Below are 54,636 nucleotides of genomic sequence, written 5' to 3' on the forward strand. Positions count from 1 at the left end.
GCGCTCGCCTCCTACGGCACGCCGGAGTTCCTCGACGAACTCCGCGAGCGCGTCCACGTCACCGGCGAAGGCGGCTTCCGCGCCTCCGGCGTCGACCTGACCTTGCTGGCCCCGCGCCGTGGAGCGGGCGAGGAACTCACCCGGCGGCATGCCGATCTCGCCGCGAGTGTCCAGAAAGTCCTCGAGGACATCCTTCTGGAGCTGGCGGACTGGCTGCACGAGGCCACCGGGCAGCGCAACCTGGCGCTGGCGGGCGGGATCGCGCTCAACTGCGTCGCCAACAGCCGGCTGCACGCCGAGGGCCCGTTCGACCGGATCTGGGTGCAGCCCGCCGCCGGGGACGCGGGCACCGCGCTCGGCGCCGCACTGCAGCTGGCCGCCGAAGCCGGGGAACGCGGCACCCCGATGGGGGACGCCGGGCTCGGTCGCGGCTGGACCGACGAGGAACTGGAAGAAATCCTGATCAAGGCGAAGCTGCCGTACGAGCGACCGGACGACCTCGCCGAGACCGTCGCCGAAGCGCTGGCGAACGACGACGTGATCGCCTGGTTCCAGGGCCGCGCCGAATTCGGCCCGCGGGCGCTCGGGCACCGGTCGCTGGTGGCCCACCCGGGCCGCAAGGCGAACCTCGAGCGGCTCAACGACGTCAAGGGCCGCGAGCAGTTCCGCCCGGTGGCGCCGATGGTGCGGGCCGAGCGGGCGGCCGGGATCTTCACCCGCGGCCCGCTGCCCAGCCCGTACATGCTGTTCGTGCACGACGTCGCCGAAGCCTGGCGCGACCGCATCCCGGCCGTCACGCACGTCGACGGGACCGCCCGCGTGCAGACCGTCGACGAGCGCGACAACCCGGTGCTGGCCCGGATGCTGGCCGGCTTCGAACGCCGGACCGGCTTGCCGGTCGTGATCAACACCAGCCTCAACACGGCGGGCCGCCCGATGGTCGACTCGCCCCGCGACGCCCTCGAATGCTTCGGCTCCGCCCCGATCGATCTGCTCGCGCTGGGGCCGTTCGTGCTCCGGCGTCCCCGATCCACTCGAACCGGCGCGGCGTCGCCGGAGGAGAAGGAGGTGCCGTGATGGAAGACCATCTCGCCGCGTTGGCCGAAGCCGCCGAGCGGGCCCGCGAATCCGCCCCGAAGATAGCCGCCTGGGGACGGCACCTCGCCGGCGTGTTCGAAGCCGGCGGTCGGCTGCTCGCCTGCGGCAACGGCGGCAGCGCCGCCGAAGCCCAGCACCTGACCGGTGAACTCGTCGGCCGCTTCCGCGACGACCGGCGGCCGCTCTCGGCCATCGCGTTGCACGCGGACACTTCCGCGACCACCGCCATCGTCAACGACTACGGCGATCACGAGGTCTTCGCCCGTCAGGTGCGGGCGCACGGGCGGGCGGGTGACGTGCTGGTCTGCCTGTCCACCAGTGGCACCAGCCAGAACGTCGTCGCCGCGGCGAAGGCCGCGCACGAACTCGGCGTGACGGCGTGGGCGCTGACCGGGCCCGCCCCGAACCCGCTCGCCGCCCTGTGCGACGACGCCGTGACGGTCGAAGCGCCGACCGTCGCGACCGTGCAGGAGATGCACCTGGTGCTGGTGCACGGCCTGTGCGCGGCCCTCGACGACGCGCTCGGAGTGACCGCGTGAAGCCGCTGGTCGTCCTGGGCGACACGCTGCTGGACGTCGACGCCGAAGGCACCGCCGAGCGGCTGTGCCCCGAGGCGCCGGTGCCGGTGGTCGACCTGACGGCCCGGCGCCGCCGCCCCGGCGGGGCCGGCCTCGCCGCGCTGCTGGCCGCCCGGTCGGCGACCGAAGTCGTCCTGGTCACGCCGCTCGGCGACGACGAAGGCGGCCGCGCGCTCACCGGGCTGCTGGAACCGGACGTCACCGTGCTGCCGCTGCCGCTGCGCGGCACGACGGTGTGCAAGACCCGCGTCCGCGCGGGCGGGCAGTCGTTGCTGCGCCTGGATTCCGGCGACGGCACCGCGACCGCCGACCCGCTGCCCGCCCGGGTGCGCGAGGTCCTGGAAGACGCCGGCGCGATCCTCGTGGCCGACTACGGCCGCGGCCTGACGCGCAATCCCGGCGTCCGGCGGCTCCTGCGGGACCTGGCCGAGCGGATCCCGGTGGTGTGGGACCCGCACCCTCGCGGCGCACAGCCGGTACCCGGCGCCCGGCTGGTCACGCCGAACCTCGCCGAGGCGCGTGCGGTGCTCGCCGGCCACGACGAACCGGCCGAGCTCGCCAAGCTGCTGCGCGGCCACTGGCTCGCCGACGCGGTTGCGGTGACCGTCGGGTCCCGCGGTGCGGTGCTCGCCGACGGCCTCGGCGAAACGACCGTCCCGATCCCCGCCGCGGCGCGGACGCCGGGCCACACCGCACCCGACACGTGCGGGGCGGGCGACCGGTTCGCGGCCGCGGCCACCGCGGCCCTGCTCGACGGCGCGGACACGACCGAAGCCGTGGTGACCGCGGTCGAGGCGGCCGCCCGGTTCGTCGCCGCGGGCGGCGCGACCGCGCTGTCCACGAACGACGGCCCGGTACCCGACCCGCAGCCGGCGACCGACGCCTTCGGCCTCGCCGCACGGATCCGGGAAACCGGCGGCCGCCTGATCGCCACCGGCGGCTGCTTCGACCTGCTGCACCCCGGGCACGTGAGCCTGCTGCGGCAGGCCCGTGCCCTCGGCGACGCGCTCGTCGTCTGCCTCAATTCCGACGCTTCGGTGCGGGGCCTCAAGGGGCCCGGCCGCCCGCTGGTCCGCGACCGCGACCGGGCCCGGCTGCTGACGGCGCTGTCCTTTGTGGACGCCGTCGCGGTCTTCGACGAGCCCTCGCCGGCCACCGTCCTGGAGAAGCTGCGCCCGGACGTGTGGGTGAAGGGCGGCGACTACGCCGAAGCGGACCTGCCCGAACGTGCAGTGGTCGAACGGCACGGCGGCGAGGTCGTGCTCGTCCCGACCGTGCCCGGCTACTCGACCTCCCGGCTGGTCGCCGCGGCGGCCGGTGCCTGAACCCCCTCGCCCGCGAAGGAGAGCGATGCGACCCCTCGGCAACGTCCTGATCACCGGTGGCGCGTCCGGCCTCGGCGCCGCCACCGTCGACGCCGTCCGCAAGGCCGGCGGCACCCCCTACGTCCTCGACCGCGTCCGCCCCGACGATCCGGCCGAGTACGTCGAAGCCGACCTGACCGACACCGCCGCCACCGAGGCCGCGGTGCGCGACCTCGCCGAGCGCGCGGGCGGCCTCGACGGCGTGTTCACCGCCGCCGGCACCGACGCCTGCGGCCCGCTCGGTGAAGTGTCAACGCAAGCCTGGGAGCGGGTCGTCAAGGTGAACCTGCTGGGCACGGCCGCGGTGATCCGCGCCGCGCTCCCCTACCTGGAACGCTCGCACGGCACCGTCGTCACGGTGGCGTCCACGTTGGGCATCAAGGCGGTGAGCGACGCGACCGCCTACTGCGCCTCGAAGTTCGGCGTCGTCGGCTTCACCCGGGCGCTGGCCGCGGAACTCGCCGGGCGCGTCGGCGTCACCCTGCTCGTCCCCGGCGGGATGTGGACGCACTTCTTCGACGACCGCACCGACCAGTACAAGCCGCCGCCGGACGCGAAGCTCAACCAGCCCGAGCACGTCGCGAACACCGTCGTCTTCGCGCTGCAGCAGCCGCCCGGCGCCGAAGTCCGCGAAATGGTCGTGTGCGCGTCGGAGGAGGGGTCGTGGCCGTGAGCGCCGCGGTCCTCGTGCTGCGCGCCCTCGGCGTCGGGGACCTGCTGACGGCGGTGCCGGCGCTGCGTGCTCTGCGCACCGCGTACCCGGACGACCGGCTGGTGCTGGCCGCGCCGGAGCACCTGCGGGACCTGGTGGAGCTGATCGACGCGGTCGACGAGCTGCTGCCGACGTCCGGCCTGGGCGAGCTCGACTGGCCCGGTCCGCCGCCGCGGCTCGCGGTGAACCTGCACGGCAGCGGCCCGGAGAGCGTCCACGACCTGCTCGCCGCCGACCCCGCCGAGCTGCTGACCCACCGCCACCCCGACTTCCCCGACGTACCCGGCCTCGAGTGGCGCGACGACCTGCACGAGGTGGACCGCTGGTGCCGGCTCGTCGAGTACCACCACCTGGAGGCGGACCGCGCGGCCCTGCACCTGCCCGCGCCGCCGGGGCCGAGCCCGGCCCCGGCGGCCGTCGTGGTGCACCCCGGTGCGGCGTTCCCGGCGCGGCGCTGGCCGCCCGAGCGGTTCGCGACCGTCGTCCGGGACCTCGCCGCCCGCGGGCACCGCGTCGTGCTCACCGGCAGCGCCGCCGAGCGCGATCTCGCGGTGTCGATCGCCGAAGCGGCCGGGCTCGGCGACGACACCGTGCTCGCCGGGCGCACCGGCCTGGCGGAACTGGCCGCACTGGTGGCCGGGGCGGCGCTCGTGGTCTGCGGCGACACCGGCGTCGGGCACCTCGCCACGGCGTTCGGCACGCCGTCGGTGCTGCTGTTCGGCCCCACCCCGCCCCGCCTGTGGGGCCCGCCGCCGTCCGCGCGACAGCACGTCGTGCTCTGGGCAGGCAACGTCGGCGACCCGCACGGCGAAGAGCCCGACCGCGGACTGCTGCTGCTCGGCGAGGAGCGGGTGCTGGCGGCGACGCGTTCGGCCCTGGAGATGCGGGTGGCACATGGCTGAGCACGTCGGGATCGTCGGCGCGGGCTACGTCGGGTTGACGAGCGCCGCGTGCTTCGCGCGGCTCGGGCACCGCGTGACCTGCGTGGACGCCGACGAGTCCAAAGTGGACGACCTGAACCGGGGCGTGGTGACCATCGCCGAACCCGGCCTGGCCGAGCTGGTCGGCCAGGGCCTCGGCGACGGGACCCTGAGCTTCACCACCGCGCAGGCGGAGCTGTCCGGCGCGGACCTCGTCCTGCTGTGCCTGCCCACCCCGCCCGCCGAGGACGGCCGTCCCGACCTGGGCGTGCTCGAACACGTCGTGCCGCAGCTCGGGCGGCTGCTGCGGCCCGGCTGCGTGGTGGTCACCAAGTCCACCGTGCCGGTGGGCACGGCGGCGCGGCTGCCCCGTCTGCTGGGCCGCGACGACCTGCCGGTGGTGGCCAACCCGGAGTTCCTCCGCGAAGGGCACGCCGTCGAAGACTTCCTGCACCCGGACCGGGTCGTGGTCGGCACCGATCCGGCGGACTCGCCGGCGGCGCGGCGGGTCGCGCGGCTGTACGAGCCGACCGGCGCCCCGGTGGTGGCGGCCGCCTCGGCCAGCGCCGAACTCGCGAAGTACGCGAGCAACGCCTTCCTCGCCGTGAAGCTGTCCTACGTGAACGTCCTGGCCGAACTGTGCGAGCGGTTCGGGGCGGACGTCCGCGAGGTCTCGCGCACGATGGGCCTCGACGCGCGGATCGGTCCCGAATTCCTCGCCCCCGGCCCCGGCTGGGGTGGTTCGTGCCTGCCGAAGGACACCTCTGCCCTGCTGCACGCGGCCGAGTCGGCGGGCGTCGACTTCGGCATCCTGCGCGACGCGGTCCGCGTCAACGCCCGGCAGCGCGCCCGAGTGGTGCGGGCCGTGCGGCAGGCCGTGACCGGTTCGCCCGCCGGATCCCTCGCCGGGACCCGCATCGGTCTGCTGGGCCTGGCCTTCAAGGCGGGCACCGGCGACCTGCGCGACTCCCCCGCCCTCGCGGTGGCCGACGACCTGGCCAGGGCGGGTGCCGAGCTGACCGCGCACGACCCGGCCGTGGCCTGTGTGCCCGGAACGAACTCGCTCCAGGTCGTCGACGACCCGTACCTGGTGGCCAAGGACGCCGCGGCGCTGGTCGTGCTCACCGAGTGGCCCGAGTTCCGGGACCTCGACTGGGCCCGGCTGGCCGCGTCCGCCGACCGGGCGATCGTCGTCGACACCCGCAACCTGCTCGATCCGGACACCCTCGCCGAAGCCGGGTTCGCCCACATCGGCGTCGGCACGCATCCCAGGAGGCAGTCATGACCCTGCGCGTCCTCGCGCTGACCTGCACGCTCAAGCCGTCACCGGCGAAGTCGAGCAGCGACCTCATCGCACGGCAGCTGCTCGATCTGTTCGCCGAACGCGGCGCCACCGGCGAGCTGGTCCGCGTGGTCGACCACGACGTCCGGCCGGGTGTCGAGGCCGACATGGGCGACGGCGACGCGTGGCCGGGCATCCGGCGCAAGATCGCCGCCGCCGACGTCCTGCTGATCGCCACCCCGACGTGGGTCGGTCACCTGTCGAGCGTCGCGCAGCGGGTCCTGGAACGCCTCGACGCCGAACTGTCCGAAACGGACGACGAGGGGCGCCCGGCGATGTTCGGCAAGATCGGCGTGGCCGCCGTCGTCGGCAACGAAGACGGCGCCCACAAGATCATCGCGGATCTGTTCCAGGCGCTGAACGACGTCGGCTTCACGGTGCCGGCCCAGGGCGCGACCTACTGGAACGGCGAGGCCATGCAGGGCGGCGACTACCAGGACCTCGACGAGACACCGGAGGCCGTGGCCTCGACGAACGCGACGCTGGTCCGCAACGCCGTCCACCTGGGGGAGCTGTTGCGCGAACAGCAGTACCCGGCCAAGTGACTACGCCATTCGAGTGACATCACTGGGCCGGACGAGTGTGGCGCAGGACACGTGGGTAACCCATCGGAACCTTCCACCGCGTCAGGGGGCTCCACCGTGCCGAACCGAGTCATGATCAGCCGCGACAGCAAGCCGATCCCCTGCGAAGAGTGCGGCCTGCCGACGCTGCACGTCGCCCGGCTGGTGTCCGGTGACGGCACGCTGCTGGGCCAGACGATGGTGTGCACCGCCTGCCGCCGGCACCGGTCGGAGGCCGAAACGATCGCGGTCCAGTAGGTTCCGGCGGGGATTTCAGCGCCTTTCCAGCTGTTCGAGAAGCAGCCGTGCGGGCAGGATCATGGTGCCGAGGCCCAGCCGGGCGGGGACACCGTCGTCCTCGGCCGTCACCAGCCGCCTCTCGAGCTTTTCGAGCAGGGCACGGCATTCCTCAAGTTCGACGGGTTCACCGGCCGTCGCCACGGCCTGCACGGCCCCGGCCAGGTGGTGCATCAGGTCGGCCAGTGCCTCCCGTGCCTCCGGCCAGGGGTACTCGAACGGGTGCTCCCGGCGGCCCGCCGTCGTGCGCACGGCGGTGATCAGCTGCGACGCCGCGGGCCACATCCCGATGAGCGTCCGAAGCGGACGTTCATGGTGCGCCCCGGCGGCGGGCCGGCCGCGGCGGAGGTTCAGCAGCCGTCCTTCGCGTGTCAGGCCGACGGCTTCTTCGGCCGCCAGCAGCTGACTGCGCGTGTCCTGCTCCTGGGACAGCAGCTCGCCGAGGTCTTCCGGCGGCTCGTCCCGGCGGATCAGGTCGGACAGCGACTCGAGCAGGTCCGCCAGCGCTCTCCCGAGCCGTCCGGCGGCCGCGGCCAGCCGCTCGCCGTAGAGCGGCGGGAAGATCAGCGTGTTGACCGCGACGCCGATGGCCGCGCCCAGCGCCGTTTCCAGCAGGCGGTCACCGAGCAGCACGTGCTCGTGGGCGGTGCCGTAGGAGATCAGGAGCATGCCGGTGACGCCGACCCAGACACCGGCGTCGCCGAACCGCCGCCAGCTGCCGACGAGCAGGCCGAGGAAGACGACGGCGGCCAGCGCCACGGCCTGCCACGGGATGAACTGCACCGCGACGGCGGCGAGGAGGACACCGCAGGCCACCGAGCCGACCTGCTGGATCCAGCCCCGCAGTGACCGGTACACGGTGGCTTCGACGAGGAAGACGGCCGCGTAGGGAGCGAGAAAGGGCTGCGGCAGCCGGAGCACGAGGGTGGCGAGCAACCAGGCGGCCGTCGCGGCGAAGGTGGCTTTGGCGCTCTGGACGAGAACGCGACGCTCGCGGCCGGGGACGCGGAGCGCGCGGGCGAACCAGCCGATCGGGGTGCGGTCGTGCCACTCGCTCTCCGCCGCGGCGGCGGCACTCCCGGCCACCGCGCCGAGCCGGAGCTTGTGCACGAACCGGCCCACCGGCGCCCCGCCGCGCCCAACCCCCTCCGCCGAGAACCCGCCACCCCGCCCCGCTGCACGCGAGGACCGGTCAGGCGCACCCGGTCTTTCCCGCTGTCCGGTCATGCGGGCGGCGCGATGTGCACGAGCTTCGTCTGGGTCATCTCGTCGAGCAGCTCCGGCCCGTAGCCGTACCCGTTGCCGCTCCGGCCGCGCGGATGCGCCGCACCGCCCGGTGCACCGCCGAACACGTTGTTCACCTTGACCGTTCCCGCCGGCAGCTCGCGCCACGCGCGCTGGGCACGCGCCATCGAAGCCGTCAGCACCGTCGCCGCCAGCCCGTAGTCACCCTTCGCCGCCTCGGCCAGTCCCTCGTCGAAGCTCCCCACCACCCGCACCGGCGCCACCGGGCCGAACGTCTCCTCCGTCATCACCCGCAGATCCGGCGCGCAGCCGGTGAGGACCGTCGCCGGGTAGTGCGCGCCGGGGCCGTCCGGGACCGCGCCTCCCGTCAGCAGCCGGGCGCCGCGCTCGAGCGCGTCCGCGACGTGGGCATGCACGTGGTCGCGGTGCCGCCGGTCCACCAGCGGGGCGAGGGTCCGCGACTCGGCCTCCTTCACCAGCGCCGCCAGGAACGGCTCGGCCACCGCCGAGCACACGTAGATCCGCTCGACCGCCACGCAGATCTGCCCCGAGTTGGCGAACGCCCCCAGCGCCGCCTGGCCGGCCGCCCACGCCGGGTCGACGTCCTCGTCGATCACCAGCGGATCGTTGCCGCCGTTCTCCAGCAGCGTCTTCGCCCCCGTCGCGGCCGCGCTCGCGGCGATCGACCGGCCGGTCGCCGTGCTGCCGACGTGGGCGATGACGTCGACGTCGGCACGCATCGCGAGGATCGCGCCGACCCCGCCGTCGCCGGTCAGGGTCTGCAGCACCCCGTCCGGGAAGACGCCGCCGAGCACCTCGCCGAGCAGCTGCCCGGTGTGCGGTGCGCGCTCGCTCGGCTTGTGCACCACCGTGTTCCCGGTGGCCAGCGCCGCCCCCAGCAGTCCGCAGGCGACCGCGACCGGGTCGTTCCACGGCGTGAGCGCCACGACGACGCCGCGCGGTTCGGGCACCATCAGGTCCGTCGCGCCGACGTCGCCGAGCAGGCTGCGGCCGCGGTGGACCGGGCCGAGTTCGGCGTACTGGTCCAGGGTGCCCGCACCGGCGAGCACGCCTTCGCGGGCTTCGTCTCGCGGCTTGCCCGTTTCCGCTTCGTTCGTCTTCGCCAGCTCGTCGGCGTGCGCGCGCAGCCGGTCTGCCGCGGTGTGCAACAGGGCGCCGCGCTCGGCGGCCGGGGTCCGGGCCCACTGCGCCTGGGTCCGGCGGGCCGGCGCGAGCGCCGCGTCGATCTCGTCTTCGCCGGCGGTCGGCACGGTGCCCACCACGCTGCCGTCGGCCGGGTTCCGGATTTCGATCGTTCCCGCGGTCATCCGCACCTCTTTCTCTCGTCGCCCGCCGGTTACCCGGGCGCGGCGGCTTCGACACGCCGTTTGATCACCCCCACCCCGGGTATCCGCGGCAGGTGACTGCTTCGCTCGACTACACCGTGGTGATCCCCACGACGGGCCGGGAGACGCTTCGGCCACTGCTGGCCACCCTCCTCGGCGGACCCGAACCGCGGCCGGCGGAAATCCTCGTCGTCGACGACCGTCCCGGCGGGCCCGAGCTGGCCGTCCCCGATGGTGTCCGGGTGCTCCGCTCCGGCGGGCGCGGACCGGCGGCGGCGCGGAACCTCGGCTGGCGCACCGCGACGAGCGAGTGGATCGCGTTCGTCGACGACGACGTCGTGCTCGCCCCCGACTGGGCGCGGCAGCTCGACCGCGACCTCGGCTCGCTGCCGCCGGACGTCGCCGCCTCCCAGGGCCGGATCACCGTCCCGCTGCCCGCGGACCGGCGGCCCACCGACGACGAGCGCGGCACCGCGGGGCTCGAGCACGCGCGGTGGATCACCGCGGACATGGCCTACCGCCGCCGGGCGCTGGTCGAGGCCGGCGGCTTCGACGAGCGGTTCCCGCGCGCGTTCCGCGAAGACTCCGACCTCGCGTTGCGCGTCGCCGAGGCCGGGCACCGGATCGACCAGGGCGAGCGGCTGACCACGCACCCGGCCCGGCGGGCCGGGTTCTTCTACAGCCTCAAAGCCCAGCGCGGCAACGCCGACAACGCGCTGATGCGGGCCAAGCACGGCGTGCTCTGGCGGCAGCGCACCGGCGCCGGGCCCGGCCGGCTCGGCGTGCACGCACTGTCCACAGTGGCCGGTCTGGCCGCGCTCACGCTGCCGGTGCTGCGCCGGCGCGGCAAGGCGCTGCTCGCGGCCGGCGTCTGGGCCGGGCTGACGGCGGAATTCGCGACCCGCCGGATCGCGCCGGGCCCGCGGACCCCCGGCGAAGTGGCGCGCATGGTCGTCACCAGCGTCCTGATCCCGCCCGCCGCCTGCTACCACCGGCTGCGCGGCGAGATCGCGGCCCGGCGGCCGCGGCCCCCGGTGGCGGTGCTGTTCGACCGGGACGACACGCTCATCGTCGACGTCCCCTATCTCAACGACCCGGACGGCGTCCGCCCGGTACCCGGCGCCGTCGACCTCGTGCGGGGCCTGCGCGACCGGGGAATTCCGGTCGGCGTGGTGAGCAACCAGTCCGGTGTCGCAAAAGGACTGATCACCCCCGAACAGCTCGACGCGGTGAACGCGCGCGTCCGGGAACTCTTCGGCCCGTTCGGCACCTGGCAGGTCTGCGTCCACGACGACGGCGACGGCTGCGCCTGCCGCAAACCCGCCCCCGGCATGGTGTTGCGGGCCGCCGGCGAACTCGGCGTCGACCCTGCGTCCTGCGTGGTCATCGGCGACACCGGCGCCGACGTCGACGCCGCTCTCGCCGCCGGCGCCCGTGCGGTGCTGGTGCCGACCGGCCGCACGCTCGAACCGGAGATCGCCCGGGCCCGCCGGCACGCCGCCGTCGCCCGGGACCTGTCCGAGGCCCTGCGCATCGCCGGGGTCGCCGGATGACCCGGGTGCTCGTCGCCCGCCAGGACAACCTCGGGGACGTCCTGCTCGCCGGGCCCTGCGTCCGCGCGGTCGCCGCGTCCGGGGCGCACGTGACGCTGCTGACCGGGCCCCACGGCCGCGCCGCCGGCGAACTGCTGCCGGGTGTGGCCCGCCTGCTCACCTGGACCGCACCGTGGATCGACCCCGAGCCACCGCCGGTGACCGCCGAGGACACCGGCGCGTTCGTCTCGCGAATCCGGTCGGAGGCGTTCGACCGCGCGCTGATCCTGACGTCGTTCCACCAGTCCCCGCTGCCGCTGGCGCTGCTGCTGCGCCAGGCCGGCGTGCCGTGGATCGGCGCGATTTCCGAGGACTACCCGGGCAGCCTGCTCGACCTGCGCCACCACGTCGACGGCGATCCGCCCGAGCCGGTCCGCATGCTGTCACTCGCCGAGGCGGCCGGGTTTTCGCTGCCATCCGACGACCACGGCGCCCTGGCGCTGCGGCGTCCGTTGCCGGAGCTGGCCCGGCTGACCGGCGGCGGGGCCTACGTCGTGGTGCACCCCGCGGCCTCGGTGCCCGCCCGCCAGCCGTCGGCCGCGTGGAGCCGGGAGACGGTCCGGGCCCTGGTCGCCGACGGGCACCGGGTGTTCGTGACGGGCGCGCCGTCCGAGCGGGCGCTGACCCGGGAGGTGGCCGGGACGTCGGGGGTGGACCTCGGCGGCCGGACGTCCCTGCCGGAGCTGGCCGCGGTGCTGTCCGCGGCGCAGGTCGTGGTGGCGCCCAACACGGGCCCCGCGCACCTGGCCGCGGCGGCAGGCACGCCGGTGGTGTCGCTGTTCGCCCCGGTCGTGCCGCAGGAGCGGTGGGCGCCCTACGGCGTCCCCACCGTGGTGCTCGGTGACCAGCACGCCCCTTGCCGCGCCAGCCGCGCGCGAGTCTGCCCGGTCCCGGGCCACCCCTGCCTCGACACGATCGACCCCGCCGACGTCTGCCGCGCGGTCACGGCCCTCGCCCTGCCCGGGGTCATCTCACCGGTTCCGGCGGCGGCAACGTCTTGAATGACTCATTCCTGGCGTCCGACGCCAGGAATGAGTCATTCAAGACGGCCGGCACCCGCTCAGGACGGCACCGGCTGCTCCCCCGCCGGGTGCAGCCGGCGCACCGTCGCGTCCGGGTGGCGCGTGAGCGGCTGCAGCGGCAACGGCGTCGATTCGGCGAGCTGTTCCAGGTGCCGCAGCAGGATGCCCTCCCGCAACGCCCACGGGCAGACCTCGACGCTCGGGACGTCCAGCGCCGACAACGTCACCTCCGCCGCGACCGCACCGGCCACCACCTGCCGGGCGCGCGGCTTCGAAATGCCGCGCAACCCCGCCCGTTCCGCCGCCGGGACGCGGGCCAGCCGCGGGACCCAGCCGCGCACGTCCGCGACCACCAGTTCCCGGGTGACGAACGGGCCCTTGCGCTGCGGCGGGGCGCCGGTGAGGCGGGCCAGCTGCTTGAACGTCTTCGACGTCGCGACGACCCGGCGCGGCGGGCCTTCCCAGCGCAGCCGGTCCAAGATCTCGGACAACGTGTCGCGGACGTGCCGGCGCAGGACCTTCAGCTGGGTACGCGTCGGCGGGTCGGCGGTGAGGAATTCGCGGGTGAGCCGGCCGGCGCCGAGCGGGAGCGAGACGGCCAGCTCGGGCTCGACGTCCCGGCCGAGCACCAGTTCCATCGACCCGCCGCCGATGTCGATCAGCAGCAGCCGCCCGGCCGACCAGCCGTACCAGCGGCGCACGGCGAAGTACGTCAGCCGCGCCTCCTGCTCGCCGGAGAGGAACTGGGGCCGGATGCCGGAGCCCGCCTGGATGCGGTCGATCACCTCGTCGCGGTTCACCGCGTCGCGCACGGCCGCGGTGACGAACGGGTAGAGGTGGTCGACGCCGAGCCGCACCGCCGCGTCCACCGACCGGCTCACCGCGGCCGTCACCCGCTCGATCCCCTCGTCGCTGAGCGTCCCGTCGGGCCGCAGTTCTTCGGCGAGCAGCGTCGGTTCCTTCACGGCGTGCGCCGGGAGCGGCGGGGCTCCGGCGGACACGTCCACCACCTGCAGCTGGGCCGAATTCGACCCGATGTCCAGCACGGCCAGTCTCATCGGGACGGAATACCCCGTGGCGGCCGCGTTTAGTCCCCGGTGGGGGTGGTAGCCCGACCGGGAACGCCGGCCGCACCTGCCACTCCGCCTAGCGCGGTCACGACTGGCGTTCCCCCTGAGACCAGGGGCCCGCGTCCTGGCTGCAGGGACCGGCGCGGGTCCCGGCCGTGGCCGGACGGCGGACTCCTCAGCCCGCCGTCCGGCCCCTTCCACTTGTCCGTTTTCCGCACGCGTGACGGGGTATCCGGCCGCCGAGGGAAGGAGACCCCCATGTCGTCCGCCGAAATGCGTTCCCGGGCGGGAGCGTCCTGGATCCGCCCGGTCGTCGCCGTCCTCGGGCTGCTCTACATCGCGCTGGGCATCGCCGGGTTCCTGACTCCCGGAACGGCCGCGGTCGGTCACGAGACCAGCCGGGCGGTGTGGATCTTCAGCGTGACCCCGCTGCTCAACCTCGTCCACGCGGCGGTCGGGGTGCTCGGGCTGCTCGCCGCGACCCGGCGCACGAGGGCGATCATCTACTGCTGGGTGTTGTTCGTCGGCTTCACCGGGATGACCGCATACGGCATCCTCGCCACCGCACTCGGCAACCCCGAAGACCCGATCAACCTGAACTGGGCGGACAACTGGCTGCACGGGCTGACCGCGGCCGCCGGGCTGGTGCTCGGCATCGTCGCGGCTCGGGCGATCAACCGGACGGCCGCGCGCTCGCGGTGATCCCGATCGTTTCGGCGGGCGGTCACCGGGTAGCCGGGAAAGACACCGTGTGAAGGAGGTTCCCATGCACCGCGAAAGCGACCGGCAGTCACCCTGGAAGGACGACGCGATGAAGGCCGAGCTGCGTGGGACTCTGCAGGGCAACGGCCCGTCCCGCGCCGAGGAGTGGCGGGACCTCGAACTTCCGGCCGACGACGACTCGGACGTCCCGCCGTCGGGCGGCGGCGCATGACCACGAGCGAACCGGCAACAGTGGAGGAACCCGCCGTCGTCGTGCACTACCGGCTCCACGCGGATTTCGCCCTCGGCCACCCGTGGCTGCACCGGGTCCTGGGCCCACGGGCCGGCCTGGAACTGGACGCCGACGGGCTGCGCGTCCGGTTCGGGCCGTGGCTGGTCGAGACCCCGCTGAGCAACCTCGCCGGCGCCGAGGCCACCGGCCCGTACCGCGCTCTGCGCGTCTTCGGTGTGCGGCTGTCGCTCGCCGACCGCGGCCTGACTTTCGGTACGACGACGCGAGGTGGCGTGTGCCTCCGGTTCCGGGAGCCCGTCCGGGGCATCGATCCGTGGGGGCGGATCCGCCACCCGGGGCTGACGGTGACGGTGTCCGAACCGGAACTGGTCGCCGAAGCCGTCAACCGGATCGTGGCGGGCTCGTGACCGCGGCGCGCATCCTGGCCGTGGCGGTCGACTGCCGTCAGCCGGACCTGCTCGCCGAGTTCTGGGCGAAGGCGCTGGGGAACGCGAAGACCCGGACGTGGACCGACTCCCACGGCCTTACCTACCGCCAGGTGGACTTCGACGACGGACCGGCGTTGCTGTTCCAGCCGGTACCCGGGGAAAAGACGGTCAAGAACCGCCTGCACCTGGACTTGGCGCCGGTGGCGGGCGATCAGCGGGCCGAGGTCGAACGCCTGGTGATGCTGGGCGCCAAGGTCCTCGACGACCCGGAAGACGACCCGTGGATCGTGCTCGCCGACCCCGAGGGCAACGAGTTCTGCGTGCTGCCGGCGCGCTGACTCAGGCGTGCCCGACGGGATCGCCGGCGTAGGTGGCCAGACGATCGTCGAAACCGTCCGCGGCGCCGGGTCTGCGGAAATCCGGGGCATCCGGCCGACCGGGGTACTTCTCGCCGTAGAGGCCGGTCACGAACTCCACCACGGTTTCCGGCGGGGGCAACACATCCTCGCCCAGGTAGGCGAGCACGACGACGTCGTCGCCGGTCGCCGACTCGACCGCCGCGGACCAGCCGTCGCGTTCGTCCCACAGCAGAGCCGTCTCGTGGTCCGGGAACCGCGCGAGCCGCCGCTCCAGCGCGACATACGCACCGGCCGGGACGTCCACCTCGCAGAACCAGGCGGGCGCGTCCAGTTTGGCCGCGACGGCCAGCAGGTACTGCCGCAGCCCGCGCGCCGCCGCGCCGAGCCCGTCCCGTTCGCTCATCCCGCTCCCGCCTCTTCGGTCGGTACCCCATCGGGTGATACCCCATCACCCACCCGGTCAATCCGGCCCACCCCGGGTGGAGCAGCGCGTTCTCTGTGGAACCCGCCGGATCACCGGGTGAGCAAGGCCAGGACTTCGTCGTCGCCCAGCTGGCGGAAATCGGCGTACCACTGGCCGACCGCGCGGAAATCCGGCGGTTCGGCGACGCAGACGACGTCATCGGCTTCGCCCAGCATCCGCCCGACCGCTCCGGGGGCGGCAACCGGTGCCGCGAAGACGAGCGTCCGGGGCCGGGCCGTGCGGACGTCGCGCAGGGCCGCCGTTGCGGTGACGCCGGTCGCGAGCCCGTCGTCGACGAGGAGAACGTCTCGGCCGGTGAGGCGGGCGGGGGTTCGGCCGGCCCGGTAGCGCCTGAGTCGGCGGCGCGCCTCGGTCCGTTCGCGGGTCTCGGCCCGGGCCATCCGCGCGGCGGTCAGTCCCAGTGCGCGCAGGCCGGCCTCGTCGTAGATCGCCGGGCCGTCCGGGGTGACCGCGCCGACGCCGTACTCGCGGCGGCCCGGCGCGCCGATCTTGCGGGCGACCGCGACGTCCAGTTCGGCGCCGAGCCACCGCGCGACGACCGCGGCCACCGGGATCCCGCCGCGGGCGAGCCCGAGCACGACCGGATCGGCCCAGTCCCGGCGCCGCAGTTCGCCCGCGAGCCGGCGCCCGCCGTCCTCCCGGTCGGCGAAGATCCGCGGACGAGCCGGCCGCGCGGACATCAGGTCACGGGCGCCAGTCGTCGCGCCAGTCGGGGTGGGCTTCGTACACCGACGCGACGAGCTTGACGGACGCGTCGTCGTGGACATCGCGGATTTCGCGGCGCAGGAACTCGACCTTTTCGGCGAACGGCACCGGATGCCGGTCCTCCATCGCCTCGACCGGCCCGCCGGCGAGGAGCAGCCCATCGCGGTCGTCGGTATACATGATCCGCAGCCGCCCGCGCCGTTCGGCCTCGTCGATCAGCGGCAGTTCACCCGCCCGGACGCGCTCTTCGTCCTCCGCGAGCCGGGCGAGCACGAATTCGTCGAGCTTCGCGGTCGTGGTGTCGTCGAGATTCGTCATGGTTACGGGATACCCGCCCGGTCCCGCCGGCACACACGGCCTCAAGCGTCGGCGCGGCTCAGCCGCCTGGCCACCGCGAACCCGGTGCCGAGCAGGACGGCACCCCCGGTGATCCAGGGCCACAGCGGCACCGCGTCGTCGCCGTCCGGACGGGTCACCGCCGCGGCGACCGGTGCTGCCGACGCCGGGCCGGCCACGGCGAGCCGGAAGGGAATGGTGCCGGTGACCGGGTGGCCGTCGGCGGAGGTGACGCGGTAGTGGATGGTGTAGCTCCCGGCGGGCCCGAGGGGACGCAGCGGCGCGGAAACCCGGGCGTCCACAACGGACGCCGGACCGGCCTCCCAGTGCGAAGTGCCGTCGGGCCCGAGCACCGCGAGCTCGGTGAACCGGTTCTCCACCGGCTCGTTGAACTCGAGCACGGCCTCGGCCGGGCCCGCGGCGACCGACGCGTCCGCGGCCGGCGAACTGGAGACCAGGACGCTGTGCGCGGCCGCGGCGGGTGCGCACAGCAACACCGCACTGCCGGCAGCCGCCAGCGCGGCGGCGACGCGGACCGGGAAAGACCAGCGGGAAGTCATCGTTTCTCGCCTTCTCGGGAATTCGAGCGATGAGCCGAACCGTAACGAGCGGATCGGGTGCCGCCACGGAAGGTCGTGAAACGGCTGTGTTAAGCAATTCTCACCGCCATGGCGGATCACGGCCCGGCAACCGGGCAAATCGGGCTACTACTCCGACGGTCAGCGCACGTAGTCACCCGAACAGCGCAGCGGAACCGGCTTTCGGCGCAGCTTCTCACCGCCCCGAGCCGCCTGCGAGCCATCCGACTTAACCTGGCCTTCACGTGAAGATCACCCCGCGAAACGTGCCGGCTGGTTTATTGCTCCCACATCCCACTCATTCCCCACCGCTCCGGAATTGCCCGAGAACCTTTTCCGGAAGCGCTTTCCTGCTCTTTGGAGGACGAACCCGTGCGAGGACCCGCCCTGCGCCGTGACCACGTCATCGCCGCGAGCCTGGCCGGCGCGGTCGTGGTCGTCGTCGGCTACGCGTCCGGCATCGGCCTGCGCCCGGGCACCGCGGCGGCCACCCCGCCCGTGGTCGCGGACGGCGGACACCCCGTCACCCCCCAACCCCCGGGTCCGCAACCGCTTCCGGCGGGCCAGCTGCCCACGGGCGGCCCGGCGTCCCCGCTGCCCGCCGTCCCGGTCGGCGACCAGCCGGCCGCCCCGATGCCGCCGATGCCCGGCGACGGCGGCGTGACGCCGGTCCCGGAGCCGGGATCCCCCGAGCCCGGCACCCCACCTCCCCCGTCCGGGCCCGAGCCGACGACGCCAGTACCGCCGCCGCCCGGAGCCGACGTGCCCGCGTGTCAACCCGGTGTGCCGCAACAGGTTCTGGACACCGTCGGCGGACTGCCCCTGCTCGGAGCGGTCACCACCGGACTCGGCGTGACCGGGCCGGCCGGGGTCGGCGCGCTCGTCCTCGGCTACTGCCGCACGGCTGACGGCGAGCTGACGCCCGCGATGGTGCCCGCCGCCGCTACTGTCCCCAGTGGACAGTGACCCGGTGGAACCCGTCAAGGCGTGGTACGTGCTCGCCCGCACCGTCGACTACGCCGGCCTCACCCTGTTCGCCGGCGGGCTGCTGTTCCTGGCCGTGCTCTGGCCCGCGGGCGCCGGCCACCGCGGCGCCCGTTCGGTGCTGATCACCGGCTGGGTCCTCGGCCTCCTCGGCACGCTCGCCGGTCTGGGCCTGCAGGCGGCGTGGGCCGCGCAACGCCCGCCCGGCGACTTCCTGGCCTGGGACCTGCTGAGCCAGGCGCTGGCCAGCCAATTCGGGCGCATCTGGTTCGCCAGAGCGCTGTTGTGGCTGCTCGGCGGGGTGGTGCTGGCCTGGCTGCTGCAACGCGGCCGGGACGCGGCCACGGCGTTGCCCTGGCGCGTCGGGGCCGGGGCGATCCTGGTCGGACTGCTCCGCACGACCGGGCTCACCGGCCACGCGGCGGAGAGCACCCGGCCGTGGCTGACGCAGCTGGCGGACTTCGCGCACCTCGCGGGCGCTTCGGCGTGGATCGGCGGCCTGGCCGTGCTGCTGTTCGGCGTCCTGGCCCGCCGTGACCCCGGAGAACTCGCTTCGGTGATCCCCCGCTACTCGAAGCTGGCGATGACGTCGGTCGCCGTCGTCGTCGCCGCGGGCGTGGTGCTCGCGTGGCAGACCGTCGGCAGCGCCGACCGGGTGTTCGGCACGGCCTACGGGCGGACGCTGCTGGTCAAGCTGGGCGTGCTGGCCGTCGTGCTGCTGGCCGCGCAGTTCAGCCGCCGCTGGGTCGGCCGCCGCCTCGACTTCGCCGTCGTCCTGCGCGGGGACGCCGCCACCGTCCGCCCCTTCGTCCATTCCGTCGCCGCCGAGACCACGCTCGTGCTCGTGGTCCTCCTCGCGGCGAGCTTCCTCGTCACGGCCAGCCCCGGCCGTTGATCGCCCTGCGAAAGGAGTCCTCGATGGACAACCCCACCCCCACCGCCCCCGAGCAGCCGGAGGTGGAGCGGCGACGGCGGAACTGGCCGGTCGCCGTGGCGATCCTCGCACTCGCGGCAGCGCTGTTCAGCCTCGCCACGCTCCGCGGCGGGCAGACCGAGCAGGCCGCACCGAGCCAGGCGGCGAACGTCGACCTCGCCGCACTCGCCCAGCAGGGTCCCCTGGCGGTCCCGCTGTACCAGGGGCTCGTCCAGGAACAGGCCGGCGGGGCCGCCCCCGCCGCCGCGCCGTCCGCCAAGTCGGTCGAAGCCATGGGCTACAAGTTCTCGCCGGCCGACCTGACGATCGACGTCGGCGACACCGTGACGTGGACCAACCACGACACCGCGCCGCACAACATCGTCGTCACCGACGGGCCGGAGAAGTTCACCTCGCCGACCCTGCAGACCGGCCAGACCTTCAGCCACACCTTCACCAAGGCGGGCAAGTACTCGTACTACTGCTCGATCCACCCGGACATGAAGGCGACGGTCACCGTGACCGGCGCGGCCCCCACCAGCGCCCCGCCGACCTCGACCCCGACGTCCGCCCCGACCACGGCACCGAGCCACTCGATGCCGGCGCCGTCCACCCCGGCCGGCGGCGGGTCCTGCGTGCCGAAGGCGGTCCTGCAGCCGATCCTCGACCACATCAAGAGCGCGCACCTGGAGACCTCACCGGGTCAGCAGGTGCAGGACATCCTCAACCTGGACCAATACATCAAGACCCACACGGTGTGGCTGGAAACCGTGCTCGCCCCGGCGTTCGACGGGTCGGGGAGCCAGGTCGTCACCGACACGCTCGCGCCGATCATCGCGCACATCAAGAGCGCGCACCTGGAGACGTCGCTGGGACAGCAGGTGACCGACCTGCTCAACCTCGACCAGTACATCAAGACGCACACGGTGTGGCTCGAGAACGTGCTGACGCCGTTGCTGAACCAGGCGAGCTGCTGACTCCGCGGGTGGCCCGGCCGGCCCGGGCCACCCGCTCCCTTCCCCGGAGGCCCTTCCCCATGCCCGACACCGCGCTCCTGCCCGCCCCGGCCGGCTACGCGCTGCGCCGCGACCGCTGCGTCATCGAGGTTTCCCCGCGCCCGCCGCTGATCCGCGGCCGCCTGACCGCGACCGGCGGGCACTGGACGCCCGGCTCCGCGTTCACCGTCACCCTCGACCCCGGCTCGCTGCGGACCGGGGTCCCGTTTCTCGGCCGGGCGTTCCGCGGCGAGGAGCTCACCTTCACCGCCGGCGACGTCGCCGAGGACCCGTTCGTCGTCGAAGGGACGGTGGCCGGGCGAACCGTGCGCCTGCGCGGCGACGTCCGGCACCGGGACTCCGGCGGTGTCGTCGTCTGGGCCGCCGGGGTCGTCCTCCCGGCCCGCCGGAAACCGCGGCACGCCGGACGGCTCGCGCGGCTGCTCGCGGGGCGGCGGCTGCGCGTCGAGATCGCGATCGAGTTCGTCCGATGAGGCGCGCCGCGCTCGCCGTCGCCGGCCTGCTGGTGTTCCTGAACGTGCCGTTCGCGAGCCCGGCCGCCGCGGCGACGCAGCAGGTCATGATGCAGGGCTACGCCTACTCCCCCGCCGCGTCGACCGTGCGCGTCGGCGACACCGTCACCTGGATGCAGCACGACGAAGCCCCGCACGACGTCGTCACCACCAGCGCGCCGGTCGCGTTCCGCAGCCCGCAGCTGTCGGCCGGGCAGAGCTGGAGCTACACGTTCCGGCAGCCGGGCACCTACCAGTACTACTGCTCGGTGCACCCCGACATGCGGGCCTCGGTGACGGTGCTGCCCGCGCCCACGACAGCGCCGCCAACGGCGCCGTCAAAACAGGCGAGCACGGCTCCCCGGACCACGCCGCCACGGACCGCCGGCACCGGTACCCCGGCCGCCGCGGCGCCCGCGACCACGCCCCCGCCCACCACGTCCCCGGCCGCCGCCGCGCCCGCGACCGCCCCGCAGCCCGCCGTCCAGCAGGCGACCGCGGCCACGCCGGCGACCTTGGACCCGATGCTGCTGGTCGCCGGGCTCGTCACCGGGATCGCGGTGCTGTGCCTGCTCCTGCTGAGCTCGCGGCGGGCCTGAATTCCTGTCCGGATCTTGTCCCGCAAAAGGACTGGACCAATAATATCGGCTCGCCAGAATGGAAGCATCGCCCCTTCAGCGCGGAAGGTGACCGATGCACTTCCTTGTCCCCCTGCTGACCTTCGTCCTGGCGGCCACTCCGACGCCGACACCGGCACCGGCCGCCGCGCCGCTCGCGACGATCTGCAACAAGTACTGCGACGCGCGGGATCCCGCATCGTCGCCAGGCGACCGCGAAGGTTCCTCGGCCGGCGTCGGCGGCCGCCGGATCTCCCTGCACCTCGACGACGGCGACGCCATGGGCTGGGCGGCGATCACCGGCGGCGGCGCCGGCGACCACGTCTGGCTGGACCGTTCGTTCGACGCCGGGCGCACGTGGGCGTCGGGCAGCAAACTCGGCGACACCGCAACGCCGTCCGGGGCGACGGGCCGGCGGACGCTGATGTACAACGCCGACGACTGGGCGAACAAGGGTGTCGGCCTGCTGCGCGCGTGCGGACAGCCCGCGGGGTCGGGCACGATCGCCTGCACCGGCTGGGCGCGCCCGACGTGGAACGCGTGGGACCGGCGCACCGCGGCCGCCACCGCGCTGATGGAGCGGTACAACCTCGGCACCGGCCTGTTCGACACGACCGGGTGGTGGAACTCGGCCAACGCGCTCACCGCGATCATCGACAACATCCGGATCAGCGGCATGGGCAGCTACCGCTACGCGATCGACACGACGTACACGAAGAACCTCGCGGCACAGGGCGGCAACTTCCGCAACGACTACCTCGACGACACCGGGTGGTGGGGCCTCACGTGGGTCGACGCCTACGACCTGACCGGCGACGGCAAGTACCTGAACAGCGCCCGCGCCGACGCCGACCACATGTACGCGTACTGGGACGGCGTCTGCGGCGGCGGGGTCTGGTGGAGCACGAGCCGCACCTACAAGAACGCGATCCCGAACTCGCTGTACGTCCAGCTGAACGCGGCCCTGCACAACCGGATCCCGGGCGACACGGCGTACCTGGCGCGCGCCCGCGCGGGGTGGACGTGGTTCTCGGGCACCGGGATGATCACCGGCTCGAACCTGGTCAACGACGGCCTGACCACCTCGACCTGTGCGAACAACGGCCAGCCCGTCTGGTCGTACAACCAGGGTGTGCCGCTGGCGGCGTTGACCGAGCTGTACCGCGCCACCGGGGACGCGAACCTGCTGACGAAGGCCCGCGCGATGGCGAACGCGTCGACGACGAACGCGTCCCTGAACCCGGGCGGCATCCTCCGCGACCCGGGCGAGGCGGCCGGCGGTGGCGGCATCGACGGCCCGAGTTTCAAGGGCGTCTACGTCCGCGACTTGGCGGTGCTGAACGCGGCGCTCTCCGACCACCCGTACACGGCCTACCTGCAGCGCCAGGCGAACTCGGCGTACGCGAACGACCGCACCAGCGCGGACGCGTACGGCCTGATGTGGGCAGGCCCGTTCGACCAGCCCGACGCGGCCCGCCAGCAGAGCGCACTGGACCTGATGAACGCGGCCCCCTGACCACGTCGTGAGTGGTAATTCGGGTTCTAACCCGAATTACCACTCACGACGCCGGGTCAGAGGGTCTTCTCCAGGCGGCCGGCGAGCAGCTTGATGAACCGGGACGGGTCGGCCAGTTCGCCGCCCTCCGCCAGCAGTGCCATGCCGTAGAGCAGCTCGGCCGTCTCGGCCAGGCCCTCGTCGTCCGGACGGGCCGCGTGCGCCTCCCGGAGGCCGGTGACCAGGCCGTGGTCCGGGTTGAGCTCGAGGATGCGCTTGATCGGCGGCAGCTCCTGCCCCATCGCGCGGTACATCTTCTCCAGCGTCGGGGTCAGGTCGTGCGTGTCGCCGACGATGCAGGCCGGCGACGTCGTCAGCCGCGACGAGAGACGCACCTCTTTGACCGTCTCGCCCAGCGCCGTCCCCAGCCACGTCAGCAGGCTCTCGAAGTCCTTGTTCTGCTGTTCGCGGGCGACCTCGGTGGCCTTCTTGTCCTCTTCCGAGTCGAGGTCGACCTGGCCCTTGGCGATCGACTGGAACTGCTTGCCGTCGAAGCCCGGCACCGAGTCGACCCACATCTCGTCGATCGGGTCGGTCAGCACCAGCACCTCGTAGCCCTTGGCCCGGAACGCCTCCATGTGCGGCGAGTTCTCGATCGCGGACCGCGATTCGCCGGTCATGTAGTAGATGTGCTCCTGGCCGTCCTTCATCCGCGAGACGTAGTCGCGCAGCGACGTCGGCTTCTCGGCGTCGTTCGTCGAGGCGAACGAGGAGATCTCGAGGATGGCTTCGCGGTTCTCGAAGTCGTCGAGCAGGCCCTCCTTGACCGCGCGGCCGAACTCGCGCCAGAACGTCGCGTACTTCTCGGCGTCGGCGGTCATCATCGTCTTGACCGTCGAGAGGACCTTTTTCACCAGGCGACGGCGGATCAGCTGGATCTGCCTGTCCTGCTGCAGGATCTCCCGCGACACGTTGAGCGACAGGTCCTGCGCGTCGACGACGCCCTTGACGAACCGCAGGTACTCGGGGACGAGCGACTCGCAGTCGTCCATGATGAAGACGCGCTTGACGTAGAGCTGCACGCCGCGCTTGCGCTCGCGCAGGAACAGGTCCATCGGCGCGTGCGAGGGCAGGAACAGCAGCGCCTGGTACTCGAACGTCCCCTCGGCCTGCAGCCGGATCGTCTCGAGGGGGTCCTGCCAGTCGTGGCTGACGTGCTTGTAGAACTCGTGGTACTCGTCCTCGGTGACCTCGCTCGACGACCGCGCCCACAGCGCCTTCATCGAGTTGACGGTCTCGACCTCGGCGTCCTCGCCCTCGCCCCGCATCCGGATGGGCCAGGTGATGAAGTCGGAGTACTTCTTCACGATCTCGCGGACCTTCGCCGCGGACGTGTAGTCGAAGAGGTGGTCCTCGGTGTCCTCGGGCTTGAGGTGCAGCGTGACGGCGGTGCCCTGGGGCGCGTCCTCGACCGGCTGGATCGTGTAGGTGCCTTCGCCGGACGACTCCCAGCGGACGCCCTCGTCGGTGCCCGCGCGGCGCGTCACGAGGGTGACCTTGTCCGCGACCATGAAGCTCGCGTAGAACCCGACGCCGAACTGCCCGATCAGGTCCTGCGACGCCGCCGCGTCCTTCGCCTCCTTCAGCTTGGTCAGGAAGTCGGCGGTGCCGGACTTGGCGATCGTCCCGATCAGGGCGACGACCTCGTCGCGGGTCATGCCGATGCCGTTGTCGCGCACCGTCAGGGTCCGCGCCTCCGGATCGGTCTCGAGCGTGATGTGCAGGTCGCCGGTGTCCGCCTCGAGGTCCTTGTCGCGGTACGACTCCAGTCGCAGCTTGTCGAGGGCGTCGGAGGCGTTGGACACGAGCTCCCGCAGGAACGTGTCCTTGTTCGAATAGATCGAATGGATCATCAGCTGGAGCAGCTGACGCGCTTCCGACTGGAACTCCAGCGTCTCGATCGGGGCAGTCACTTCCATTCCTTTCCGCATGTCCGGCGGCCGTTGGCGGGTCGATCCTACCGAGCGGGTCCGACAGTTCGGGACCGCGCACTTTATGAACGCAATCTAGGGGGCCCGCGGCTCCTGGTGTGATGCTGGCCACGCCCCGCTGTCGATCAAGGAGGATCGAGTGCCCGGACGCATCACCCGGTGGACGGCCGCGTTCGCCGCGGCCTGTGCCCTGACCACCGCCTTCGCCGCGCCGGCCGCCGCGGCAGGCGTCGTCGACCACCCCGTCCGCACCACCGGCTGCGGACATCCCGCCGGCTTCCCGGCCGGGGTGACGACCACCCGGCACGTCACCTCGGGCGGCCTCGACCGCGAGTACACCGTCCACCTGCCCGCCCGCTATGACCCGCACCGGCCGTACCCGCTGGTCCTGTCGTTCCACGGGCACAAGCGGACGTCCCGGTACCAGGAGGAGCTGTCCGGCTTCTCGGCGACGGCCGCGATCGCGGTCTACCCGCAGGGCCTGATCGGCACCGACGGCGAGTCGGCCTGGACCGGGGCGCCCTACTCGGCCGCCGCGGACGACGTCCTGTTCACCAGTGACCTGCTGACCGCGCTGCAGCGCACGCTGTGCGTCGACCCCGGCCGGATCTTCGCGGCCGGGAAGTCCAACGGCGGCGGGTTCGTCGGCGTGCTGGCCTGCCGGCTGGCCGGGCGGATCGCCGCGTTCGCCCCGGTGTCCGGCGCGTTCTACCCGCAGGGCGGCGCCTGTCACCCGAGCCGGCCGGTGCCGATCCTCGACTTCCACGGCACGGCGGACACGACGATCCCCTACCCCGGCAACCCGGCGAAGGGCCTGCCCGCGATCCCGGACTGGCTGGCGGAGTGGTCCACAAGGGACGGTTGCATCGCCGGGCCGGTGTCGTGGTCGCCGGTCGACGGCGTGGTCGTCCGGAAGTGGCTGGGCTGCGCGCTCGAGCACTACCGCGTCGACGGAGCCGGGCACGTCTGGCCCAGCACCCGGCCCAACAACGACTCCGCGACGCCGGCCGTCATCGACGCGACCCCGGTCATCTGGCGGTTCTTCCGCGGCCATCCACTGCGGTGAAACACGATTGACGCAGGTCAAGCAGCTCGGCGACGATGTTGCGCACAAGTTTTCCGCGTTTCGCAAAGGAAAAGGTGCGCCAATGAAGGTTTTGGTCCTGAACGCCGGCTACGAGCCGCTGCAGACCGTTTCGGTCCCGCACGCGATCCGCATGCTGGTCCGCCACGTCGCGGAGATCCACGAAGCCGAGGAGGGCCTCGCCTACGGGCTCTTCCCGCGCCCGAAGATCGTGCGGTTGCTGCGCTACGTCGTCATGAAGTGGCGATATACGCAGCCGCCGCGGTGGTCCCGCCGCGGCGTGCTCGTCCGTGACGGCCACCGCTGCGCCTACTGCGGGCAGCGCGCCACCACGATCGACCACGTGACGCCGCTGAGCCGCGGCGGCGCCCGGACCGACTGGCTCAACACGGTCGCCGCGTGCGGGGGTACCGCCCGCAGCTGCAACGCCCGCAAGGCGGACAAGCTGCCGGGTGAGGCCGGGATGAAGCTGCGCTTCACGCCGTACGTCCCGGCGTGGGACCAGCTGCACCGGCCCGGCGCCTGAGCGGCCTGTCCGCCGGCACACCGGCGGGCAGGCCGTTAGGCTCGAACCGATCGCCACCCGCATCCGTGTGTCCCGTGTGTTCTGGGGAAGGCCGGGGAGGTCGCCGTGACCGACGCAGGAGAGCTGATAGCCGGGCGCTACCGGCTGGCCGAACGGATCGGCCAGGGCTCGATGGGCGTCATCTGGCGCGCCCGCGACGAGCGCCTCGACCGGATCGTCGCGGTCAAGCAGCTGGACTACGACGCGGCCATCGGGCAGGCCGCCGGTGACCAGGCGAGCCTGCGTGCCCTGCGCGAAGCCCGGCTGACCGCGCGCCTGCGGCACCCGCACGCGATCACGGTGCACGACGTCGTCGAGGCGCCCGGCGGGCCCTACCTGGTGATGGAATACCTGCCGTCGCGCAGCCTGGCGGAGATCCTGCTCGACCGGGAGACGATCCCGGCCGAGGAGGTGGCGCGCATCGGCGGGCAGGTCGCGTCGGCGCTCGCCGCCGCGCACGCCGAAGGTGTCGTGCACCGCGACGTCACTCCCGGCAACGTCCTGCTCGGCGAGTCCGGCGCCGCCAAGATCGCCGACTTCGGCATCTCCCGCGCCACCGGCGAAGGCGATTTGACCGGCGGCGGGTTCATCGCGGGCACGCCGGCCTACCTGGCCCCCGAGGTCGCCGGCGGCCACGATGCCGCCTTCCCGGCCGACGTCTTTTCCCTCGGCGCGACCCTCTACCGCGCGCTGGAGGGCACGCCGCCGTTCGGCAACGACGACAACGCCATCACGCTGTTGTTGCGCATCGCCAAGGAGGAGACCATCCCGCCGCGGCACCGCGGGCCGCTCGCCGAGGTGCTCACCCGCATGCTGCAGCGGGACCCCGCAGCGCGGCCGTCCATGGCGGAGGTCCAGGAGCTGTTCGAGGCGGTCACCGGCGGCCGTCCGCTGCCACCGCCGCGCCCGCGGCCCCGGGCCGGAACCCGGCTCCTGCGCGTCCGCCGTCCGCGCCGCCGGCTCGTCCTGGCGGGCGCCGCGGGCGTGGTCGTGCTGGCCCTGGGCGTGGTGATCGGCACGGTGCTCGTCCCGGACGGCACGCCGGTCGCCGCCCCGGTCTCGTCCGCTCCCGCGGCGCCGACGAGCTCGAGCCCGGCGCCGACGACGCCGGCCGACCTGGGCTGCGCCGCCCGCTACGAGGTGACGAACTCCTGGCCCGGCGGCTACCAGGTGCAGGTGACGGTGCGCAACGACCGGACCGCGGACCTGTCCGGCTGGAGCGTCCGCTGGCAGCTGCCCGCCGGTCACCGCATCAGCGGCTTGTGGAACGGCACCTTCTCGGTCGATGGTTCCACGGTGACGGTCGAAAACGCCGCCTGGAACGCGAAGCTCGACGCGGACAAGACCACGACGTTCGGCCTGATCGCCCTGACGCAGAACGGAAGTGACGACGCCCGTCCGGCGCTCACCTGCCGGACGCTCTGACCACGGGAGGGCCGTTGCCGCGCCACCACGTCCGGGATCGGCGCCGATCGATCCACTTCGACGGCCGGACCGTCACGCTCAAGGTGGCCACGAAGTCACTGGGCTTCCTCCCCGACGACACCCCGTACCGGTTCCCGGTCGCGAAGCTCACCGGCATCCGGCACACCGAAGCCACCCGAGGGAAGCCCGGCGAGATCGTCTTCCTGGCTCCGGACGCACCCACGGACGTCGTCGCGAACGTGCCGTTCGGCTGCGACAAGCTGCCGGGGAACACGTTCCGCTACGGGTACGGCAAGCTCGGCGAGGTCAAGGCGTTCCTGGACGCCGTCGAACAGGCGCGGAAGACGTAGCACCGCTGACTGTCCGTCGTTGAGCCGATCAGGGTATTTCGCGGGAGATCGCCGGGTTCCCTCAACGGTCCGGGCGGCTGGCTCGTCGGTAGTGGTGATCGATCACCACACGGAGGTGCCAGTGCGAAGAACATTTTCGGTGTTCGCGGTCCTGCTCGCCGGCTCGGCGGGCGTGGCCGGGCTCGCCCCGCCGGCCGCGACAGCCGCGGTCGCCGCGGAACCGTCGTCGACCGTCACGCTCGTCACCGGGGACCGGGTGACCGTCCGGACCGCACCGGACGGCCGGGACACGTTCGACGTGCAGCCCGCCGCGGACAAGGGCATGGCGCGGGCGCTGGTGCACCTGCGCCTCGGCGGCCGGGACTACGAGGTCCCCGGCACCGCGCTGCCCTACCTCGGACGCGGCCTCGACCTGAGCCTGTTCGACGTCAAGGCGCTGCTGGCCGGGACCAAGGCCCCGGTGGACACCGCGACCTTCGGCGCCGCGCTGGCGAAGCAGTTCAAAGAGGACAGTGCCCGCGGCCGGTTCGGCGGCCAGGGCCTGTTCGCCGGCGGTGTCCGCTACGCCCTGCCGGGAGCGCCGAAGCGGCAGGCAGCCCAGCCGCGGTCGGTGATGCGGACGGTGTCGGTCGACGCCACCGACATCGCGGGCAAGCCCGCCGACACCGGCATCGCGTTCCTCTACAACACCGACGACGGCAACGCCCTCGCCGCGGACGAGAACTTCAACTACTTCTTCGGCGGCACGGCCAAGTTCAGCGTGCCGGACGGCAACTACAGCGCGCTCGGCGTGTTCTGGACGACCGACGCCGACGGCAACCCGACCGAGCTGCGGTTCAGCGCGCAGCCGGAGTTCGCGGTGAAGGCGGACGCCACCGTCCGCGTCGACGCGAAACGGGCGTCGAGCAAGCTGACCTGGGTGACGCCGCGCCCGGCGCTGCTGGACGACACCGGCTTCCTGTTCCGCCGGGCCGCCAAGACCGGGCCGGCGCTGCTCGTCGAATTCGACGCCGGGCCCGGCGTGCCGATTTCGGTGTCGCCGACGAGTGTCCCGGTGCGCACCGGGGCGTTGCAGACCTACCCGTACAGCAGGCTCGTGTCCCCGCCCGGGCCGGGCACGCCGTACGAATACGTGCTGCAGAAGGCGAGCATCGGCGTGATTCCGCAGCAGCGGTACGTGATCACGGCGAAGGACGTCGCCGCGGTCGAGGCCACCTACTTCAGCGAGTACTCCTCGCTCGGTCTGCGTCAGCGCAGCGGGATGTTCACGTTCGAGGACATCAGCGGCCGGCCGGCGCACCCGATCCAGCTGCCCCGGAAGCAGACCGAGTACGTCTCGGCGGCGCCGGACCTGGGGTGGTTCGGCGGGTTCTCGAAGTACGTGCTGCCGGGGCCGTTCCCCGGCTGGGCCGGCGGCCAGCGCGAGCAGTTCCACACCTACCAGGGCGGCTCGTCGGTCACCGAGGACTGGAACCGGTTCCCGCTGCACCCGGTGGGCGAGGTGGCGCTGCTGCCGCTGAACGACGGCCGGGCGTACACGCTGCCGGGCGCGACGCGGGCGGGCGACCTGCTGCGGTTCTCGATCACGCCGTTCAGCGACAACCAGCCCGGCCACACCGGCTTCGGCTTCTACGGCGAGTCCCGGGACACCGTCACCGGGTCCTACCGCTTCACCCAGGACGGCACGACCCTCGCCGAAGGCTCTCCACTGGGCGCCACCTCGGCCGCCTTCGAACAGGAGGTCGCGCCCGGCCCCTCGACACTGGGGCTCACGATCGACGCCGGGCGGACCGGGCCGATGTACCGGCAGAGCACCGCGACCCACACCGAGTGGACGTGGAAATCGCAGCACGTCGAAGGCGTGACCCTGCCCGCGTCGCTGTACTGCGCCCGCGGGGACGGCGGGCCGGACCGGGAGTGCGCGGTCGAACCGCTGCTGACCCTGGGGTACGCGGTCGGCGGGCTGCGGCCGGACGGGTCGACGGTGTCCGGGCCGCAGGGCCTGGACCTCACGGTGGGGCACCTGCAGCAGAGCACCGGTTCGCCGGTGACCGCCGCGACCGTGCAGTACTCGACCGACGGCACGACCTGGCAGGACGCCACCGTCACCGCCCGCGGCAACGGCGTCTTCCACGCGGACTTCACCGCGACCACGGAGGCGTTCCGGGGCACGGACGTCTCCTTGCGCGTCACGGCCGCCGACGCCGCCGGCGCGACCATCGCCGAGACGATCACCGCCGCCTACCACGTCTACACGTCATGAGGGGACTGTCCACGATGAGCAGGAGATGGCTGGGGGTGCTGGCCGCCGCGGTGGCGGCCGCCGGTGTGGTCACGCCGGCCGCGAGCGCCGCTCCGGGGCCGCGTGCGGCGTGCCCCGAACGGCCGGGCGTGCTGCGCTGCCTCACCACCTACACGCCGGGCGCGGCGCGCGCCTTCGGCCCGGCCGGCTGGGGTGCCGACGACCTGGCGTCGGCCTACGCGTTGCCCGCCGCGGCGGGGCCGGACACCGTCGTCGGCATCTCGATCGCCTTCGACGCGCCGAATCTGGAGGCCGACCTGGCCGCGTACCGGGCGCAGTACGGCCTGCCGCCGTGCACGACGGCGAACGGCTGCTTCCGCAAGGTGAACCAGCAGGGCGCGGCGGCACCGCTGCCGGCCGCCGACTTCGGCTGGGCCTTGGAGTCCACTTTGGACGTTTCGATGGTGTCGGCGGCGTGTCCGTCCTGCCGGATCCTGGTCGTGGAGGGGAACTCGCCCGGGTTCGCCGACTTGGCGGAGACGGAAGACACGGCGGTGCGGCTGGGTGCGAAGGTCGTGTCGAACAGCTACGGCGCCCGCGAAGGCGGCGCGGCGCTGGCGTACGCGAGCCACTACCAGCACGCGGGCGTGACGGTGGTGGCCTCCTCCGGCGACAGCGGCTTCACCGCGGCGAGCTACCCGGCGGTGCTGGCCTCGACGGTCGCGGTCGGCGGGACGTCGCTGGCCCGCGACCCCGACTCCGCGCGCGGCTGGGCCGAGTGGGCCTGGACGTACGGCGGCAGCGGTTGCTCGGCGTACATCGCGAAGCCGAAGTGGCAGAAGGACACCCACTGCGGCAAGCGGACGGTTGCGGACGTGTCGGCGGCGGCCGAGGACATCGCGATCCACTTCGCGGACGCGGGCGGGTGGCTCCCGGCCAGTGGCACGAGCGCCTCGGCGCCGTTCGTCGCGGGCCTGATCGGCCGTTCGGGGCACGCGGGAGTGACCCAGCCGGCGGGCATCTACGCGAACACGGGGGCGTTCACCGACGTGACGACGGGCCACAACGACCCGGCAGGCGGCGGTACGAAGTGCGGCGGCGACTACCTGTGCGTCGCGGGCCCGGGCTACGACGCCCCGACCGGTGTCGGGGTGCCGAACGGCCTGGCGGGCTTCTGATCGCCTGAATCGGACGACTCTTCCTGACGCCGGGCGTCAGGAAGAGTCGTTCAGGCCGGTTCGGGCCGGTCACGCCCCGGACGGCACAGCCCGCGTTCGTAGGCCAGCAACCCCGCGCCCGTCCGGTGCGCACACCCGAGCTTCCGCACCACCCTCGCCACGTGCTCCCGCACGACCGGCTCCGGCAGGTCCAGCCGCTCGGCGATCTCGGCGTTCGTCAGGGCCGCGCCCACGGCCGCGAGTACCTCGGTCTCCTTGGCCGACAGCCGGTCCACCGCCGCCAGCCGCTCGTCGCGCGGGCCGGACAGCCGGGTCGCCGCCGACACCCACCGGCGGGAGACGTCCGGGGACAGCACGACGTGGCCGTCCGCGGCCAGGCGGACCACCTTGATCAGGTCCCGCCGCGGGGCCGACCGCAGCAGGAACCCGGCGGCGCCGTCGCGCAGCGCGCGCAGGATGCCCGCCTCCGAGTCGAAGGTCGCCAGGGCCACCACCGCCGGACGGCGGGGGAACTCCTCCGGCGGGCTCAGGCGCAGGTCCAGCAGCAGCACGTCCGGCAGCCGCCGGCGGAGGGTGACCCGGGCCGCCGTCGCGTCGGGGACCGCGCCGACCAGCTCGACGCCGTCCGCCTCGTCGAGCACCGTGCTCAGGCGCGCTCGCACCGCCGGATCGCGCTCGGCCACCAGGACCCGCACCGGCGGCGGGGCGAGCACCCTCAGTCCTTCGGCCGCAGGCGGATCAACGGCAGGTCCTTCTTCGACGCGCCGACCAGGTCACGGCCGCCCGGGCCGCGGAGCCGCACCTCCCGGAACCGCACCGACGACAGCTGTGCGGCTTCGATCGGGTAGACGTCGCCGTAGCGCTTGATCTTCTCCACCAGCTCCTTGCCGAGCAGTTCGACGAGCCCGGCGTGCCGGGTCGCGCCACCGCCCAGCGGCACGTCGAGTTGCTTGCGGACCTCGGGAAACCGCTGGTCCAGTTCGACGGCCAGCTGGTGGATGGTGACGTAGGCCCGGCCGAACTCCTCGGCGTCGGGACCCGGCGGGATCTCCGTCAGCACCTTGATGAGCTTGTCGTCCATCCCGAGCTTGTCCCACAACGTCACGTCTTTTCCTCCACTCACGACCGCCGTTGGTCTACCAGAGGACCGGCACGCGGTCCACTCCCCCGGTGACACGGTTGGTCCGGACGTGGAGTTCATCGACGCCGACGGCCAGGCGCAACCCCGGGAACCGCCGGAACAGCGACCCGAACACGACGCGCAGCTCGGTGCGGGCGAGGCTGGCGCCGATGCAGAACCAGCCACCGTAGGCGAAGGCGACGTGCGAGTTGGGCTTGCGCTCGGGGTCGAACGTCTCCGCGGCGGGGAACACGGATTCGTCCCGGTTGGCCGCGGCGATCGACAGCACGACGGCGTCCCCGCGGGCGATCGTGACGCCGCCGAGTTCGACGTCGTCGTGCGCGTACCGCAGCACGCCGAGCCCGCTCGGGGCGGACATCCGCAGGATTTCCTCGACGACACCGTGCACCCGGCCATCGGGATCGGCGGCCAGCGCGTCCCGGCGGGCGAGGTCGCTGAGCAGGTAGAGCACGCCGAGGTCGATCCGGTTGGAGGTCGTCTCGTGCCCGGCGAACAACAGCCCGGCGGCGAGCCGGGCGAGGGCGTCGTCCCCGAACGAGGGGTCGCCGTCCTGCTCGCGGACCATGTCCGAGACGACGTCCTGGCCGGGATCCCGCCGCTTCGTGGCGGCGAGCCGGCTCATGTAGGCGGTGAACTCGTCGAGCGCGGCGTCGGCGCCGTCGCCGATGTCCATCCGCCCCATCCGGTCCGACAGCACCCGGAAGGTGTCCCGGTCCTCGTACGGGACGCCGAGCAGCTCGCAGATCACCAGCACGGGCAGCGGGAACGACAGGTGTTCGTGCAGATCGACCGGGCCGTCACCGTGACGGGCCTGTTCCATGGCGTCGAAGCAGCCGTCGGCGAGTTCCTGGACGTGCCCGGCGAGCCGGCGGATCCGGTTGGCGGAGAAGGCGGGCACGAGCATCCGCCGCATCCGCGCGTGCTCGACGTGCTCGGTCTCGTGGTCACCCTGCGGCCGGCTGAGGATCGCGGCGTTCGAAAGCGCCGACGCCTCCTCCGGCGCCGGGTGCGACCGCCCGAGCCGCGGATCGGTGAACGCGGCCCGGACCTGCTCGAACCCGGTGACCAGCCAGGCCGGGTCCCCGGTCGGCGTGGTCACGGCGACCACCGGCCCCTGCCGGCGGAGCACCTCGAAGAGCGGAGCGATTTCCAGGACGTTCGGCCGTTCGAACGGCAGGCGCGGCGTATCCGTGGTGGCGGTCATGGGTTCTCCTCCCGGGTGCGCGGCCGAACGGCGCGGACACGGGCGGGCCGGTCACCGGCCGCTCCCCCGGTCCCCCGCGCTCCACGGTACTCAGGAACGCGGCGGCCGGGCCCCGGAACGTGCGTTCCCCGCCCGATCGGTCCAGCGGCCCGGACGTCCTGAATGACTCATTCAGGACGTCCGAGGTCCGGAATGAGTCATTCAGGACATCGGCGAGCCGGAACCGTCGGTGGCCCCCGGTATCGTGGATCGCGGGGGCCGGAGGCCGCCCCGTCAAAGCAGCTTCCACGCCTGCGTCAGCGCATCCCGCAGGATTTCCGCCATCTCGTCGAACTCCGCCTGATCACACACCAGCGGCGGCGACAGCTGCACGACGGGCTCGGCCCGGTCATCGGCCCGGCAGTACAACCCACCTTCGAACAACGCCTCGGAGAGGAACCCCCGCAGGACCCGCTCCGACTCCTCGGCCGAGAACGTCTCCTTGGTCGCCTTGTCCTTGACCAGCTCGATGCCGTAGAAGAACCCGGCCCCCCGGACGTCCCCGACGATCGGCAGGTCCGTCAGCCGGTCCAAAGTGGACCGGAACGCCGTCTCCCGCGACCGCACGTGGCCGTACAGGTCCTCCCGCTCCATCAGGTCCAGGTTCGCCAGCGCCACCGCACACGACACCGGGTGCCCGCCGTAGGTGGACCCGTGCATGAACGTCGTCGCGCCGCGGGTGAACGGCTCCATCAGCCGCTCCGAAGCCAGCACCGCACCCAGCGGCGCATACCCCGACGTCAAGCCCTTCGCCGTGGTGATCATGTCCGGCTGGTACCCGTACCGCTTGGCCGCGAAGTCGTACCCCAGCCGGCCGAACGCGCAGATCACCTCGTCGGACACCAGCAGCACGTCGTGCTTGTCGCAGATCTCGCGCACCCGGGCGAAGTACCCGGGCGGCGGCACGAAACAGCCACCGGTGTTCTGCACCGGCTCCAGGAACACCGCCGCGACGGTGTCCGCTCCTTCGAACTCGATCGCCTGCTCGATCTGGTTCGCCGCCCAGAGGCCGTACGCCTCGTAGTCGTCGGCGTGCTCGGGCGCGCGGTAGAAGTTCGTGTTCGGCACGCGCAGGGTGCTCGGCACCAGCGGCTCGAAGTCGGCCTTCGCGCCCGGAATGCCGGTGATCGACAGCGCGCCCTGCGACGTACCGTGGTAGGCCAGCGCGCGGCTGATCACCTTGTGCTTCCCCGGTTTCCCGACGAGCTTGAAGTACTGCTTGGCCAGCTTCCACGCCGTCTCCACGGACTCGCCGCCGCTCACGGTGAAGAACACGCGGTCGAGGTCGCCCGGAGCCGCGGCGGCCAGCCGCGAAGCCAGCTCGATCGCCGTCGGGTGCGCGTGCCCCCACAGCGGGAAGTACGCGAGCTGCTTCGTCTGCCGCGCCGCGGCCTCCGCGAGTTCCTCGCGGCCGTGACCGACCTGCACCGCGAACAGCCCGGCGAGCCCGTCCAGGTAGCGCTTGCCGCGGGCGTCCCAGATGTAGGGGCCTTCGCCGCGCACGATCACCGGGACGTCGGTCTCGGCGAAGGCGGAGTGCCGGGTGAAGTGCATCCAGAGGTTGCTGCGAGCGGCCTGGGCGAGGTCGGCAGAAGTGGTCATGCCCCGGTTATCGCATGCCACGGACCCGATACGCAAGCGATTCAGTCGTCCAGCCGAACTTGGACGACTAATTCATGATTTCTTCAAACACAAGACCTTCGGATTTAGTCGTCACGGTCAGCGAGTGCCCCACTGGTAGGTCTGTTTCCGCAGCTTGAGGTAGACCATCACCTCCGCGTGCCGGACGCCGGGCAGCGCGCGGATCCGCGTGGAGATCAGCTGGAGCAGCGCCTCGTCGTCGGCGCAGACGGCTTCGCAGAGCAGGTCGTAGCGCCCGGCGCAGAGGATCACGTACGCGATCTCGTCCATTTCGGCCAGTGCGTCACCGACCGGCTCCAGCGGGCCGTCGACGGTGATCGCGATCATCGCCTGCCGGAACAGCCCGACCTGCAACGGATCCGAGACGGCGACGATCTGGATGACGCCGGAATCGGACAGCCGCTGCACCCGCTGCCGGACCGCCGCCTCGGACAGGCCGACGGCCTTGCCGATCGTCGCGTACGCGCGCCGCCCGTCCTCCTGCAGCTGCGCGATGATCTGCCGCGAGATGTCGTCGAGCACCGGCGGGGCGGGCCGGCCGGTCGTGTCCTGGCTGCTCACGCCCCGGATCATCCCCGACACGGGCGATCGCAGGCAAACCCGCCCCGCTGTGACGATGAGTGACTGAATCCGAATGACCTAGCCCGTTCAGACAACGATTTCGGTCGTCGAAGACGCGTTGACAACACCGAATCACTGCTGTTCCATCCGTCGCACCCTGCACCCGGCCGGAGGGAACGCCGATGCCCCGTACTCCCGCCCCGCCCGACCTCCCCGCCACCGCGAAACCGACGAAGACCCTCACCCGATCCATCGGCGTCGGGGGCGGCACGCTGCTCACGCTCAGTTGCGTCACGCCGGCGTCGTCGCTGTTCGTCCTCGTGCCCCCGCTGTTCGCCGATCTCGGCACCGGCACCGCGCTCGCCGTCGCCCTCGCGGTGCTGCTCTGCGTCGGGATCGCCTTCTGCTACTCCGAACTCGGCACGCTGGTGCCGAGCGCCGGCGGCGAGTACGCGATGGTGACGACGGTGGCGAACCGGTTCGCCGGCTGGCTGACGTTCATGCTGTCCTTCGTCGTCATCCTCGTCGTGCCGCCGATCATCGCGATCGGCGTGGCCGACTACCTCGCCGCCGTCGCCGACATCAACCCCTCGGTCGCCGGCGCGCTCGTCATGCTGGCGGGCACTCTCATGGGGCTGCTGAACCTGCGCTCCAACGCCTGGATCACCGGGATCTTCCTGGTCATCGAGCTGGTCGCGATCTTCGTCGTGTCCCTGCTCGGCTTCACGCACACCACGCAGAGCCCGGCCGTGCTGCTCAAGCCGAGCCTCGGCACCAGCGGGATCGGGCTGATCGCCGTCGTCGCCGGGCTCGCCGTCGCGTTGTTCGTCGTGCAGGGCTTCAGTACCGCCGTCTACCTCGCCGAGGAGATGCGGGAACCGCGGCGGACCGTCGCGCGGACGGTGTTCTGGACGCTCGGCATCAGCGCCGTCGTCATCCTGGTGCCGGTCGTGGCGATCACCCTGGCCGTGCCGGACACCGCCGCGCTCGCCGGCGTCGACCTGACCGCGCTGGTCACCGGCTGGAGCGGCAGCGCCGTCGGGGTCGCGATCAGCCTGTGCATCGCGGCGGCGATCGTCAACGCGGTGATCGTGATGGTCATCCAGAACTCGCGGGTGCTCTTCGCTTCCGCGCGCGACCAGGCCTGGCCGGCGCCGGTCAACCGCGCGATGAGCGTGGTGAGCGAGCGGTTCGGCGCGCCGTGGGTCGCGACCCTGGTGACCGGGCTGTCCGAAGCCGTCCTCTGCTTCGTGCCGGTGGACACGCTGAGCGGCGTCACCGGGGTCGCCGTCGTGGCGCTGTACCTGAGCGTCGCGGCCGCCGCGCTCGGTGCGCGCCGGGCGCGGCACCGGAAGCCGCACGTGTGGCGGATGCCGGCGTGGCCGCTCGTGCCGGCACTGGCCGTCGCGGCCCTGGCCTACGTCCTGGTCGAGCAGAGCGCGCTCGACCTCGGCATCACCGCCGGGGTCCTCGTGGTGTCGGCGCTGTACTGGTGGGGTTACCTGCGCCGCCGTCCCAGCCGGTGGGTGGTGACGGTCCCGCAGGAGTAGCGATTCGGCGTCGCCCGGCCGGGGTAACCCACCCGCGCTCAACCTTCGGGGCCGTTCACCCGTACTGATCCCCGGCAGGACCTTCGGCGAGGGGACGACGGATGCGCAGGACCGGGGTGGTGCCTCTGCTGGGGGCGGTGCTGGTCACGGCGGCCTGCTCGGCGCCGCGCACCACGACGCCGAGCCCGATCGCCGAGCCGATGCCGCTGACCACCACGTCGGCCACACCGGCCACGACCACCACACCTACGCCCACACCCCCGCCGACGCCGCCGTGCGCCGTCACGACCGGTGCCTGCGTGAGCCTGGCGCAGCGGCTGGCCTGGCTGCTGCGGGACGGCAAGGTGGTCCGCGGCCCGGTCCCGGCCGGGTTCGGGCCACCCGACCAGGCGACGCCCGCCGGGTCGTTCCACGTCGCGTGGAAGGACCGCGAGCACCGCAGCAGCCAGTACGGCACCGACATGCCCAACTCGGTGTTCTTCGCCGCCGGCGGCATCGCCTTCCACGCCGGGCCGCTGGACGCGCCCTCGCACGGCTGCGTTCACCTGACCGACGCCGATTCGGCGGCGTTCTTCGACGGGCTGAACGTCGGGGACGCGGTGCAGGTCTTGTAGGCTTCGTCCCTTGTTGGACACTCCTACGGTCATCTCCCGGTTGCGCGCCGCGGGCTGCGTGTTCGCCGAGGACGAGGCCGATCTCCTCGTCGCCGCGGCCACGACCCCCGCGGAGCTCGCCGCGCTCGTCGAACGCCGCGTCGCCGGGCTGCCGCTGGAGCACCTGCTGGGCTGGGCGGAGTTCCACGGCCTGCGGATCACCGTGCGCCCCGGGGTGTTCGTGCCGCGGCATCGCACCGGGTTCCTGGTCGACGTCGCCGTCTCGCTCGCTCCCCCGGGCCCGGTGGTGCTCGATCTGTGCTGTGGCTCCGGGGCGCTGGGCGCCGCGTTCGCCGCGGCGCGCCCACCGCGTGAGCTGCACGCCGCCGACGTCGAGCCCGCCGCGGTCGAGTGTGCGCGGCTGAACCTCCCCTTTGCCGCCGTGTACCAGGGCGATCTTTACGACGCGCTGCCGTCGTCCCTGCTTTCGCGGGTCGACGTCCTGCTGGCGAACGTGCCGTACGTCCCCACCGACGCCGTCTCGACGATGCCGCCGGAGGCTCGCCTGCACGAGCCGCTGGTGGCGCTCGACGGCGGCGCGGACGGCCTGGACCTCGCCCGGCGCGTCGCCGCGGGCGCGCCGGACTGGCTCGCACCGGGCGGGACGCTGCTGATCGAATCGAGTGAGCGGCAGGCGCCGGTGCTCGCGGAAATCCTTGCCGGGGCGGGATTGTCGTCGCGCGTGCACTCCTGTGACGAGCTGGGCGCGACCGTCGTGACCGGTACCGCGGAATCGTGATCTCACGTTCCGGCGCTCCCGGACGTCTACCTGGTGTGATCGTGAAACCGTTCGAGCAAGTCGTCGCCGAGCACGGGCCGATGGTCCTCCGGGTCTGCCGGGCCGTGCTCGGGCCGGCCGACGCCGAAGACGCCTGGTCGGAAACCTTCCTGGCCGCGTTGAAGGCGTACCCCGAGCTGCCCGCGGACGCCAACGTCCAGGCGTGGCTCGTCACGATCGCGCACCGCAAGGCCGTCGACGTCACCCGCGCGCAGGCCCGCCACCCGATCCCGGTCGAGGAGGTCCCGGACGGGCCCGGCCGCACGGACGCGTGGAACGGCGACCTGTGGGACGCGCTGGCGAGATTGCCGGACAAGCAACGCCTCGCCGTCGCCTACCACTACCTGGCCGGGCTGCCGTACCGCGAAATCGCGGAGATCACCGGCGGCACCGTCGACGCCGCCCGCCGGGCGGCCGCGGACGGCGTCAAGACATTGCGGGCCTGCTACCCCCTGGAAGGAGCGCACTCATGACGGACATGTTCCAGTTCTTCACGAACGAGGTCCTGCTCGATTCGAGGGTGATGCACGAGCGGCTCGTCGCCGACGCCGACCGCGAGGGACTGCTGGACGTCGCCTACCACACGGTCGACTCCCCGGTGGGGCCGCTGCTGCTGGCGGCGACCGAGGAGGGCCTCGTGAAGGTGGCCTTCGACCGCCAGGACCACGAGGCCGTGCTGGCCGAGCTGGCGGCGTTGATCAGCCCGCGGGTCCTCCGGGCCCCGGCCCGCCTCGATCCGGTGGCCCGGCAGCTCGACGAGTACTTCACCGGCGAGCGGCACGACTTCGACGTCCCGCTGGATCTCCGGCTGGCGCGGGGGTTCCGCCGGGCCGTGCTGGACCACCTGCACGAGATCGCGTACGGCCGGACGGAAAGCTACGCGCAGGTCGCGGCGGCGGCCGGAAGCCCGAAGGCGGTCCGCGCGGTCGGCACCGCGTGCGCGCTCAACCCGGTGCCGGTGGTGCTGCCGTGCCACCGGGTCGTCCGGTCCGACGGGTCGTACGGCCAGTACGCCGGCGGCGAGGAGGCCAAGCGGGCCCTGCTGACGATGGAGGCGGCGTGACGACGTTCGAAGAGCGCGTCGCCGCAGCCGACTGGGCCGCGGTGGCGGCCGAGGTGGACGACTACGGCTGCGCGCTTCTGCCCCCGCTGCTCACCCCGGCCGAGTGCGCGCGGCTGGTCGCGCTGTGGGACGAGCCATCGCACTTCCGGGCGACGGTGAACCTGCGCCGGCACCGCTTCGGGGACAACGGCGACTACCACTACTTCGCGTCGCCGTTCCCGGAACCGGTGCAGCGGCTGCGGCAGGCCCTCTACCCGCGGCTGCTGCCGATCGCGCGGGACTGGGCCGCCCGGCTGGGCCGCGCGGCCGAGTGGCCGTCCACTTTGGACGGATGGCTGGCGGTGTGCCACGCCGCGGGCCAGCAGCGGCCGACACCGATCCTGCTGCGCTACGAGACGGGCGGCTGGAACGCACTGCACCGCGACCTCTACGGCGACAAGGTGTTCCCGCTGCAGGTGGTGATCAACCTCAACGACCCGGGCACCGACCACACCGGCGGCGAGTTCCTGCTGGTGGAGCAGCGGCCACGCGCCCAGTCCCGCGGCACGGCCACGCTCATCCCGCAGGGCCACGGCCTGGTGTTCACCACCCGCGACCGCCCGGTCCGCTCGGCCCGCGGCTGGTCGGCGGCCCCGGTCCGCCACGGCGTGTCAGCGGTCCGCTCGGGCCGCCGTCACACGCTCGGCCTCGTCTTCCACGACGCGGCATGACCTCCCTCGAGCTCGAGGCACTCCTCGGCTTGCTCGGCCGGGCACGGCACATCGTGATCGGCACGGACTCCGCTTCCCGCGCGGACGGCGACCGGATCGCGGCCGCGTGGGGCGGCCTGGTGCTGGCCGCGGTGGCCTGGCCCGAGACGGCGGCGTCGTGGCTGCGCCAGGCCAGCCGCTTCGCGACGCCGGCGCCGGACGCGTGGGTGGTCAGCGCATCCCCGGCGAGCTGGGCCGGAATGTCCCGGCGGCTGCTCCTGTCGACGTCCTGGAGTCCACATCGAACATTCGCGACCGACACGTTGGCCGGCTACCCACTCCCCGGCCTGCGCGGCGCCCGCGCGGACGGCACCACTTGGGAGACTTGATGAAGCACGCAGTACTGGATTCCCCGATCGGCCCCCTGACCGTTGTCGGCAACGGCGACGTCGTGACCGGCCTGTACTTCCCGAACCACTGGACCCACCCGGACCGCACGACATTCGGCGACCGCGACGACACGGCGTTCCCCGAGGCAGCCCGGCAGCTGAAGGAGTACTTCGCCGGCCGGCGCACCGCATTCGACGTCCCGGCACAGGCGACCGGCCCCGACTTCGACCGCGCTGTATGGGCGGAGATCACGTCGATCCCCTACGGCGCCACGGCAACGTACGGCGATCTGGCCCGAGCGGCCGGCGGCCTGCCACACGAGGTCGGCGCGGCGGTGGGGCGCAACCCGCTGAGCATCCTGGTGGCGTGCCACCGCGTCGTCGGCAAAGGCGGAAAGCTGACGGGCTACGCAGGCGGAATTCAGCGCAAGCAGTTCCTCCTGGACCTGGAGCGGCCACCGGCTTCGGCTCTCTGGTGATCAGACGCGGCTGAGCAGCATGCCGGCACCCAGCCCGGTCATGGTCACGGCGATCACGACGTCCAGCACGCGCCACGCCATCGGCTTCGCGAACACGCCGGCAAGCCGCTTGGCCCCGAACCCGAGAGCGCTGAACCAGACAGCACTGGCAATCCCGGCCCCCACCCCGAACAGCCACCGCCCATCCCCATGAGCAACGGCGACCGAGCCCAGCAGCAGGACGGTGTCGAGGTAGACGTGCGGGTTGAGCCAGGTGAAGGCAACGCAGGCCAGAACAGCCTTCCGCAACGGGGTGCGCTCCTCCCCCACGACCATGACGGACGGCCTCAAGGCCCGCCGCGCGGCGAGCGCACCGTACCCGAGCAGGAACAGCCCACCGCCGACAGCAATGACCCCGATCGCGGTCGGCCACTGCTCCAGCACGGCCCCGATTCCGCTGACCCCGAGCCCGATCAGCGCCAGGTCCGACACGGCGCAGATGACGACGAGCGGGGCCACGGCGCCGCCGCGCAGGCCTTGCTGGAGGAGGAAGGCGTTCTGCGAGCCGATCGCCACGATCAACGAGAGGCCGGTTCCGAACCCGGCCAGGAGGAGAGGAAGCACCCCGTCACCGTATGAGCGGGCGGGGCGTTACTCCAGCTAAAGTTTCTTACGGAACATTAGCGCTCGTAATGCTGTATTTCGACGTTCATCAGACTGACGCCAGCAACTCGGTGACCGCCTTCGCCCATGTGTACCGGTCAACCAACGCTTCGCGGATGTGCGCAGCTCTCGCGAACGCGGCAGGGCGATCGTAGAGCGTCGCGTGGATGTGCCGGCACCAGTCCTCGGCGTCGGCTTCGAACTGACCGCTGACCGGGATCACCACCCGGTCCGAATCTTCGGGCTCCAGCGCTTCCTGCATGTGCTCACCGAGCCCGCTCGATCCACTGACCAGTACCGGGACACCGGCAGCGACGGCTTCCAGACCCATCAACCCGAAGCCCTCCTTCCTCGAGGGCATGAGCACCAATGTCGAGGTCTTCAGGTCAGCGATCATGCTGTCCTGCTCTACCGCATAGGGACGTACGACAACGTCCAACGCCGGCGTTCCAGCCCACTCGAGCAGTTGCTTGCGCAGCTGTTCCGATTCTCCCGAAGGGGCACCGCGGACAACCAGTTCGACTCGCGGCGCGGCCTGGGGCCGGTTCCGCACGAACAGCCCGACCGCCCGGGCCGCGATGTCCAACCCCTTCAACTCGGCGTCTTCGACACGGCCTGCCACCAAGATCTTCCAGGGCGCACCAGGAGGCGGCGTCTCGCAGCGATATTCGGCCACATCGAATCCCGGAACCAGATTCAGGATCCGAGCCGATTCGAAAGCGTTGAGGTCGCGCAGGTACCTGTTGTAGAGCCGACGCCCGACCGCGACGGTGGCGTGAGCAGTACGCGACAGATCGAGCTCGAGCTGATGGCGTTTTTCGCTGCGTTCACCCGCGTCGTCCTTGCGGCCAGGTTTGTGCCACTCGATCTCATCCGGCGCCATGTGGATGACGTGCAGCCGCCTGGCCTCGGGAAAACGTTCGGCCATCTGGAAGGCTGCCGGACCGGTCACCCGGCCGTGACCGATGATGTAGTCCGGATGGAAACCTTCGGGAAGGGCACTCAGCCCACTGAGGGCCGCATCATCCGAACCTCCTGGCGGACGGACCGCCACCCGGAGCGAGACGTTGCGCGCCTTGGCGTCCTGGACGTCAGCGTCGGTGGCCGCGAGCACGACGCAGACGACTTCCGCGCCTCGCGCCGCAAGCGCGCAGCACAAGTTCCGGTTGAAGGTGCTCAACCCACCTCTCGCGGACGACCACTCGGTGGCCAGAAGCACCACAGCCGGGCCGCGCGGTGGAAGCCGGGGCTCCAATTTCGGCGCAGGGCCGAGTTCGGGTCTCAGGTACGCCGGCTGGTTCGTGACCAAGCGCAGCAGGCTTTCCGCGCCGGCCACCGTCAAGTCCCTGACGACGTGCAGAGTGGAGAGCCGCGAGGCGGCCAGGAACTCCGGGACGTCGTCGACCGACTGCCCGGGTAGCACGACAGCCGCGAATCGCTGGGCCTGGTTTGTCTCACTGGCCAGGAACTCGCGAATCAGTTGCGACTCGAACCGTGTACCGCGCTCCTCGCGCGCCTCCGCCGATGCCTTGTAGCCTGGCGACGCTATGACCAGCACAAAATCCGCGTACTGAACCTGGTCCGCCGCCCACAACGCCCAGTCACGTCGCTCAGAGCCGGCCGCCCAGTCCAACGTTGCGTCGACACCGCAGCTTCTCAGGAACGCCCAGAAATCGCGTACCGCCGCTCGGTGTTCCGAGGAGTCGTGTGCGTACGAGATGAAGACCTGGGGCACGGCACCGTCCTACTCGGCCACGACAGCTCTAACCCAACGGATACGCGGAGCGCGCCGCGCGAGGCCATTGTGCCCGCACGAGACCAGCCAACTACGCGTGGGGTGACCGTGCCTTTGGTCCACGCGTAGCGCGTACGCCGCTATTGGCATTTGGCCAAAAATTGTGATCATTGCCGATTCGGTCAGCACATTAAGCCGGAAAATCGCCCACGCCGTGCTCCACCAGGTCAAAAGCCTGGTCGATCACCGCCACCTGCTCCCGCCGGACCACCTCGGCGTCATCCCCCGCCACGATCCGGCCCATCGCGTGCGCGAACACCGTCGTGATCGCCGTGGTCAGCAGGTTCGCCACCATCCGCGACCGGAACGCCTCCCCGCTCTCCTCGACCAGCACCGCAGTGAACGCCTCCGCGATCTCCCGCTCCTGCTCGTACCACCGCGCCATCAACGCCGGGCTCGACGTCAGCACCCACCAGAACCCCGGCCCGCCCGCGATCGCCCCCGACAGCGGATGCCCGGAAGACAACAGCGAATGCTGGTGACGACGCAACGCCTCACAAGGCGACACCCCCGCCGGCCGGGAGGTCACCACCGCGGTCAGCTCCGCCAGGCGGTCCACGTGGCGGTCGAGGAACAGGTCCTCCTTGCGCGGGAAGTAGTTGAACACCGTCATCTTCGAGACGCCCGCCGCCTCGGCTATCTCCGCGACCGTCACCTCCTCGAAGCCTCGCTCGATGAACAAGCCTGTGGCCACGTTGGAGATCAGCAGGCGGGTGGCCTGCTTCTTCCGCTCGCGCAGTCCGGGGTCAGCCATGAGCAGAGAGTATAGACCGAGCCTAAAGTTTGACTCGGTATAAGTTTCGCGGCATCATCGGAGCCATGAACAGGGATGTGGTGATCTCCGGGGGCGGACCGGTCGGCTTGATGCTGGCCTGTGAACTGCGGCTGGCGGGCGTGGACGTGCTCGTCGTCGAACGACTGCCCGAACCGGACCAGACGATCAAGGCGGGGTCGGTCAACCTGACCACTGCCGAAGCCTTCTACCGGCGGGGGCTGCTGCCCGCGATGGACGCGGTCGTGCAGCGGAACTTCGCGCAGATCCAGAAGTTCCTCGAATCGCGCGGCGGGGGTGGGCCGAACGCCGTTCCGGTGGGGCACTTCGCCGGGATCATGGTGACCTCGGGCGGGGTCGACTTCGACGATCCCGCCTTCCGGGACGTCGGGCCCGCCGCCCGGGTCGTCGTCATCCAGCAGCAGGACGTCGAGGCCATCCTCGCCGCCCGCGCCGCCGAGCTGGGGGTCGAGGTCCGGCGTGGTGTCGAGCTCACCGGGTTCGACGCCGACGACGATGGCGTCACCGTGCGGCTCGGCGATCAGGAACTTGTGCGGGCCGGGTGGCTCGTCGGGTGCGATGGGGGACGCAGCCGGGTGCGGAAGCTGGCCGGGTTCGAGTTCCCCGGGACCGATCCCGCCATCACCGGACGGCAGGCGCTCACCGAACTCACCGGCGCCGACGCGCTGCCCGCCGGGTGGCAGCACGGCACCGGCGGGCTCTACGTCCACGGTCCGACGCCCGGGCGGATCCTCACCGTCGAGTTCGACGGGCCGCCCGAAGACCGGGACGCGCCGATCACCGCACAGGAGCTCGAAGACAGCTTCCGGCGGGTCTCCGGTGCCGACGTCCGGGTGACCCAGGTCCACAGCGCGACGCGCTTCACCGACAACGCGCGCCAGGCGAGCACCTACCGCCTGGGCCGCGTGCTGCTCGCCGGGGACGCGGCGCACGTCCACTCCCCCTTCGGCGGGCAGGGCCTCAACCTCGGCATCGGCGACGCCGTCAACCTCGGCTGGAAGCTCGGCGCGACCATCCAGGGCTGGGCGCCCGACGGCCTGCTCGACAGCTACACCACCGAGCGGCACCCGATCGGCGAGTGGGTTCTCGAGTGGACCCGGGCGCAGGTCGCCTTGATGCGCAGCGACGTGCGGACGAAGGCGCTGCGCCAGGTCGTCACCGACCTGCTGTTCACCGGTGACGGCGCGACCTACCTCGCCAAGAAGCTGTCCGGCGTCCTGCACCGCTACCCGATCGACGGCGAGCACGACCTCACCGGCCGCGCCGCGCCCGACTTCGCCTTCGCCGACGGCACCCGGCTCGGCGAGCGTCTCCACGACGGCCGGGCCCTCCTGCTCGATCTCGCCGACGACGCCGGTCTGCGCGAGACGGCGGCCGGCTGGGCCGGGCGCGTGAACGTGCTGACCGCGAAGTGCGACAGCGAGCCGGCGCTGACCGGCGTGCTGGTCCGGCCGGACGGGCACATCGCCTGGGCGTGCGAGGACGGTTCGACGGCCGGCCTCGAAGCGGCCTTGCACGAGTGGTTCGGCGCACCCGCCTGACGCACGGCTCGGGCAGGATGGGCGGGTGATCGAACTCCACCCGCCCATCGAGCCCTACGACCACGGGCTGCTCGACGTCGGCGACGGGCACCACGTGTACTGGGAGACCTGCGGGAACCCGGACGGCAAACCGGCGGTCGTGCTGCACGGTGGCCCCGGCCAGGGCTGCACGCCCGGCATGCGGCGGATGTTCGATCCGGCCCGGTACCGCGTCGTGCTGCTGGACCAGCGCGGCTGCGGCCGGAGCCGTCCGCACGCGGCCGACCCCGCGACGTCGCTGCGGCACAACACCACCGACCACCTCGTCGCCGACCTCGAACGGCTCCGGGAGCACCTCGGCATCGAACGCTGGCTGGTGACGGGTGGTTCGTGGGGCACCACGCTCGCGCTGGTATACGCCGAGCGCTTCCCGCACCGGGTGACGGAGATCGTGGTCAGCGCGATCAGCACGACGCGCCGATCGGAGATCGACTGGCTCTACCGCGGTGCCGGCCGCTTCTTCCCCGAAGCGTGGCAACGATTCCGCGACGTCGCCGGGGACGATGACGTCGTCGGCGCCTACGCCCACCTGATGACGGACCCGGACCGGCGGGACCACGCCGCCCTCGCGTGGAACGCCTGGGAGGAAACGGTCCTGTCTCTGGAACCGGGCGCCGCCACCGAAGTCCACAGTGGACCTCCGGACGACGCGCTGCTGGCGTTCGTCCGGCTCACCACGCACTACTACGCGCACGCCGGCTGGCTCGAGGAGGGCGCGGTGATCCGCGACGCCGGGCGCCTCGCGGGCATCCCCGGCGTGCTGGTCCACGGCCGGCTCGACCTCAGCTGCCCGGTGACGACCGCGTGGGAACTGGCCGGAGCGTGGCCGGGCGCCGAACTGCTCGTCGACGATCGGTCCGGGCACCGCGCCAGTGACGTCAAACGCGGCTGGAAGCTCGCCGCGCTGGACCGGTTCGCCGGTTAAGGGAGCACGGCGGCAACGGTCATGAGCAGGCCGTACAGCCAGCCGAAGGCGAGCCGGCGCACGGTCGGCGGGCGGCCCGTTCGCGGGTCCGCGCTGCGCAGGCCGACGACCAGCCTGCCGATCGTGGCGCCCCACCACCGCTGCAGGAACACGCGGTGCCCGAAGGAGACGGCGAGGTAGGTCGCCACCAACGTGACCACGAAAGCGACCCCCACCTGCGCGTCGACCACCGCCGCGGCCTCGACCGCCACCAGGAGGTGCAGCACGAGGTCCACGGACACCGCGGGGAGGCGCCGCAACCACGACGCCCGCCGGATCGGGCCCGTTCGCAGCGCGCGGCGGCGCACGGGCCAGGGGATGTCCGGCGCGTCGTCCAGGGTCGGGTCGGTCTCCATGCCCTTCTCACGCCCGAACCCGGCGTCCGGTTGCCTATCCTTCCGCCGCCAGTTGCACCGCCACGTCGATGATCATGTCCTCCTGCCCGCCCACCAGGGCGAGCTCGCCACACCGGCGCAGGATCGCCTGCGCCGGGACGCCGTAGCGCTCCGCCGCGCGCTCGGCGTGCAGCAGGAAGCTCGAGTAGACCCCGGCCCAGCCTTGGACGATTGCGTTGCGGTCCATCTTCGGCCAGCGCTGCAGGTACGGGCGGACCACCTCCTCGGCCGCGTCGAGCAGGCGGCCGACGTCGAGGCCCGTGTCGACCTCCAGGCGGTCGAACACCGCCGCCAGGACCTCCGTCGGCGAGTTGCCCGCGCCGGCGCCGAGCGCGCACAGCGAGCCGTCGATGTAGCGCACGCCCGCCTCGTACGCCAGGACCGAGTTCGCGATGCCCAGCGAGAGGTTCTGGTGCCCGTGGTAGCCGACCCACGCCGTGTCGCCGACCTCCGCGACCAGCGCCTCGAAGCGCGCGCGGGCCTCGTGCATCAGCAACGCGCCCGCCGAGTCCGTCACGTACGCCGCCTGGCAGCCCGCGTCCACCATGATCCGGGCCTGCTTCGCCAGGTCTTCCGGCGACGTCCGGTGCGCCATCATCAGGAACCCGGCCGTTTCCATCCCGAGTTCGCGCGCCAGGCCGAAGTGCTGCGGCGAGACGTCGGCTTCGGTGCAGTGCGTCGCCACCCGGACCATCTCCGCGCCCGCGTCGAACGCGCGCTGCAGGTCCTCGGCCGTGCCGATCCCGGGCACGAGCAGCACCGCGATCTTCGCCTGCTTCGCCTCTTCGCGCGCCGCCGCGATCAGGCGTAGCTCGTCGACTGCGGAAAAGCCGTAGGTGAACGACGAGCCGCCGAGGCCGTCGCCGTGGGTCACCTCGATCACCTCGACGCCCGCGCCGTCGAGCGCGCGCACCGTGTCGCGCACCTGCTGCTCGGTGAAGCGGTGCGCCATGGCGTGGCTGCCGTCGCGCAGCGTCGTGTCGACGATCCGGACGTCGTGCTTCAACTCCGGGCGACCGGTGACATTCGATTCGTTCGCCGGCTCACTCATGCGGGCACCTCCTGCTTCGCGCGCGCCATCAGCTCTCCGACGCGGGCGGCCGCGGCGGTCATGATGTCCAGGTTCCCGGCGTACTCCGGCAGGTAGTCGCCGTTGCCGCGGACCTCGAGGAAGATGCCGACCCGCGCGTTGCCGTCCCAGTCTTCGCGTGCGTCGTCGAACTGCGGATCCGCCCGCAGCGCGTACCCCGGCACGTACTTGCGGACCTCCTCGGCCATCTCGTGGATCGACGCGGTGATCACGTCGCGATCGGCGTCGGCGGGAATCGCGCAGAACACCGTGTCCCGCATGATCATCGGCGGCTCGACCGGGTTGAGGATGATGATCGCCTTGCCCCGCCCGGCGCCGCCGATCTCGGCCACCGCCTGCGACGTCGTGCGCGTGAACTCGTCGATGTTCGCCCGCGTCCCCGGCCCCGCGCCGCGCGAAGCGACCGACGCGACGATCTCGGCGTACGGCACCGTCACGACCCGGGAAACGGCGTGCACCATGGGGATCGTGGCCTGGCCGCCGCAGGTGATCATCGAGACGTTCGGCGCGTCGAGGTGCGCGCCGAGGTTCACCGGCGGGCACACCATCGGGCCGAGGTGCGCCGGGGTCAGGTCGATCGCCTGGATGCCGGCTTCCTCGTACCGCGGGGCGTTCGCGGCGTGCGCCTTCGCCGACGTCGCCTCGAACACGAGTTCCGGCAGGGGATCCCGGCGCAGCAGCCAGTCCACGCCTTCGGCGGACGCCGCGATCCCTTGCGCGCGGGCGCGCTCGAGACCGTCCGACTCGACCACGCCGACCACGTACCCGACTTCGATCACTTCACTGCGTCGCAGCTTCGCCAGCAAATCGGTGCCGATGTTGCCGGGGCCGACGATCGCCGCCATCACGGGAGCCATGTCCAGACCGTCGCACCGCGGCCACAGCTGACGACAGTCAGGCGTTCCGTTCACCGGAACGCCCGGTCCGGCGCCCGCGAGCCGGCAGGTTCGCGGGCGACGTGATCGCCGGGCGGCTCCGGTTTGATCGACTCCCGATCGGGGCAGTCCGGAAAGGCACCCGATCGAGGAGGTCTCGATGGCCGAACGGCGTTGGCACATCATCCCGACGACGGCTTCCCTGTGCTGGTCTACCTGGGCGTGGGAGCGATCCTGCTCGTCTCGAGCATCCTCACCTTGACCGGCACCGAAGGCCGGGCGCCCGTCCTGACGGTGATCGCGGCGGTGGCCGCGGTGGCCCTGATCGCCCTTTCCGTGGTCGGCCTGGCCCGCCCGAAACTGCGCGGCCGCTGACCGGCCGGGTCCCGCGGCGGCGCCGGGGCCCGGCCGGAACTCCCTACAGCTCCTGGTGATCCGCGTGATCGACCCGGGCCTCCGGCACCGGACGGCCGTCGCTCACCCGGAAGTCGTCCACCCCGTCGAGGACGAACGTCGGCGTGCCCGCCACCTTGTCCGCGCGGCAGTGGTGCACGTCGGCGTCGGCCACGTCCCGCAGGACGTACGCCGGGCGCGTGTCCGGCTTGCCGAAGCGGACGTCCACGTTGTCCCAACTGATTCCCCGGGCGTGGCGGACGAAGAAGCCGTACGCCGGGAGGGTGCCGAACATCGACGGCTCCGGGTACGCGGTCTCCAGCTCCGGCGGGTTCTGCACGGCGTCGCCCGGGGTGAGGCCGCCCGCCAGGTGGTGGCGGATGTTGCTCAGCTTGACGTCCTCGATCGGGTGGCCCGGGATCCCGGCGAAGCACGACGGGTACCGCGGATCCGCGTCGATCGTCGTGACGTCGCTGATGCTCACCCGGCGCAGGAATCCGACCGGGATGCCCGCCGGCCCGCGCATCCGCGCGCCCAGCCGGAGGAACAGCGGCATCTGGATGTTGCGCATCGTCAGGTTGCTGATCGTGACGTCCTCCAGCCACCCGCCGTCGACCGTTTCCAGGGCCAGGCCGCGGCAGTGCTCGAAGACCACGTTGGAGATCGCGATGTTGCGGAAGCCGCCGTTGGACTCGGTGCCGAACTTGACGCGGCCGGTGCGGCCGTAGGACGCCGCCGTCTTGAACGTGCCGCCGACGAGGGTGCCGAGGTCGTAGCCGCTGACGAAGCAGTTGTCGATGGTCACGTTTTCGGTGTCGCGCACCTGGTTCAGCGCGTACGAACTCTTGAGCACGATGGCGTCGTCGTTCGGCGAGTTCACCGTCGTGTTCGCGATCCGGACGTTCTTGCAGCAGTCGATGTTGATGCCGTCGCGGTTGGTGTCGATCACCACGCCGTCGATGCGGAAGTTGTCGACGCCGGTGGGGAGGATGCCGAAGTGCCCGCCGTTGACGATGGTGATGTCGCGGATCGCGACGTTGCGGCACAGCTTGAGCGCGATCGCCTTGTTCCCGTTGAGCGGCAGGGATTCCGCGCTGCCGCCGGCGACCAGGCCCTTCCCGTCGATCTTGCCGGGGCCCTCGATGGTGACGTTCTCGAGGTTTTCGCCCCAGATCAGGCTGTTGTGCCAGTGGCTGTGCCCGAAGTCCTGGTACGGGTTGCCCGCGCCCGGTTCGGCCGGGTCGTAGCCCTGCCCGCCGGCCGGGGCGGCGGCCAGGATCGTCGCGTTGGCCGCGAGGTACAGCGCGATGGTGCTCTTGAGGTGGATCGAATAGCTCGCGTACGTGCCGGCCGGGAAGTACACGGTGCCGCCGCGGGTCGCGGCCGCGTCGATCGCGCGGTTGATCGCGGCGGTGTCGATCGTGCGCCCGTCGCCTTTCGCACCGAACCTCGTGACGTCGAAGAAGCGGCCCGGCGGGCTCCCGAATTCTTCGGCCCCAGCTACCGGAGATCCGACCAATGGCAGTGCCACACCCGCAGCGCCCGCGGCTCCCCAGGCCACGGCACGGCGGCGGCTCAACGCTCTTCCCACGACAACTCCCTTACTTCGCCACGGCAGAAACACGCCAAGGTGCTTCCGACGGCGGATCGGGATGCGTCTTCAGCTAAGAGCAATTGATCGGATGAGTCAAGCTCGTCCCCGCCTCCCGGCGGGGACGAGCCCGATCTTCAGTCCAGCACCTCGCGCACGGTGCCCGCGGCGACCGTCAGCCGGCCTTCGCGCATGGCGAACCCGAGGCCCGGGCTCATCGCGACCGGCTGCCCCAGCTCCACCGTCAGCGAAGCCGCGTCGCCCGGCCGGACGACCGTGACGCCGTCGGCGAGGGTGACCACCCCGACGACGTCACTGGTGCGGAAGTGGAACTGCGGCCGGTAGTTCGCCGCGAACGGTGTCCGCCTGCCACCCTCGGCGGCCGACAGCACGTGGACGTCCGCGCGGAACCGCGTGTGCGGCCGGACACTGCCCGGCAGGCAGACGACCTGGCCGCGCCGGACCTCGCCGCGCTTCACCCCGCGCAGCAGCACCGCGGCGTTGTCGCCCGCCTCGGCGCGGTCCATCGGCTTGCCGAACGTCTCGAGCCCGGTGGCCACGCTGGCCACCGCCGGGCCGAGCCCGATCACCTCGACCGCGTCACCGACCGCGAGGGTGCCCTGCTCCACCGCGCCGGTCACGACGGTGCCGCGGCCGGTGATGGTGAGGACGTTCTCGATCGGCATCAGGAACGGCAGGTCGAGCCGCCGCGGCGGGATCGGCACGTGCTCGTCGACGGCGGCGAGCAGGTCGAGGATCCGCTGCGTCCACCGCGGGTCGCCCTCGAGCGCACGCAGCCCGGACACCCGGACCACGGGCACCGCGTCGCCGTCGAACCCGTACCGGGTGAGCAGCTCGCGCACCTCGAGCTCGACCAGGTCGAGCAGTTCCTCGTCGTCGGCGAGGTCGGCCTTGTTGAGCGCGACCACGAGGTGCTCGACCCCGATCCGGCGCGCCAGGACGACGTGCTCACGGGTCTGCGGCATCGCGCCGTCCTGCGCCGAAACCACGAGCACGGCGCCGTCCAGCTGGGCCGCGCCGGTGATCATGTTCTTGACGTAGTCGGCGTGGCCCGGCATGTCGACGTGCGCGTAGTGCCGGGTCGGCGTCTCGTACTCGACGTGGGCGATGTTGATGGTGATGCCGCGCTCGATCTCCTCCGGAGCACGGTCGATGCGGTCGAAGGCGACGTAGCTGGCTCCGCCCTGGCCTGCGAGCACTTTGGTGATGGCGGCGGTCAGGGTGGTCTTGCCGTGGTCGACGTGGCCCATCGTGCCGATGTTCAGGTGCGGCTTGGTCCGCACGTACTGCTGCTTGGTCATGATTTTCCCTGCGCTGGAAAGGAGAATGCGCGAAACCGGGCGGAGCGCGTCGACCCTCCCCCGGCGGTTTCGCGCCCAGGGCGGGGAAATCGGGGAAGGGTCAGCTTCGAGCGCCGGTCAGCAGGGCGGAAAACCGTGCCGAAAGGGCGCTCGGCAGGGACAGGCCTGCGAGCGTCGCGCTATCGAACACGGGGAACATGACCGGAAGGGTGCCACGCCTTCCGGTGCGGTGTCATCCTGTTTTCCGCGGCCGCATGATCAGCGCCGCAACGTGGTACACACAAGGCTTTCCGGTGCGGTTCGCGTAGGAATGCCCGACGTCGGCGGGAAAGTACACCGAGTCGCCCGCCGCCAGGACGTACTCGGTGTCGCCGACACCCAGGCGGAGCTCGCCCGACTCGACGGCGACGAACTCGTGGGAACCCGGTGCGTACGCCGGAAAAACACCCGCGTCACACCCGGGCGGCAGGGTCGTGCGGATCCACTCGAAGTTGACGCCGGGAACGACCGGGGTCAGCACCGTGCGGTGCCAGCCGCCGGGCTCGGTGAGGTGGTCCTGCTCCGCCGCGCGGCGGACGATCACCCGGTCGTTCTCCAGACCGGCGAGCAGCCGCGAGACCGGCAGCCCGAGGCCGTCGGCAATCCGGGACAGCACCACGACCGTCGGCGTCTTCTCGCCGCGCTCGATGGCCGACAGCATGCTGACGCTGACGCCCGCTTGCCCGGCCAACGCCGTCAGCGCGAGGCCGCGGCTCGCCCGCAGGTCGTGCAGGTGGCGGCCGAGCGACACCGGATCAATCATTCCTCTATGATAGCGATCATGTCCACTATAGCGGAAGCCACGGAGGCCGACGCCGAAGGCATTGCCGCCGTCTTCGTGCCGTACGCCACCGATTCGCTGGTCACGTTCGAGACCACGCCGCCGACCGCGGCCCAGTGGCGCGCGAAGATCCGCGAGAGCGCGTGGCCTTTCCTCGTCCTGGCCGACGAGGGCGAGCTCCTCGGCTACGCACTCGCGGCGCCGTGGCGGCCGAAGCCGGCGTACCGGTTCTCGGTGGAGACGACGATCTACCTCGCACCCCGGGCCGCCGGCCGGGGTCACGGGCGACGGCTGCTCGACGAGCTGCTGAAGCGGTGCGAGGACGCCGGAGCCCGGCAGGCGATCGCGGTCATCGTCGACTCCGGCAACCCCGCGTCGCGCGCCCTGCACCACGCGGCCGGCTTCACGGACGCGGGCGTGCTGCGCCGCGTCGGCTTCAAGCACGACCGCTGGCTCGACACCCTGCTGGTGCAGCGCGAACTGGGCTGACAGCCGGGGCAGGATGTCGACGGAGTACGGAGTTCAGCCGGCCTGCCGCAAACGCCAATTCGCGTAGCCGCGGGCGAGCCCGGAGAGTCGTCCGGTGGTCGCCCGATACGTCCAGAGGCCGGCCACGTACACCGCGAACGCGGTGATCTCTCCAGCCGTCGCTTCCGCCCAACGCGTGTGCGTTCGAGCCCACGCTTCTGCCGCTTCGGCCGTGTGTCCGGCACCGATCAGCCGCAGGACGAGGAAAGCCGGATCGATCCACGGCGCACCCGACGCGGGCCAGCCCCAGTCGACGACCCTGGCTTCCCCCCTCGACGTGACGACGAACTGGTCTTCGTGAAGATCGGTGTGGAGC

Annotated in this window: 61 protein-coding genes (2 of these 61 cut by a window edge); 38 read left to right on the forward strand and 23 right to left on the reverse strand. The window is 72.2% G+C overall.

The features are described 5' to 3' along the window. From ACLJQF_RS22960 to ACLJQF_RS22995, 8 genes are all read left to right on the forward strand, one after another. Positions 1 to 1,077, forward strand: the 3' portion of a protein-coding gene (locus ACLJQF_RS22960) for a carbamoyltransferase (RefSeq protein ID WP_410611477.1). 597 nt of this gene lie to the left of the window's left edge; only the last 1,077 of its 1,674 coding nucleotides appear in the window; the start codon falls outside the window, past its left edge; the stop codon is at positions 1,075 to 1,077. Then, a complete protein-coding gene (locus ACLJQF_RS22965; protein WP_410611845.1) occupies positions 1,077 to 1,637 on the forward strand; it encodes an SIS domain-containing protein in 561 nt (186 codons plus the stop codon). The genes ACLJQF_RS22960 and ACLJQF_RS22965 overlap by 1 nt, the downstream gene beginning before the upstream one ends. Next, a complete protein-coding gene (locus ACLJQF_RS22970) occupies positions 1,634 to 3,001 on the forward strand; it encodes a PfkB family carbohydrate kinase (protein WP_410611478.1) in 1,368 nt (455 codons plus the stop codon). The genes ACLJQF_RS22965 and ACLJQF_RS22970 overlap by 4 nt, the downstream gene beginning before the upstream one ends. Positions 3,002 to 3,026: 25 nt before the next feature. Beyond that, the gene (locus ACLJQF_RS22975) at positions 3,027 to 3,713 is read left to right on the forward strand and encodes an SDR family oxidoreductase (protein ID WP_410611479.1); all 687 of its coding nucleotides are present in this window, start codon (positions 3,027 to 3,029) and stop codon (positions 3,711 to 3,713) included. After that, the gene (locus ACLJQF_RS22980; protein ID WP_410611480.1) at positions 3,704 to 4,654 is read left to right on the forward strand and encodes a glycosyltransferase family 9 protein; all 951 of its coding nucleotides are present in this window, start codon (positions 3,704 to 3,706) and stop codon (positions 4,652 to 4,654) included. Before ACLJQF_RS22975 ends, ACLJQF_RS22980 begins: the two co-directional genes overlap by 10 nt. After that, the gene (locus tag ACLJQF_RS22985; protein ID WP_410611481.1) at positions 4,647 to 5,957 is read left to right on the forward strand and encodes a UDP-glucose dehydrogenase family protein; all 1,311 of its coding nucleotides are present in this window, start codon (positions 4,647 to 4,649) and stop codon (positions 5,955 to 5,957) included. The genes ACLJQF_RS22980 and ACLJQF_RS22985 overlap by 8 nt, the downstream gene beginning before the upstream one ends. After that, a complete protein-coding gene (locus ACLJQF_RS22990; RefSeq protein ID WP_410611482.1) occupies positions 5,954 to 6,559 on the forward strand; it encodes a flavodoxin family protein in 606 nt (201 codons plus the stop codon). The genes ACLJQF_RS22985 and ACLJQF_RS22990 overlap by 4 nt, the downstream gene beginning before the upstream one ends. A gap of 96 nt (positions 6,560 to 6,655) precedes the next feature. Then, positions 6,656 to 6,835, forward strand: coding sequence for a hypothetical protein (locus ACLJQF_RS22995; protein WP_410611483.1), 180 nt, complete (start codon positions 6,656 to 6,658; stop codon positions 6,833 to 6,835). A 15-nt stretch (positions 6,836 to 6,850) separates the two neighbouring features. Here the strand turns inward: ACLJQF_RS22995 and ACLJQF_RS23000 are convergent, their stop codons facing one another. Together ACLJQF_RS23000 and ACLJQF_RS23005 are read right to left on the reverse strand one after the other, a co-directional pair. Next, the gene (locus ACLJQF_RS23000) at positions 6,851 to 7,996 is read right to left on the reverse strand and encodes an FUSC family protein (protein WP_410611484.1); all 1,146 of its coding nucleotides are present in this window, start codon (positions 7,994 to 7,996) and stop codon (positions 6,851 to 6,853) included. 101 nt (positions 7,997 to 8,097) lie between these two features. After that, on the reverse strand, positions 8,098 to 9,447 hold the full coding sequence (locus ACLJQF_RS23005; protein WP_410611485.1) for an aldehyde dehydrogenase family protein: 1,350 nt from the start codon (positions 9,445 to 9,447) through the stop codon (positions 8,098 to 8,100). Between the two features lie 92 nt (positions 9,448 to 9,539). Here ACLJQF_RS23005 and ACLJQF_RS23010 point away from each other — a divergent pair, with 92 nt between their 5' ends. Together ACLJQF_RS23010 and ACLJQF_RS23015 are read left to right on the forward strand one after the other, a co-directional pair. Beyond that, positions 9,540 to 11,018, forward strand: a complete 1,479-nt coding sequence (locus tag ACLJQF_RS23010) for an HAD-IIIA family hydrolase (protein WP_410611487.1) — start codon at positions 9,540 to 9,542, stop codon at positions 11,016 to 11,018. Then, positions 11,015 to 12,058, forward strand: a complete 1,044-nt coding sequence (locus tag ACLJQF_RS23015; RefSeq protein ID WP_410611488.1) for a glycosyltransferase family 9 protein — start codon at positions 11,015 to 11,017, stop codon at positions 12,056 to 12,058. The genes ACLJQF_RS23010 and ACLJQF_RS23015 overlap by 4 nt, the downstream gene beginning before the upstream one ends. Before the next feature lie 59 nt (positions 12,059 to 12,117). Here the strand turns inward: ACLJQF_RS23015 and ACLJQF_RS23020 are convergent, their stop codons facing one another. Continuing rightward, entirely contained in the window at positions 12,118 to 13,137 is a 1,020-nt protein-coding gene (locus ACLJQF_RS23020; RefSeq protein ID WP_410611490.1) for a hypothetical protein, read from the reverse strand. Between the two features lie 270 nt (positions 13,138 to 13,407). Between ACLJQF_RS23020 and ACLJQF_RS23025 the strand changes: the two genes are divergently transcribed. The 4 genes from ACLJQF_RS23025 (at position 13,408) to ACLJQF_RS23040 (ending at position 14,870) form a co-directional block, all read left to right on the forward strand. Then, positions 13,408 to 13,851, forward strand: coding sequence for a DUF4383 domain-containing protein (locus ACLJQF_RS23025; protein ID WP_410611491.1), 444 nt, complete (start codon positions 13,408 to 13,410; stop codon positions 13,849 to 13,851). 64 nt (positions 13,852 to 13,915) lie between these two features. Further along, complete coding sequence (locus ACLJQF_RS23030; protein WP_410611492.1) at positions 13,916 to 14,083, forward strand: hypothetical protein; 168 nt, start codon at positions 13,916 to 13,918, stop codon at positions 14,081 to 14,083. Further along, positions 14,080 to 14,511, forward strand: a complete 432-nt coding sequence (locus ACLJQF_RS23035; protein WP_410611494.1) for a hypothetical protein — start codon at positions 14,080 to 14,082, stop codon at positions 14,509 to 14,511. The genes ACLJQF_RS23030 and ACLJQF_RS23035 overlap by 4 nt, the downstream gene beginning before the upstream one ends. After that, positions 14,508 to 14,870, forward strand: coding sequence for a VOC family protein (locus tag ACLJQF_RS23040; RefSeq protein WP_410611495.1), 363 nt, complete (start codon positions 14,508 to 14,510; stop codon positions 14,868 to 14,870). Before ACLJQF_RS23035 ends, ACLJQF_RS23040 begins: the two co-directional genes overlap by 4 nt. Before the next feature lies 1 nt (position 14,871). Here ACLJQF_RS23040 and ACLJQF_RS23045 read toward each other — a convergent pair whose 3' ends face one another. The 4 genes from ACLJQF_RS23045 to ACLJQF_RS23060 form a co-directional block, all read right to left on the reverse strand. After that, positions 14,872 to 15,294 (reverse strand): DUF6292 family protein, encoded by a 423-nt coding sequence (locus ACLJQF_RS23045; protein ID WP_410611496.1) that lies wholly within the window; start codon positions 15,292 to 15,294, stop codon positions 14,872 to 14,874. 110 nt (positions 15,295 to 15,404) lie between these two features. Beyond that, positions 15,405 to 16,055: a phosphoribosyltransferase gene (locus ACLJQF_RS23050; protein ID WP_410611498.1), complete on the reverse strand. Its 651-nt coding sequence runs from the start codon at positions 16,053 to 16,055 to the stop codon at positions 15,405 to 15,407. Positions 16,056 to 16,059: 4 nt separating this feature from the next. Beyond that, positions 16,060 to 16,398 carry a hypothetical protein gene (locus ACLJQF_RS23055; protein ID WP_410611500.1) on the reverse strand — a complete coding sequence of 113 codons (339 nt, stop codon included), beginning with the start codon at positions 16,396 to 16,398 and terminating at the stop codon, positions 16,060 to 16,062. Positions 16,399 to 16,439: 41 nt separating this feature from the next. Continuing rightward, the gene (locus tag ACLJQF_RS23060) at positions 16,440 to 16,976 is read right to left on the reverse strand and encodes a copper resistance CopC family protein (protein WP_410611502.1); all 537 of its coding nucleotides are present in this window, start codon (positions 16,974 to 16,976) and stop codon (positions 16,440 to 16,442) included. Positions 16,977 to 17,366: 390 nt separating this feature from the next. On the opposite strand from ACLJQF_RS23060, the gene ACLJQF_RS23065 reads away from it, so the two are divergent. From ACLJQF_RS23065 to ACLJQF_RS23090, 6 genes are all read left to right on the forward strand, one after another. After that, the gene (locus ACLJQF_RS23065) at positions 17,367 to 17,960 is read left to right on the forward strand and encodes a hypothetical protein (protein WP_410611504.1); all 594 of its coding nucleotides are present in this window, start codon (positions 17,367 to 17,369) and stop codon (positions 17,958 to 17,960) included. Positions 17,961 to 17,964: 4 nt separating this feature from the next. Beyond that, positions 17,965 to 18,873, forward strand: coding sequence for a copper resistance D family protein (locus ACLJQF_RS23070; protein WP_410611505.1), 909 nt, complete (start codon positions 17,965 to 17,967; stop codon positions 18,871 to 18,873). 23 nt (positions 18,874 to 18,896) lie between these two features. After that, positions 18,897 to 19,868, forward strand: a complete 972-nt coding sequence (locus tag ACLJQF_RS23075) for a plastocyanin/azurin family copper-binding protein (RefSeq protein ID WP_410611506.1) — start codon at positions 18,897 to 18,899, stop codon at positions 19,866 to 19,868. Between the two features lie 59 nt (positions 19,869 to 19,927). After that, positions 19,928 to 20,380 (forward strand): hypothetical protein, encoded by a 453-nt coding sequence (locus tag ACLJQF_RS23080; protein WP_410611508.1) that lies wholly within the window; start codon positions 19,928 to 19,930, stop codon positions 20,378 to 20,380. Continuing rightward, a complete protein-coding gene (locus ACLJQF_RS23085; protein ID WP_410611509.1) occupies positions 20,377 to 20,997 on the forward strand; it encodes a cupredoxin family copper-binding protein in 621 nt (206 codons plus the stop codon). Before ACLJQF_RS23080 ends, ACLJQF_RS23085 begins: the two co-directional genes overlap by 4 nt. 94 nt (positions 20,998 to 21,091) lie before the next feature. Then, entirely contained in the window at positions 21,092 to 22,531 is a 1,440-nt protein-coding gene (locus ACLJQF_RS23090) for a glycoside hydrolase family 76 protein (protein WP_410611511.1), read from the forward strand. Between the two features lie 56 nt (positions 22,532 to 22,587). Here ACLJQF_RS23090 and htpG read toward each other — a convergent pair whose 3' ends face one another. After that, on the reverse strand, positions 22,588 to 24,483 hold the full coding sequence (gene htpG, locus ACLJQF_RS23095; protein ID WP_410611513.1) for a molecular chaperone HtpG: 1,896 nt from the start codon (positions 24,481 to 24,483) through the stop codon (positions 22,588 to 22,590). Positions 24,484 to 24,640: 157 nt separating this feature from the next. Here htpG and ACLJQF_RS23100 point away from each other — a divergent pair, with 157 nt between their 5' ends. The 6 genes from ACLJQF_RS23100 (at position 24,641) to ACLJQF_RS23125 (ending at position 31,345) form a co-directional block, all read left to right on the forward strand. After that, positions 24,641 to 25,567 (forward strand): alpha/beta hydrolase family esterase, encoded by a 927-nt coding sequence (locus ACLJQF_RS23100; RefSeq protein ID WP_410611514.1) that lies wholly within the window; start codon positions 24,641 to 24,643, stop codon positions 25,565 to 25,567. A gap of 82 nt (positions 25,568 to 25,649) precedes the next feature. Further along, the gene (locus tag ACLJQF_RS23105) at positions 25,650 to 26,111 is read left to right on the forward strand and encodes an HNH endonuclease (protein WP_013226091.1); all 462 of its coding nucleotides are present in this window, start codon (positions 25,650 to 25,652) and stop codon (positions 26,109 to 26,111) included. A 105-nt stretch (positions 26,112 to 26,216) separates the two neighbouring features. After that, positions 26,217 to 27,575 carry a protein kinase domain-containing protein gene (locus tag ACLJQF_RS23110; RefSeq protein ID WP_410611516.1) on the forward strand — a complete coding sequence of 453 codons (1,359 nt, stop codon included), beginning with the start codon at positions 26,217 to 26,219 and terminating at the stop codon, positions 27,573 to 27,575. 14 nt (positions 27,576 to 27,589) lie between these two features. Next, positions 27,590 to 27,925, forward strand: a complete 336-nt coding sequence (locus ACLJQF_RS23115) for a hypothetical protein (RefSeq protein ID WP_410611518.1) — start codon at positions 27,590 to 27,592, stop codon at positions 27,923 to 27,925. A gap of 121 nt (positions 27,926 to 28,046) precedes the next feature. After that, positions 28,047 to 30,188 carry a hypothetical protein gene (locus ACLJQF_RS23120; protein WP_410611519.1) on the forward strand — a complete coding sequence of 714 codons (2,142 nt, stop codon included), beginning with the start codon at positions 28,047 to 28,049 and terminating at the stop codon, positions 30,186 to 30,188. 14 nt (positions 30,189 to 30,202) lie between these two features. Continuing rightward, positions 30,203 to 31,345, forward strand: coding sequence for a S8 family serine peptidase (locus ACLJQF_RS23125; protein WP_410611521.1), 1,143 nt, complete (start codon positions 30,203 to 30,205; stop codon positions 31,343 to 31,345). Positions 31,346 to 31,395: 50 nt separating this feature from the next. Here ACLJQF_RS23125 and ACLJQF_RS23130 read toward each other — a convergent pair whose 3' ends face one another. The 5 genes from ACLJQF_RS23130 to ACLJQF_RS23150 form a co-directional block, all read right to left on the reverse strand. Next, positions 31,396 to 32,058: a response regulator transcription factor gene (locus tag ACLJQF_RS23130; protein ID WP_410611522.1), complete on the reverse strand. Its 663-nt coding sequence runs from the start codon at positions 32,056 to 32,058 to the stop codon at positions 31,396 to 31,398. A gap of 2 nt (positions 32,059 to 32,060) precedes the next feature. After that, complete coding sequence (locus ACLJQF_RS23135; RefSeq protein ID WP_410611523.1) at positions 32,061 to 32,450, reverse strand: hypothetical protein; 390 nt, start codon at positions 32,448 to 32,450, stop codon at positions 32,061 to 32,063. Between the two features lie 31 nt (positions 32,451 to 32,481). Then, a complete protein-coding gene (locus ACLJQF_RS23140) occupies positions 32,482 to 33,690 on the reverse strand; it encodes a cytochrome P450 (RefSeq protein ID WP_410611525.1) in 1,209 nt (402 codons plus the stop codon). 273 nt (positions 33,691 to 33,963) lie between these two features. Then, on the reverse strand, positions 33,964 to 35,331 hold the full coding sequence (locus tag ACLJQF_RS23145) for an aspartate aminotransferase family protein (RefSeq protein ID WP_410611527.1): 1,368 nt from the start codon (positions 35,329 to 35,331) through the stop codon (positions 33,964 to 33,966). A 117-nt stretch (positions 35,332 to 35,448) separates the two neighbouring features. Next, on the reverse strand, positions 35,449 to 35,943 hold the full coding sequence (locus ACLJQF_RS23150; protein ID WP_410611529.1) for an Lrp/AsnC family transcriptional regulator: 495 nt from the start codon (positions 35,941 to 35,943) through the stop codon (positions 35,449 to 35,451). Between the two features lie 170 nt (positions 35,944 to 36,113). On the opposite strand from ACLJQF_RS23150, the gene ACLJQF_RS23155 reads away from it, so the two are divergent. From ACLJQF_RS23155 to ACLJQF_RS23190, 8 genes are all read left to right on the forward strand, one after another. After that, complete coding sequence (locus ACLJQF_RS23155; protein WP_410611530.1) at positions 36,114 to 37,481, forward strand: APC family permease; 1,368 nt, start codon at positions 36,114 to 36,116, stop codon at positions 37,479 to 37,481. Between the two features lie 101 nt (positions 37,482 to 37,582). Then, on the forward strand, positions 37,583 to 38,095 hold the full coding sequence (locus ACLJQF_RS23160) for a L,D-transpeptidase (protein ID WP_410611532.1): 513 nt from the start codon (positions 37,583 to 37,585) through the stop codon (positions 38,093 to 38,095). 13 nt (positions 38,096 to 38,108) lie between these two features. Continuing rightward, entirely contained in the window at positions 38,109 to 38,873 is a 765-nt protein-coding gene (locus ACLJQF_RS23165; protein ID WP_410611846.1) for a putative protein N(5)-glutamine methyltransferase, read from the forward strand. A gap of 35 nt (positions 38,874 to 38,908) precedes the next feature. Further along, positions 38,909 to 39,385, forward strand: a complete 477-nt coding sequence (locus tag ACLJQF_RS23170; protein WP_410611534.1) for an RNA polymerase sigma factor — start codon at positions 38,909 to 38,911, stop codon at positions 39,383 to 39,385. Continuing rightward, entirely contained in the window at positions 39,382 to 39,975 is a 594-nt protein-coding gene (locus tag ACLJQF_RS23175; protein WP_410611535.1) for a methylated-DNA--[protein]-cysteine S-methyltransferase, read from the forward strand. The genes ACLJQF_RS23170 and ACLJQF_RS23175 overlap by 4 nt, the downstream gene beginning before the upstream one ends. Further along, positions 39,972 to 40,685, forward strand: a complete 714-nt coding sequence (locus tag ACLJQF_RS23180) for a 2OG-Fe(II) oxygenase (RefSeq protein ID WP_410611536.1) — start codon at positions 39,972 to 39,974, stop codon at positions 40,683 to 40,685. Before ACLJQF_RS23175 ends, ACLJQF_RS23180 begins: the two co-directional genes overlap by 4 nt. Next, positions 40,682 to 41,053 carry a hypothetical protein gene (locus ACLJQF_RS23185; RefSeq protein WP_410611537.1) on the forward strand — a complete coding sequence of 124 codons (372 nt, stop codon included), beginning with the start codon at positions 40,682 to 40,684 and terminating at the stop codon, positions 41,051 to 41,053. The genes ACLJQF_RS23180 and ACLJQF_RS23185 overlap by 4 nt, the downstream gene beginning before the upstream one ends. After that, on the forward strand, positions 41,053 to 41,532 hold the full coding sequence (locus ACLJQF_RS23190; protein WP_410611538.1) for a methylated-DNA--[protein]-cysteine S-methyltransferase: 480 nt from the start codon (positions 41,053 to 41,055) through the stop codon (positions 41,530 to 41,532). The genes ACLJQF_RS23185 and ACLJQF_RS23190 overlap by 1 nt, the downstream gene beginning before the upstream one ends. Here ACLJQF_RS23190 and ACLJQF_RS23195 read toward each other — a convergent pair whose 3' ends face one another. From ACLJQF_RS23195 to ACLJQF_RS23205, 3 genes are all read right to left on the reverse strand, one after another. Then, on the reverse strand, positions 41,533 to 42,135 hold the full coding sequence (locus ACLJQF_RS23195; RefSeq protein ID WP_410611540.1) for a LysE/ArgO family amino acid transporter: 603 nt from the start codon (positions 42,133 to 42,135) through the stop codon (positions 41,533 to 41,535). 88 nt (positions 42,136 to 42,223) lie between these two features. Beyond that, positions 42,224 to 43,909, reverse strand: a complete 1,686-nt coding sequence (locus ACLJQF_RS23200) for a glycosyltransferase (RefSeq protein WP_410611542.1) — start codon at positions 43,907 to 43,909, stop codon at positions 42,224 to 42,226. A 190-nt stretch (positions 43,910 to 44,099) separates the two neighbouring features. Beyond that, a complete protein-coding gene (locus ACLJQF_RS23205; protein WP_410611543.1) occupies positions 44,100 to 44,723 on the reverse strand; it encodes a TetR/AcrR family transcriptional regulator in 624 nt (207 codons plus the stop codon). Positions 44,724 to 44,788: 65 nt separating this feature from the next. On the opposite strand from ACLJQF_RS23205, the gene ACLJQF_RS23210 reads away from it, so the two are divergent. Next, positions 44,789 to 46,303, forward strand: coding sequence for an FAD-dependent monooxygenase (locus ACLJQF_RS23210; RefSeq protein ID WP_410611545.1), 1,515 nt, complete (start codon positions 44,789 to 44,791; stop codon positions 46,301 to 46,303). A gap of 25 nt (positions 46,304 to 46,328) precedes the next feature. Continuing rightward, positions 46,329 to 47,267, forward strand: a complete 939-nt coding sequence (pip, locus tag ACLJQF_RS23215; protein ID WP_410611546.1) for a prolyl aminopeptidase — start codon at positions 46,329 to 46,331, stop codon at positions 47,265 to 47,267. On the opposite strand, the gene ACLJQF_RS23220 is transcribed toward pip, so the two are convergent. From ACLJQF_RS23220 to ACLJQF_RS23230, 3 genes are read right to left on the reverse strand one after another with little or no spacing between them, the layout of a single operon-like run. Next, a complete protein-coding gene (locus ACLJQF_RS23220; protein ID WP_410611548.1) occupies positions 47,264 to 47,662 on the reverse strand; it encodes an RDD family protein in 399 nt (132 codons plus the stop codon). The two genes, pip and ACLJQF_RS23220, sit on opposite strands and share 4 nt — an antisense overlap. 34 nt (positions 47,663 to 47,696) lie before the next feature. Continuing rightward, complete coding sequence (gene dmpG / locus ACLJQF_RS23225; RefSeq protein ID WP_410611550.1) at positions 47,697 to 48,752, reverse strand: 4-hydroxy-2-oxovalerate aldolase; 1,056 nt, start codon at positions 48,750 to 48,752, stop codon at positions 47,697 to 47,699. Then, complete coding sequence (locus ACLJQF_RS23230) at positions 48,749 to 49,648, reverse strand: acetaldehyde dehydrogenase (acetylating) (protein WP_410611551.1); 900 nt, start codon at positions 49,646 to 49,648, stop codon at positions 48,749 to 48,751. The genes dmpG and ACLJQF_RS23230 overlap by 4 nt, the downstream gene beginning before the upstream one ends. 222 nt (positions 49,649 to 49,870) lie before the next feature. Here ACLJQF_RS23230 and ACLJQF_RS23235 point away from each other — a divergent pair, with 222 nt between their 5' ends. Continuing rightward, positions 49,871 to 50,041 carry a hypothetical protein gene (locus tag ACLJQF_RS23235; RefSeq protein ID WP_410611552.1) on the forward strand — a complete coding sequence of 57 codons (171 nt, stop codon included), beginning with the start codon at positions 49,871 to 49,873 and terminating at the stop codon, positions 50,039 to 50,041. A 43-nt stretch (positions 50,042 to 50,084) separates the two neighbouring features. On the opposite strand, the gene ACLJQF_RS23240 is transcribed toward ACLJQF_RS23235, so the two are convergent. The 3 genes from ACLJQF_RS23240 to ACLJQF_RS23250 form a co-directional block, all read right to left on the reverse strand. Further along, the gene (locus ACLJQF_RS23240) at positions 50,085 to 51,578 is read right to left on the reverse strand and encodes a glycoside hydrolase family 28 protein (RefSeq protein ID WP_410611848.1); all 1,494 of its coding nucleotides are present in this window, start codon (positions 51,576 to 51,578) and stop codon (positions 50,085 to 50,087) included. A 209-nt stretch (positions 51,579 to 51,787) separates the two neighbouring features. Next, positions 51,788 to 52,972 (reverse strand): elongation factor Tu, encoded by a 1,185-nt coding sequence (gene tuf / locus ACLJQF_RS23245; RefSeq protein ID WP_410611553.1) that lies wholly within the window; start codon positions 52,970 to 52,972, stop codon positions 51,788 to 51,790. A 232-nt stretch (positions 52,973 to 53,204) separates the two neighbouring features. Beyond that, on the reverse strand, positions 53,205 to 53,774 hold the full coding sequence (locus tag ACLJQF_RS23250; RefSeq protein WP_410611555.1) for a helix-turn-helix domain-containing protein: 570 nt from the start codon (positions 53,772 to 53,774) through the stop codon (positions 53,205 to 53,207). Between the two features lie 18 nt (positions 53,775 to 53,792). On the opposite strand from ACLJQF_RS23250, the gene ACLJQF_RS23255 reads away from it, so the two are divergent. Continuing rightward, positions 53,793 to 54,281 (forward strand): GNAT family N-acetyltransferase, encoded by a 489-nt coding sequence (locus tag ACLJQF_RS23255; protein ID WP_410611556.1) that lies wholly within the window; start codon positions 53,793 to 53,795, stop codon positions 54,279 to 54,281. Between the two features lie 33 nt (positions 54,282 to 54,314). Here ACLJQF_RS23255 and ACLJQF_RS23260 read toward each other — a convergent pair whose 3' ends face one another. Then, a protein-coding gene (locus tag ACLJQF_RS23260; protein ID WP_410611557.1) for a hypothetical protein crosses the window boundary here: on the reverse strand, positions 54,315 to 54,636 show its 3' portion. It continues 482 nt past the right edge of the window; 322 of the gene's 804 nt are visible here — the last part of the coding sequence; the start codon falls outside the window, past its right edge — the gene reads right to left on this strand; its stop codon occupies positions 54,315 to 54,317.

This window comes from Amycolatopsis sp. lyj-109 (assembly GCF_046548995.1).
GTDB lineage: Bacteria > Actinomycetota > Actinomycetes > Mycobacteriales > Pseudonocardiaceae > Amycolatopsis.

Bases quoted from the DNA above. Each gene is read 5' to 3' on its own strand.
- ACLJQF_RS22965 (WP_410611845.1), top strand. From the start codon at position 1,077: ATGGAAGACCATCTCGCCGCGTTGGCCGAAGCCGCCGAGCGGGCCCGC.
- ACLJQF_RS22975 (WP_410611479.1), top strand. From the start codon at position 3,027: ATGCGACCCCTCGGCAACGTCCTGATCACCGGTGGCGCGTCCGGCCTC.
- ACLJQF_RS22985 (WP_410611481.1), top strand. From the start codon at position 4,647: ATGGCTGAGCACGTCGGGATCGTCGGCGCGGGCTACGTCGGGTTGACG.
- ACLJQF_RS22990 (WP_410611482.1), top strand. From the start codon at position 5,954: ATGACCCTGCGCGTCCTCGCGCTGACCTGCACGCTCAAGCCGTCACCG.
- ACLJQF_RS23005 (WP_410611485.1), bottom strand. From the start codon at position 9,447: ATGACCGCGGGAACGATCGAAATCCGGAACCCGGCCGACGGCAGCGTG.
- ACLJQF_RS23015 (WP_410611488.1), top strand. From the start codon at position 11,015: ATGACCCGGGTGCTCGTCGCCCGCCAGGACAACCTCGGGGACGTCCTG.
- ACLJQF_RS23020 (WP_410611490.1), bottom strand. From the start codon at position 13,137: ATGAGACTGGCCGTGCTGGACATCGGGTCGAATTCGGCCCAGCTGCAG.
- ACLJQF_RS23025 (WP_410611491.1), top strand. From the start codon at position 13,408: ATGTCGTCCGCCGAAATGCGTTCCCGGGCGGGAGCGTCCTGGATCCGC.
- ACLJQF_RS23030 (WP_410611492.1), top strand. From the start codon at position 13,916: ATGCACCGCGAAAGCGACCGGCAGTCACCCTGGAAGGACGACGCGATG.
- ACLJQF_RS23035 (WP_410611494.1), top strand. From the start codon at position 14,080: ATGACCACGAGCGAACCGGCAACAGTGGAGGAACCCGCCGTCGTCGTG.
- ACLJQF_RS23045 (WP_410611496.1), bottom strand. From the start codon at position 15,294: ATGAGCGAACGGGACGGGCTCGGCGCGGCGGCGCGCGGGCTGCGGCAG.
- ACLJQF_RS23050 (WP_410611498.1), bottom strand. From the start codon at position 16,055: ATGTCCGCGCGGCCGGCTCGTCCGCGGATCTTCGCCGACCGGGAGGAC.
- ACLJQF_RS23055 (WP_410611500.1), bottom strand. From the start codon at position 16,398: ATGACGAATCTCGACGACACCACGACCGCGAAGCTCGACGAATTCGTG.
- ACLJQF_RS23060 (WP_410611502.1), bottom strand. From the start codon at position 16,976: ATGACTTCCCGCTGGTCTTTCCCGGTCCGCGTCGCCGCCGCGCTGGCG.
- ACLJQF_RS23075 (WP_410611506.1), top strand. From the start codon at position 18,897: ATGGACAACCCCACCCCCACCGCCCCCGAGCAGCCGGAGGTGGAGCGG.
- ACLJQF_RS23080 (WP_410611508.1), top strand. From the start codon at position 19,928: ATGCCCGACACCGCGCTCCTGCCCGCCCCGGCCGGCTACGCGCTGCGC.
- ACLJQF_RS23085 (WP_410611509.1), top strand. From the start codon at position 20,377: ATGAGGCGCGCCGCGCTCGCCGTCGCCGGCCTGCTGGTGTTCCTGAAC.
- ACLJQF_RS23090 (WP_410611511.1), top strand. From the start codon at position 21,092: ATGCACTTCCTTGTCCCCCTGCTGACCTTCGTCCTGGCGGCCACTCCG.
- ACLJQF_RS23105 (WP_013226091.1), top strand. From the start codon at position 25,650: ATGAAGGTTTTGGTCCTGAACGCCGGCTACGAGCCGCTGCAGACCGTT.
- ACLJQF_RS23125 (WP_410611521.1), top strand. From the start codon at position 30,203: ATGAGCAGGAGATGGCTGGGGGTGCTGGCCGCCGCGGTGGCGGCCGCC.
- ACLJQF_RS23140 (WP_410611525.1), bottom strand. From the start codon at position 33,690: ATGACCGCCACCACGGATACGCCGCGCCTGCCGTTCGAACGGCCGAAC.
- ACLJQF_RS23145 (WP_410611527.1), bottom strand. From the start codon at position 35,331: ATGACCACTTCTGCCGACCTCGCCCAGGCCGCTCGCAGCAACCTCTGG.
- ACLJQF_RS23150 (WP_410611529.1), bottom strand. From the start codon at position 35,943: ATGATCCGGGGCGTGAGCAGCCAGGACACGACCGGCCGGCCCGCCCCG.
- ACLJQF_RS23155 (WP_410611530.1), top strand. From the start codon at position 36,114: ATGCCCCGTACTCCCGCCCCGCCCGACCTCCCCGCCACCGCGAAACCG.
- ACLJQF_RS23160 (WP_410611532.1), top strand. From the start codon at position 37,583: ATGCGCAGGACCGGGGTGGTGCCTCTGCTGGGGGCGGTGCTGGTCACG.
- ACLJQF_RS23175 (WP_410611535.1), top strand. From the start codon at position 39,382: ATGACGGACATGTTCCAGTTCTTCACGAACGAGGTCCTGCTCGATTCG.
- ACLJQF_RS23185 (WP_410611537.1), top strand. From the start codon at position 40,682: ATGACCTCCCTCGAGCTCGAGGCACTCCTCGGCTTGCTCGGCCGGGCA.
- ACLJQF_RS23190 (WP_410611538.1), top strand. From the start codon at position 41,053: ATGAAGCACGCAGTACTGGATTCCCCGATCGGCCCCCTGACCGTTGTC.
- ACLJQF_RS23205 (WP_410611543.1), bottom strand. From the start codon at position 44,723: ATGGCTGACCCCGGACTGCGCGAGCGGAAGAAGCAGGCCACCCGCCTG.
- ACLJQF_RS23210 (WP_410611545.1), top strand. From the start codon at position 44,789: ATGAACAGGGATGTGGTGATCTCCGGGGGCGGACCGGTCGGCTTGATG.
- ACLJQF_RS23220 (WP_410611548.1), bottom strand. From the start codon at position 47,662: ATGGAGACCGACCCGACCCTGGACGACGCGCCGGACATCCCCTGGCCC.
- dmpG (WP_410611550.1), bottom strand. From the start codon at position 48,752: ATGAGTGAGCCGGCGAACGAATCGAATGTCACCGGTCGCCCGGAGTTG.
- ACLJQF_RS23230 (WP_410611551.1), bottom strand. From the start codon at position 49,648: ATGGCTCCCGTGATGGCGGCGATCGTCGGCCCCGGCAACATCGGCACC.
- tuf (WP_410611553.1), bottom strand. From the start codon at position 52,972: ATGACCAAGCAGCAGTACGTGCGGACCAAGCCGCACCTGAACATCGGC.
- ACLJQF_RS23250 (WP_410611555.1), bottom strand. From the start codon at position 53,774: ATGATTGATCCGGTGTCGCTCGGCCGCCACCTGCACGACCTGCGGGCG.
- ACLJQF_RS23255 (WP_410611556.1), top strand. From the start codon at position 53,793: ATGTCCACTATAGCGGAAGCCACGGAGGCCGACGCCGAAGGCATTGCC.